General features: G+C 47.3%; 46 protein-coding genes (1 of these 46 running past the window's edge). 30 read left to right on the top strand and 16 right to left on the bottom strand.

Features of this window, described 5'->3' with window-relative positions:
- Positions 1 to 132 carry the 3' portion of an LOG family protein gene (locus tag OI18_RS05935; RefSeq protein ID WP_205409989.1) on the top strand. 144 nt of this gene lie to the left of the window's left edge, so the window shows 132 of its 276 coding nt (coding positions 145-276); the start codon falls outside the window, past its left edge; it ends in the stop codon at positions 130 to 132.
- Positions 133 to 319: 187 nt separating this feature from the next.
- Here the strand turns inward: OI18_RS05935 and OI18_RS05930 are convergent, their stop codons facing one another.
- From OI18_RS05930 to OI18_RS05910, 5 genes are all read right to left on the bottom strand, one after another.
- A complete protein-coding gene (locus OI18_RS05930) occupies positions 320 to 1,681 on the bottom strand; it encodes an aldehyde dehydrogenase (RefSeq protein ID WP_039138023.1) in 1,362 nt (453 codons plus the stop codon).
- Positions 1,682 to 1,696: 15 nt separating this feature from the next.
- Complete coding sequence (locus tag OI18_RS05925; RefSeq protein WP_039138022.1) at positions 1,697 to 2,146, bottom strand: DUF1569 domain-containing protein; 450 nt, start codon at positions 2,144 to 2,146, stop codon at positions 1,697 to 1,699.
- An 8-nt stretch (positions 2,147 to 2,154) separates the two neighbouring features.
- Positions 2,155 to 2,658 (bottom strand): hypothetical protein, encoded by a 504-nt coding sequence (locus OI18_RS05920; RefSeq protein ID WP_039138021.1) that lies wholly within the window; start codon positions 2,656 to 2,658, stop codon positions 2,155 to 2,157.
- A gap of 73 nt (positions 2,659 to 2,731) precedes the next feature.
- Positions 2,732 to 3,355: a Crp/Fnr family transcriptional regulator gene (locus tag OI18_RS05915; RefSeq protein ID WP_052272918.1), complete on the bottom strand. Its 624-nt coding sequence runs from the start codon at positions 3,353 to 3,355 to the stop codon at positions 2,732 to 2,734.
- Positions 3,356 to 3,400: 45 nt separating this feature from the next.
- Positions 3,401 to 4,318: a pirin family protein gene (locus OI18_RS05910; protein ID WP_039138020.1), complete on the bottom strand. Its 918-nt coding sequence runs from the start codon at positions 4,316 to 4,318 to the stop codon at positions 3,401 to 3,403.
- Between the two features lie 115 nt (positions 4,319 to 4,433).
- Here OI18_RS05910 and OI18_RS05905 point away from each other — a divergent pair, with 115 nt between their 5' ends.
- Together OI18_RS05905 and OI18_RS05900 are read left to right on the top strand one after the other, a co-directional pair.
- Positions 4,434 to 5,609, top strand: a complete 1,176-nt coding sequence (locus OI18_RS05905) for a threonine aldolase family protein (RefSeq protein WP_039138018.1) — start codon at positions 4,434 to 4,436, stop codon at positions 5,607 to 5,609.
- Between the two features lie 72 nt (positions 5,610 to 5,681).
- Complete coding sequence (locus tag OI18_RS05900; protein ID WP_039138017.1) at positions 5,682 to 6,494, top strand: class I SAM-dependent methyltransferase; 813 nt, start codon at positions 5,682 to 5,684, stop codon at positions 6,492 to 6,494.
- A gap of 17 nt (positions 6,495 to 6,511) precedes the next feature.
- Here the strand turns inward: OI18_RS05900 and OI18_RS05895 are convergent, their stop codons facing one another.
- The 4 genes from OI18_RS05895 to OI18_RS05880 form a co-directional block, all read right to left on the bottom strand.
- Positions 6,512 to 9,295 carry a T9SS type A sorting domain-containing protein gene (locus OI18_RS05895; protein WP_082037865.1) on the bottom strand — a complete coding sequence of 928 codons (2,784 nt, stop codon included), beginning with the start codon at positions 9,293 to 9,295 and terminating at the stop codon, positions 6,512 to 6,514.
- 170 nt (positions 9,296 to 9,465) lie between these two features.
- Complete coding sequence (locus tag OI18_RS05890) at positions 9,466 to 9,852, bottom strand: DoxX family protein (protein WP_039138013.1); 387 nt, start codon at positions 9,850 to 9,852, stop codon at positions 9,466 to 9,468.
- Positions 9,839 to 10,327 carry an SRPBCC family protein gene (locus OI18_RS05885; protein WP_039138011.1) on the bottom strand — a complete coding sequence of 163 codons (489 nt, stop codon included), beginning with the start codon at positions 10,325 to 10,327 and terminating at the stop codon, positions 9,839 to 9,841. Before OI18_RS05885 ends, OI18_RS05890 begins: the two co-directional genes overlap by 14 nt.
- A gap of 1 nt (position 10,328) precedes the next feature.
- Positions 10,329 to 10,649: an ArsR/SmtB family transcription factor gene (locus OI18_RS05880; RefSeq protein WP_039138010.1), complete on the bottom strand. Its 321-nt coding sequence runs from the start codon at positions 10,647 to 10,649 to the stop codon at positions 10,329 to 10,331.
- 160 nt (positions 10,650 to 10,809) lie between these two features.
- Between OI18_RS05880 and OI18_RS05875 the strand changes: the two genes are divergently transcribed.
- Positions 10,810 to 11,565 carry an SDR family NAD(P)-dependent oxidoreductase gene (locus tag OI18_RS05875; protein WP_039138009.1) on the top strand — a complete coding sequence of 252 codons (756 nt, stop codon included), beginning with the start codon at positions 10,810 to 10,812 and terminating at the stop codon, positions 11,563 to 11,565.
- 39 nt (positions 11,566 to 11,604) lie between these two features.
- Here the strand turns inward: OI18_RS05875 and OI18_RS05870 are convergent, their stop codons facing one another.
- On the bottom strand, positions 11,605 to 16,467 hold the full coding sequence (locus OI18_RS05870; protein WP_152616745.1) for a T9SS type A sorting domain-containing protein: 4,863 nt from the start codon (positions 16,465 to 16,467) through the stop codon (positions 11,605 to 11,607).
- Between the two features lie 310 nt (positions 16,468 to 16,777).
- Between OI18_RS05870 and OI18_RS05865 the strand changes: the two genes are divergently transcribed.
- The 6 genes from OI18_RS05865 to OI18_RS05840 all read left to right on the top strand — a co-directional run bounded on the left by OI18_RS05865 (position 16,778) and on the right by OI18_RS05840 (position 28,434).
- Positions 16,778 to 21,139, top strand: coding sequence for an ATP-binding protein (locus tag OI18_RS05865; protein ID WP_039138007.1), 4,362 nt, complete (start codon positions 16,778 to 16,780; stop codon positions 21,137 to 21,139).
- A gap of 6 nt (positions 21,140 to 21,145) precedes the next feature.
- Positions 21,146 to 21,526 (top strand): response regulator transcription factor, encoded by a 381-nt coding sequence (locus OI18_RS05860; protein WP_039138006.1) that lies wholly within the window; start codon positions 21,146 to 21,148, stop codon positions 21,524 to 21,526.
- A 9-nt stretch (positions 21,527 to 21,535) separates the two neighbouring features.
- Positions 21,536 to 23,212, top strand: coding sequence for an adenylate/guanylate cyclase domain-containing protein (locus OI18_RS05855; protein ID WP_039138005.1), 1,677 nt, complete (start codon positions 21,536 to 21,538; stop codon positions 23,210 to 23,212).
- Positions 23,213 to 23,280: 68 nt separating this feature from the next.
- Positions 23,281 to 23,739, top strand: coding sequence for a (2Fe-2S)-binding protein (locus OI18_RS05850; RefSeq protein ID WP_039138004.1), 459 nt, complete (start codon positions 23,281 to 23,283; stop codon positions 23,737 to 23,739).
- 4 nt (positions 23,740 to 23,743) lie between these two features.
- Positions 23,744 to 25,921: a xanthine dehydrogenase family protein molybdopterin-binding subunit gene (locus OI18_RS05845; RefSeq protein WP_039138003.1), complete on the top strand. Its 2,178-nt coding sequence runs from the start codon at positions 23,744 to 23,746 to the stop codon at positions 25,919 to 25,921.
- A 92-nt stretch (positions 25,922 to 26,013) separates the two neighbouring features.
- Positions 26,014 to 28,434 (top strand): outer membrane beta-barrel family protein, encoded by a 2,421-nt coding sequence (locus OI18_RS05840; protein WP_039138001.1) that lies wholly within the window; start codon positions 26,014 to 26,016, stop codon positions 28,432 to 28,434.
- A gap of 22 nt (positions 28,435 to 28,456) precedes the next feature.
- On the opposite strand, the gene OI18_RS05835 is transcribed toward OI18_RS05840, so the two are convergent.
- Entirely contained in the window at positions 28,457 to 29,047 is a 591-nt protein-coding gene (locus tag OI18_RS05835) for a YceI family protein (RefSeq protein WP_039138000.1), read from the bottom strand.
- 217 nt (positions 29,048 to 29,264) lie between these two features.
- Between OI18_RS05835 and trxB the strand changes: the two genes are divergently transcribed.
- Together trxB and msrA are read left to right on the top strand one after the other, a co-directional pair.
- Complete coding sequence (trxB, locus tag OI18_RS05825) at positions 29,265 to 30,254, top strand: thioredoxin-disulfide reductase (protein WP_052272917.1); 990 nt, start codon at positions 29,265 to 29,267, stop codon at positions 30,252 to 30,254.
- Between the two features lie 63 nt (positions 30,255 to 30,317).
- Entirely contained in the window at positions 30,318 to 30,821 is a 504-nt protein-coding gene (gene msrA / locus OI18_RS05820; protein WP_039137998.1) for a peptide-methionine (S)-S-oxide reductase MsrA, read from the top strand.
- A 62-nt stretch (positions 30,822 to 30,883) separates the two neighbouring features.
- On the opposite strand, the gene OI18_RS05815 is transcribed toward msrA, so the two are convergent.
- The 4 genes from OI18_RS05815 to OI18_RS05800 form a co-directional block, all read right to left on the bottom strand.
- Positions 30,884 to 31,423 (bottom strand): DUF4199 domain-containing protein, encoded by a 540-nt coding sequence (locus OI18_RS05815; protein WP_039137996.1) that lies wholly within the window; start codon positions 31,421 to 31,423, stop codon positions 30,884 to 30,886.
- 125 nt (positions 31,424 to 31,548) lie between these two features.
- On the bottom strand, positions 31,549 to 32,037 hold the full coding sequence (locus tag OI18_RS05810; RefSeq protein WP_039137994.1) for a helix-turn-helix transcriptional regulator: 489 nt from the start codon (positions 32,035 to 32,037) through the stop codon (positions 31,549 to 31,551).
- Between the two features lie 54 nt (positions 32,038 to 32,091).
- Positions 32,092 to 32,586, bottom strand: coding sequence for a DUF421 domain-containing protein (locus OI18_RS05805; protein ID WP_039137992.1), 495 nt, complete (start codon positions 32,584 to 32,586; stop codon positions 32,092 to 32,094).
- 12 nt (positions 32,587 to 32,598) lie between these two features.
- Positions 32,599 to 33,156 (bottom strand): helix-turn-helix domain-containing protein, encoded by a 558-nt coding sequence (locus OI18_RS05800; protein ID WP_039137991.1) that lies wholly within the window; start codon positions 33,154 to 33,156, stop codon positions 32,599 to 32,601.
- A gap of 180 nt (positions 33,157 to 33,336) precedes the next feature.
- Here OI18_RS05800 and OI18_RS05795 point away from each other — a divergent pair, with 180 nt between their 5' ends.
- Together OI18_RS05795 and rmuC are read left to right on the top strand one after the other, a co-directional pair.
- A complete protein-coding gene (locus OI18_RS05795) occupies positions 33,337 to 34,884 on the top strand; it encodes a B12-binding domain-containing radical SAM protein (RefSeq protein ID WP_039137990.1) in 1,548 nt (515 codons plus the stop codon).
- A 351-nt stretch (positions 34,885 to 35,235) separates the two neighbouring features.
- Entirely contained in the window at positions 35,236 to 36,708 is a 1,473-nt protein-coding gene (rmuC, locus tag OI18_RS05785) for a DNA recombination protein RmuC (protein ID WP_240312727.1), read from the top strand.
- A gap of 50 nt (positions 36,709 to 36,758) precedes the next feature.
- On the opposite strand, the gene OI18_RS25135 is transcribed toward rmuC, so the two are convergent.
- Positions 36,759 to 37,211 (bottom strand): response regulator transcription factor, encoded by a 453-nt coding sequence (locus OI18_RS25135; protein ID WP_052272916.1) that lies wholly within the window; start codon positions 37,209 to 37,211, stop codon positions 36,759 to 36,761.
- A 228-nt stretch (positions 37,212 to 37,439) separates the two neighbouring features.
- Here OI18_RS25135 and OI18_RS23665 point away from each other — a divergent pair, with 228 nt between their 5' ends.
- The 16 genes from OI18_RS23665 to OI18_RS05705 form a co-directional block, all read left to right on the top strand.
- Positions 37,440 to 38,039: a Pvc16 family protein gene (locus OI18_RS23665; protein WP_052272915.1), complete on the top strand. Its 600-nt coding sequence runs from the start codon at positions 37,440 to 37,442 to the stop codon at positions 38,037 to 38,039.
- Between the two features lie 151 nt (positions 38,040 to 38,190).
- Positions 38,191 to 39,231 (top strand): hypothetical protein, encoded by a 1,041-nt coding sequence (locus OI18_RS05770; protein WP_152616744.1) that lies wholly within the window; start codon positions 38,191 to 38,193, stop codon positions 39,229 to 39,231.
- A gap of 10 nt (positions 39,232 to 39,241) precedes the next feature.
- The gene (locus tag OI18_RS05765) at positions 39,242 to 40,756 is read left to right on the top strand and encodes a phage tail sheath family protein (RefSeq protein WP_039137984.1); all 1,515 of its coding nucleotides are present in this window, start codon (positions 39,242 to 39,244) and stop codon (positions 40,754 to 40,756) included.
- A 41-nt stretch (positions 40,757 to 40,797) separates the two neighbouring features.
- Positions 40,798 to 41,229 carry a phage tail protein gene (locus tag OI18_RS05760; RefSeq protein ID WP_039137983.1) on the top strand — a complete coding sequence of 144 codons (432 nt, stop codon included), beginning with the start codon at positions 40,798 to 40,800 and terminating at the stop codon, positions 41,227 to 41,229.
- A gap of 1 nt (position 41,230) precedes the next feature.
- A complete protein-coding gene (locus OI18_RS05755) occupies positions 41,231 to 41,698 on the top strand; it encodes a phage tail protein (RefSeq protein ID WP_039137982.1) in 468 nt (155 codons plus the stop codon).
- A gap of 4 nt (positions 41,699 to 41,702) precedes the next feature.
- Entirely contained in the window at positions 41,703 to 41,870 is a 168-nt protein-coding gene (locus tag OI18_RS24650; protein ID WP_160290197.1) for a DUF5908 family protein, read from the top strand.
- Positions 41,870 to 42,553 (top strand): CIS tube protein, encoded by a 684-nt coding sequence (locus tag OI18_RS05750; RefSeq protein WP_052272914.1) that lies wholly within the window; start codon positions 41,870 to 41,872, stop codon positions 42,551 to 42,553. Before OI18_RS24650 ends, OI18_RS05750 begins: the two co-directional genes overlap by 1 nt.
- A gap of 3 nt (positions 42,554 to 42,556) precedes the next feature.
- The gene (vgrG, locus tag OI18_RS05745; protein ID WP_052272913.1) at positions 42,557 to 44,197 is read left to right on the top strand and encodes a type VI secretion system tip protein VgrG; all 1,641 of its coding nucleotides are present in this window, start codon (positions 42,557 to 42,559) and stop codon (positions 44,195 to 44,197) included.
- A 10-nt stretch (positions 44,198 to 44,207) separates the two neighbouring features.
- Complete coding sequence (locus OI18_RS05740) at positions 44,208 to 44,501, top strand: PAAR domain-containing protein (RefSeq protein WP_039137981.1); 294 nt, start codon at positions 44,208 to 44,210, stop codon at positions 44,499 to 44,501.
- Positions 44,502 to 44,519: 18 nt separating this feature from the next.
- Positions 44,520 to 44,936: a GPW/gp25 family protein gene (locus OI18_RS05735; RefSeq protein ID WP_039137978.1), complete on the top strand. Its 417-nt coding sequence runs from the start codon at positions 44,520 to 44,522 to the stop codon at positions 44,934 to 44,936.
- The gene (locus tag OI18_RS05730; RefSeq protein WP_039137976.1) at positions 44,923 to 49,524 is read left to right on the top strand and encodes a hypothetical protein; all 4,602 of its coding nucleotides are present in this window, start codon (positions 44,923 to 44,925) and stop codon (positions 49,522 to 49,524) included. The genes OI18_RS05735 and OI18_RS05730 overlap by 14 nt, the downstream gene beginning before the upstream one ends.
- Before the next feature lie 2 nt (positions 49,525 to 49,526).
- A complete protein-coding gene (locus OI18_RS05725) occupies positions 49,527 to 53,009 on the top strand; it encodes a hypothetical protein (RefSeq protein WP_039137974.1) in 3,483 nt (1,160 codons plus the stop codon).
- A gap of 3 nt (positions 53,010 to 53,012) precedes the next feature.
- The gene (locus OI18_RS05720) at positions 53,013 to 54,374 is read left to right on the top strand and encodes a contractile injection system tape measure protein (protein WP_039137973.1); all 1,362 of its coding nucleotides are present in this window, start codon (positions 53,013 to 53,015) and stop codon (positions 54,372 to 54,374) included.
- 4 nt (positions 54,375 to 54,378) lie between these two features.
- Complete coding sequence (locus tag OI18_RS05715) at positions 54,379 to 55,761, top strand: ATP-binding protein (RefSeq protein ID WP_052272912.1); 1,383 nt, start codon at positions 54,379 to 54,381, stop codon at positions 55,759 to 55,761.
- A 10-nt stretch (positions 55,762 to 55,771) separates the two neighbouring features.
- Positions 55,772 to 57,250, top strand: a complete 1,479-nt coding sequence (locus OI18_RS23660; RefSeq protein WP_052272911.1) for an eCIS core domain-containing protein — start codon at positions 55,772 to 55,774, stop codon at positions 57,248 to 57,250.
- The coding region (locus OI18_RS05705) for a hypothetical protein (RefSeq protein WP_039137971.1) at positions 57,231 to 57,671 on the top strand (441 nt) is incomplete at its 3' end. The genes OI18_RS23660 and OI18_RS05705, both read left to right, overlap by 20 nt.

The raw sequence follows: 57,671 nt of genomic DNA, 5'->3' as shown, positions 1-57,671 counted from the left end.
GATAAAGGATTCCTTAAAGCAGTTAATCGTGACATGCTGCTGGTAAGCGACAACATTGACGAGCTACTCAATATGATGAGACATTACCAGGCCCCGACCGTTGGCAAGTGGATCAGCAGGTACATTGTATGATGGGATCATACTGCCTTCCTTTTTTCAAAAGGAGATGTCAGCACCCGCGCGGGCGACCGGTGGCTGGCTAATGTTAACTGTTGGACCCCATCGTCATCATCTATACCGCAGAAAATAAATGAACCAGCACTGATCAAGAAGAGCGTACATCCCTGGTTTGTTTGCATTTATTGCAATTGTTGCGCAATCATACCCCGAATGCTTTACGGATCAGTAAGGATTTCAATTTGCTGAAAGGAAAATATTTTATCGGGAATTCGATGAAAGTCGGCCGCCGGATAACGCTTTTGAAATGTGAGAATGACCTGAAGCCGGCTTCACCGTGATAACTGCCTATACCACTGTTACCTACACCGCCGAAGGGGAGGTTGTCATTTACGAAATGCATCAGCACATCGTTTACCATGCCGCCACCAAAGGATATTTCGTTCCAGATCCTGCGATGAAGGGAACCGTCTTCAGAAAACAGGTAAAGTGCGAGCGGTTTGGGTTTTGATTTTACAAAAGAGATGGCGTCATCGATGTTCTCGTATGTTAATACTGGTAGTATAGGTCCGAAGATTTCATCTTCCATTATCTTATCATCAACGGAAACATTGGTGACCACGGTAGGCGCGACAATCCGATTTGCATGGTCATGGTTTCCGCCGACAAATACCTTAGCCGGATCAATTAAACTGACAAGCCTGTTGAAATGTTTTTTACTGATGATCTGGGCATAGTTGTCATTTGCAAATGAATACTTCCCGGCCTCTATTTCCTTTTTTAGCAGTGACAGGAATGATTGCTCGATGCTGCTGTGTACCAAAACATAATCGGGTGCAATGCAGGTCTGGCCCGCATTCACAAACTTACCCCATACAAGTCTTTTCACAGTCGTTTTTAAGTTGGCATCCGGCGCAACAATCAGAGGACTTTTTCCTCCCAACTCCAGGGTTACCGGTGTGAGGTTTTTAGCGGCGGCCTCGTAGATTGTCTTTCCAACAGGAACACTGCCGGTGAAAAAGATCTTGTCAAATTGCTCAGCAAGTAATTCGGTTGTTTCTTTTACCCCGCCTTCGACAACCGCAAAAAATGACGGATCGAAATGCTGACTGATCATATTTGATAATACCTCGCTGGTATGTGCTGCGAGTTCGCTGGGCTTCACGACAACAGTATTGCCTGCGGCAATGGCTGCTATCGCCGGTACCAGTGTCAGGTTCACAGGATAATTCCACGCGCCGATAATGAGACAGGCTCCGAGTGGTTCAGGAATGATATAGCTACGTCCGGGGAAGTTGACCATATTCGTTGCGGCGTTTTTCCACTTTGACCATTTCCGCACGTTTTTAATGGCTTTGTCAATGGCATGATATACCCCGGTAAATTCCGTGAGGTAGGTATTGAAATTCCCTTTTCCGAAATCCTTGTAAATAGCTTCGGTTAATACCCGCTCGTGCGATTTGACTACGGATCGTAAAAGTTTTAGCTGCTCAATGCGAAAGACAACCGGTTTTGTGACGTTGCTGTTGAAGTACTGCTTTTGTTGATTGATGATCTGTTTCATTGCTTGTTTTATTTATTAAGCTCCAAACTGGCGGAGGTGATGATCGAAGTGACGATATACAAGTGTTCCCCATTCGTTCCTGTTCATCTTTCCAAACATGGGATGCAGATAGATGCCCTGAGTAGAAGAGTAAGCCAATTCCAGGATATTAAGCACATTCGCTTTTTCTGCACTGAAGTCAAGAAGGATTTTAGTTTCCGTCCTGAAGCTCTTTGGAGCAGGCGCGTTGTGTGGCAAACGCCTGAGTAATCGCAGTACGAGGAATTTCAGGAATGTCCGCGACAGGTATGAACTTTCGTCGTGAAGTTTATAAACCCTGATTCCGGATCCTGTTGCAATTGTCAGGTGTCGCATCATCTGCACGAGGTTCATTTTACCCCATTGTCGTTTAGCTGAAGGTCGCAGCTCAAGGATCCTGCTGTTGATGCTGACAAAGGTTGAATGATTAAAAATTGAATGTTCCATACTTGTTATTAGGAGGTGAATTTTTGTTCAATGTCAAGGGCAAAGGCCCTGCCTTCCCTATTGAGATGTTTACGGAGAAAAAATCCTCCTAATCCGCCGAACCATGCCGCGATCCTGAGAACGGGATTCGGGTAGTCAACCCCGATCAGGCAGATGAGGCGGCTGCTGGTTGCAGAGACAGGTTGCACGTATAATTGCCAGGGCACACCAACTTTTACGGGGAACCATCGCATGATATACGCGGTGCTCCTGGCGGAGTAAAGCTGCACACGATTAGCGGCATGAGTGACTAGTTGGTAATTCTGGACAATCGTTTCCGTGCCGATGTTTTCAACGTTTGTCATGTAAAAGACGCCTTCATTAGTGAAGCTGCCCATTGCTTTGTGAGCCGGGGAATAAGACGCATAATCTGCATCTGTCATGCCGGTAATCCATTTGTAGAGATCGATATTATCGACCGGTACATTTACTTCGAAATCCTGGATATACCTGGAGCTGTATTTCTTTTTCATCTCGTTTCTTTTTACGAGACAAAATTCCTTCATCAGCGGGGCGAAAACCGTTGACCTTGGTTAAGAAAAAAATCTAATGTCTGCTTTTAGATAATCTTTTGCGAAGTCTGCTAAGTGATTCTGGCTTAATGCCGAGGTAGGAGGAAAGGTGGAACTGGGAAACCTGGTTGAACAGGTCCGGTTGGGTGTCCAGTAAATGTTGATAGCGTTCTTCGGGAGTCATGAAGAGCAGCATTTCAACCCGTTCATTCAGTTGCAGGTATACCCGCTCTGCTATCAGCCGGCCGAAATTATTCCATGCCTGTGAGCTTGCGTACAATTTATGGATATCGTTATAGGGAAGGACAAGCACCTCTGCGTCATGCATGGCTTGCCAGTAGAAATGTGAAGGTTTCTGCATGAGGAAGCTTTGAAAGTCCACCAGGAAATTGTTCCTGCCGGTAAATCTGTAATTGATCTCGTTACCATCATGATCAACATAGTACATGCGGAAGAATCCTTCGGTGATGAAATAAACATTCCTACATACATCACCTTCTTTTAAAATGAAATCTTGTTTTTTCAGTTTCCTGTACTGCAGTATAGGGTATAGTAATTCCAATTCCGCTTCACTGACCTGCATTACCTGGTTCAGGAAAGTGATAATAGCCTTACGGCTTTCAGATGTAGGATATGGTGGCTGGCTTTTTACTGGCATACAGGTTTTGTGAATTCAATTTAGTGAGAGGAAATTTTTGTAAGCTCAGGAGAGTGCAGGTGGCGCTGGCCCGGATCCTGCAGGTTTTGACTTTTCTTCGGGAAGAGGTATGAATTCCTGGTTATCTGTTGGTGGCAGGATGATCCGTCCTTCTTTCCAGTCGGCCTTGGCCTGTTCGATTCTTTCCCTGCGGGAAGAAACGAAATTCCACCAGATGAATCTTTCACCCAGCGGTTCGCCACCCAGTAGGAGGATCGTTGATTTTTCTGGTGAAGAGATCACGGGATCAGCACCGTTGTTGAAGACGATCATCTGTCCGGGTGTATAAGTTTTTCCCGAAACCTCAACGCTGCCCCTGGCCACATACACTGCACGTTCTGTATGTTCCTGTGGCAGTCCGAACCGTGCATCTTTTTCGAGCTCTGCGTGGAGATAGAACAGGGGAGAGTGGGTTTTCACATTACTTTTCAACCCATAGGCATTACCGGCAACCAGGCGCATCCATACTCCTGTGTCAGTGAATACAGGCAATACATCCGGCTTATAATTGTCAAAAGTGGGATTTGATTCTTCATCTTTTTCGGGCAGGGCTACCCAGGTCTGGATCATTTCCAGCATACCGCCGGCCAGCATGGCGGGATCTTCAAACCTTTCCGAATGGGAGATTCCTTTGCCTGCGGTCATCCAGTTTACTTCGCCGGGTAAAATTACCTGCTCGGCCCCGGTACTGTCGCGGTGCGTGACACGTCCGCCGAATAAATAGCTGACTGTAGAAAGCCCGATATGCGGATGCGGCAGCACGTCCATCGTTTTCACGGTTGAAGGTGCTACTTCAACTGGTCCGGCATGATCCATGAAAATGAATGGACCTACCATTCGCTTCAACCGGAACGGGAGGATTCTTTTTACATCCATTCCCGGAGCGAGTGCTGCTTTTCTTGCTTCGATAACCAGTTCAACCATGATCTGTAGTATTAGTAGTTCCCAAATTTAGGTCATAAACTGCCAGCCCGGTGAATGGCGTATAGTGATTGCGAGCGTTATTTGTTAATTTAAGCGGATCAAAAATTCCAGATCTATGACGACATCGAATAACAGGCGAAACTTCCTTAAAACGGCTGGCAGCGCGATTGTGCCGGTTTTAATGCCGGCAGGAACACTATTTGCGGCAACTGCCCGGCCGCAGGAAGCGCCAGCAGTGCGCCCTGTGAGGTTCTTCGGCGATGGCGAAACCTTTGAACCGGAAGACTACATCAACGAACTCGCAAAGTTGAATGCGAAGGGCAGGATCGAGCGGGACCGATATGGCACCGGTGGTGTAGTAGCGGCCCTCGAAAAAAAGTTTACAGAAATCACGGGGAAGGAAAGCGCCATCTTCATGCCAAGCGGAACGATGGCCAATCAACTTGCAATTGCCGTACTGAGCGGTGAAAGTTCTAAAGTCTTTGTGCAGGATACCAGCCATGTGTTCCGAGATGAGGCCGATGCGGCGCAATCGGTGTTCAGCAAACGCTTATACCCGCTTGCACCGGGCGAGACTTATTTTACTGCGCGACAGTTGCAGGACACGATAGAGTCCCTGCCAAATGAAGAAGTATTCAGGACGGGTATTGGTGCGGTATCCATTGAAAATCCAGTGCGCCGTACCGACGGCAGGCAGGTGCCCATTGACGAAATCCGAAAAATCTCCACATACTGCCGGTCGAACAATATAAAACTTCACCTCGATGGCGCCAGGCTCTTTATGGCTTCGGCCTGGAGTGGCGTGCCCATAAAGGAATATGCATCTCACTTTGACACTGTGTATGTTTCGCTGTATAAATATTTCGGCGCAAGCGCGGGAGCAGTGTTATGCGGCAGTAAAGACGTGATCGGGAAAATGGGGCACCTGGTTAAGGTGCATGGCGGGTCTATGTACAGCAACTGGGCCAATGCCGCCATGGCATTGCACCGGCTCGATGGTTTTGAAGAGCGTTTACAGTCTGCGGTAAGAAGGTCAGAAGAGATCTTCGCCTCATTGAATAAAATACCGGGTATCAGGGTCAGTGCTCTTTCGGGGGGGACGAATATTTACACCCTTGAACTTGCAAAAGAAATCGATGGAAGGAAGCTGCAGGAGAAGCTCAACAAGGAGTTCAATGTTCGGATGCCGCGTCCCAACGATAAGGGCCAGGGTCAGCTGATGGTGAATGAAACCCTGTTGTACCAAAGTGCAGACTATGTAATAGATGCGTTCAGGAAAAGCATCCGCTAACGGATACGGGTGAGGGCAAGTAAAGTTTTTGGCTAAACAGAAAAAGAATTAATTTAAGAGAAAGTCAAAAGCATGAATCCAAACAAAGCATTATGGGAAAAGGGCGATTTCACCCAAATCGCCCAAACTATGCGCCAGAGCGGTGAAGAGCTTGTAGCCGGCATTGGCGTTTCAAAGGGAATGAAAGTTCTTGATCTCGGATGTGGAGATGGTACTACTGCCATCCCCGAAGCGAAACTTGGTGCCGATGTATTAGGTGTTGACATCGCGGCAAACCTTGTTGAAGCCGGGAACAGGCGTGTAAAAGAAGAAGGCCTGGACAACATCACCTTCAGGGAAGGAGACGCATGTAATCTCGGTGACATACCGGATAAATCTTTTGACAGGGTGGTCAGTATTTTCGGAGCCATGTTTGCGCCAAAGCCTTTTGATGTGGCCAAAGAAATGGTGCGCGTTACAAAGCCCGGTGGTAAAATCGTCATGGGCAACTGGATTCCAGGCGACCCGACTTTGGTTGCGCAGATCCTGCGGATCAGTTCTGCCCATATGCCACCACCACCGGAAGGATTTATCAGCCCCATGACCTGGGGTGTTGAAAGCAACGTGATAGAACGGTTTGGCCAGGCAGGCATTCCGGAAGAGAATATCTCCTTTGAAAAAGCTACTTATACATTTGTTGCGCCATATTCAGCTTCAGAATTTCTCAATGCCTTCAGGACTTACTACGGTCCAACCATGAATGCCTATGAGGCGGCCGGTAAGAGTGGCAAATCCGATGAACTGCAGGAAGAACTGAATACGCTCTTCAACAGTCAGAATAAAAGTGCATCACCTGGTGAGACAGTTATCCCGGCGACTTTTCTGAAGGTTACGGTGACCTGTTAGAACCGGTGTAACAACGGTCAGCGAACGATCACGATCTTTTCCTGCTTCATACTGCCATCGGCATAAATAACATGTAACAGGTAGTTGCCGGCTGCATGTTTATCCAATTGCAGTTGCTGTAGACCTATTCCCTTGAGTGACTGTGCGGGCCAGGTCTGCAACAGCTTACCATTGATATCATAGAGATTTAAGGTTTTCGGTAAACCTGAAGCGGTGCCATTCCAGGAAATAGTTAACAGGTCCCTCGCCGGGTTAGGGTAAATGAGCAAACCCGGTGCTGACGGTTCGGATATGCCTGCCAGTTTGTATGCTGATGAATGATCCACGGTAATGCTCATGAGCATGCCTTCCGGCACTGGCGTGGGGGCGAAGCCTGCCATTACCAGCTGACCGGGAAAAAGCTTTGCTGCGAATACCTCTTCCAGGCTGGTGGAATAGGATTGCTGGCTCACTCCATTCACGGCAAAGGACCTGTCAACTCTGCCGTTCGCATATAGGCGGACGTTTATATTCTCGCCCATATAATTTCCAAAATCCCTGCAGGTAAACAACAGCTTTCCGTCTGCCTGAAGATTGACATCAATTCCCGTAGCCTGTTCGGTGCTGAACGGATTAAGGTAGATGCCGTTTGTCGCAAAGTTCCTGTCGACCGAGCCGTTGGCATTCAGTTGAAGCAGTCCTGCACTGCTCTGGAATCTGCTAACATGATTGTTCCCGGCAATTAATAGTTTATTATCCTTTTTCACGAGTGCGCTATTGATATCAAAGGAAACCGTTGTTGGAAGAATGGTTTTCAATCCCTGTTGGTAAGCCGGGTCATACCTGCCATTGGCCAGGAGCCGAATGACAGAAAGCTGTCCATTAGCCCCAACGATCGTCTGGTTGACCAGGATAATTTTCCCGTCTTCCTGTAACCGCAGCTGTTCAATATAATCGGCTTGTTGCGCCACATCGATCAACCTTGACCCGTTATAGCCAAATGAGTTATCCGTTAGCCCGTTAGATAGTAAACGCTGGACCAGGATATCTGCCGTGTTTGTGCCTGTAGTATTAACTAAAAATCCATAGGCAATAAGGGTCTTACCATCTGCCTGGGATTTCACTTCTATACTGTTGAGGGATCGCCCGGTTGTAAGAATTTTCTGGCCGTTATTTGCCCATGAAAGATTCCTGCTGCCATCCGGAAGATATTTGTACAGGAATACCCTGTCTGATGAGGGTGGGCTGCCTATGGTGCTTCCATAAATGAAGATGTGATTGTCATGGGTTAGTTCCATATTGACAAACCCGGTTGTTACGGGTAATGGCACCAGCACACTGCCGTTATTTCCAAACCCGGTTACTGGTTTCCCCTGAGTGTTGACTGATTCCATTAACCAATAAGGTTTTCCACCCTTGCGAATAATTCCGCCTGCGATCATTCTCGTATCGTCAACTTTCAGGAGAGTTGTCCACTGGAAAGAAGAATACGGGTACGACACTGTGACCGATCCATCCTGGTCGTAGTAAGGATCGGGTTTTCCTTTTTCAAGGATCTTCCGGACCAGGAAACTATAGGAACTTTCATAACTGTTTCCCAATACCATCAGGTTGTTTTTGGGGGTGAGGGCAAGTCCGGTGTATAGTGTAGTCGGAAATTGAAGAAGGGCCATATAACCGACCTGGTTGAATGTGGGGTCCGGTTTCCCGGTCGCATCAAGCCTGACCAGGAAGTGGTTCAGCCAGTTGTCAGGCTCCTGTGCAACCAACAGTGAAAAACGGTTGGATGGATCAAACTGGGAGGCACGTAACACAGCAGAGAAAGGGAGGCTGATCGGTTGGGCAGACACGCCGCCATTTGCCACATCAGGGACACCTGTTGAGGTGAACCTTGAATACCTCAGCTGCGAGAAATCAGCAATAATGCTGGTCAGTAATATATAGCCGCCTCCCTGTTTGCATCCTATAGCAACAAGTTCTTCGGGCGGAAGGTAACTGCTGATGTTTTGGATACCGCCGATGCCAAAGCCGGCATCAGGTTTCCCGTTCTGTCCCAGCCTCACGAGGTAATTCTGTAATGTGCCCGCGCCTGTCGGGTGTTCCCGGACGCCGAGGATCCATTTGTTGTCCGGTTGTTTCTGGAAGGAGGCCAGTTCAATCGTTTCCTGTGATTCCCCGAAAGGCAGTACCAGCCGGCCGTTATCTGGTAAAGACGGATCAATGTCCCCGGTTGGCAGCAGGATGACCAGTATCAATTTATTGGCCTGGAATATAAACTCCCGCATTACGACCAGGATTTTGCCATTTGCCAGGATGCCGAGGCCGATCACCTGTGTTGGGTTCTTTAACTGGAAGAGGACCTTTAGTCCGCCGGGACCCAGTTGCTGATCCCACTTGCCGTATTTATTCAATTTCCCAAGCACCAAGTTCCCGGTAACAGGCTGTTCGAGGAAGCTTGGCTTAATGCCGATATTGCCGGCGAATAAAATTGATCCATCCGGCAGCAGGCAATTGGCTTTTTCACCAAATAGGAAGTGATCAGAAAAGCCTGCGTCGCCATAGTTGGTTACGGGTCGACCGTCACCTGCGCGTTTATAGGCAACCACATTTCCCCCGAAGTCGACGATGGAATACGTGTCGGCATTTTCGTTTATAAGGATGTTTCCTGTGCTTGCCTGTGTGGTGGTGGGCTCGCGCAAGGTGGTGAAACGAAATCCGTTGTTCCCGAAATTTTTGTTGATACTTCCCGACTGGCCCAATGCAATGGTTTGCACCAACAGCATGGTGAGGCATAGCATGCAGGAGGATAAAATTCTTTTCATAATAGACAGGTTTAACACGTTCAGGTGGGAACGGAGCTGTCTAATCGAACTGCATGGATGCGAGTTGTGAGCCTTGTATTAACTTTTGACGGGCTATTGTATGCCGGTAAGTTAGAGATTAAATGTTGTGCAATAAACGGGAAAAATACCCTCTTTGACTGAGGTAGTGATTAACGCGAAGGTGCGAAGCTCATTTTTCTGTCCACGGGCCTGAACCACCAGGATACCAGGGTCAGGATCAAAAGCCAAAGGGAAGGAAAAATTTCGCTGACTGGATCACCCGCAGCAATGTGCGAGAAAATTGCGCCTGACATGGTGAAGAAAAAACCTGCATAAGCCCATTCTTTCAGTAAAGGGAAGCGCGGTATAAGCAGTACCACAACTCCAAGGATTTTCCAGGCCCCGAGCAGTTTCAGAAAATAGCCGGGATAGCCGAGGTTGGTTATGAATGGCACTTCACCGGTAGTTTTAAAAACCTGCACCAGCCCGGTTGAGATCATACCTAATGCAAGCCAGGCGGTGGCGATCCAGTATATGATATTATTACGCTTTGTCATGTTGAGTTAGTTTTAGTTTGTTTACAATTTCCTGCAGGCGGTTATGCGCCATATTTATGCCCTGGGCGAAGGGAAGCTTCAGCATTTTGTCACGCAGTTCACCCGACCTGTACACGATATGCATCGTGAGTTTGCTTGTTTCTTCGGTGACTCCTTCAAATTCGAGGAATTCAAGCTGCACATCGAAGGGTGCATTGTCCATTTCAAATGTGCGTGTGATCTTGCGGTTTGGAATAAACTCATGGATAGTGCCGTTCGCCTGGAATACAACGTTTCCTTTAGGGTCCCTGGTTTCAAACTGCCAGCTGCCGTGCTTCCTGTTTTCCAGTTTCAGCACTTTCGTTCCCATCCATTGTTCAACGATCTCAGCTTCTTCATAGGCTTTAAAAAGTAATTCCAGTGGCAAGTCAAACTCCCTGGTGATCGTTAGCTCCTGTTGGCCGTCTTCGGCGTGGATCTTTGTTTTCAGTTCCATTTTATTTGCTTTTATATTTTTTCATAATTGATTCCAGTTTGTTGAACCGGTCGTCCCACATTTGGCGGAATGGTTCAATGAAGTCTGCTACTTCTTTCATTTTTTTTGCATTGATGTGATAATAGATCTCCCTGCCGGTTTGTTCCTGCTTCAACAGTTCACATTCGGTAAGGATCTGCAGGTGTTTGGAAACGGTCGGTCTTGCGGTGTCAAAGTTTGCCGCAATTGCACCGGCGGTCATGGACTGCGAAGCAACCAAAAGGAGGATTGCCCTCCTGGTCGGGTCTGCTATTGCCTGGAATACGTCTCGCCTCAGATTCATTGTGTAGCTATTTGACTTCAAATATAGTGTAGTTATTTGACTACACAAATTTCTATGCATAATTTTTTATCTGGCATTAAATATTAGCTCGGCGATACTTTCCAGCCTGGTTGGAAGGAGGTTGGAACGAGGTTGGAACGATTCATGTAACTTAAAGGCAATGTCACGAATTTTCATCACAGGTTCGTCGGACGGTCTCGGGCAAATGGCTGCAAAGCTGCTGATAGACCAGGGGCACCAGGTGGTATTGCATGCGCGCAATGCAGAGCGGGCAAAGCATGCCACAGGCAAATTGCCCAAAGCAGAAAACATATTGATTGCCGATTTGTCGGATATGGATGAAACAAAAAGCCTGGCAGCTCAGGTTAACGCGCTGGGAGCATTCGACGCAGTGATCCATAATGCAGGCGTGTACCAGGTTCCCGCTAAAGTAATTGTTGCGGTGAATACGCTGGCACCCTATATCCTGACATGCCTGATCAACGCGCCGAAACGACTTGTATATCTCAGCTCAGATATGCAGGCATATGGGAAACCAAATCTTGAAAATCTCGCTAAAGGAGGTAACAATATAAGCTACTCCGACTCAAAGCTGCAGGTCCTGATGTTGTCACTGGTGGTAGCACGCAAATGGCGGGATGTATATTCGAACGCTGTCGACCCGGGATGGGTGCCAACGAAAATGGGTGGACCCGGAGCGCCGGATGACCTTGCAAAGGGCTGCCAGACTCAGGCATGGCTGGCGGTAAGTGATGATGCCAATGCCAAAGAGAGCGGTCGATATTTTTATCACCAGAAGGAATCATCTTATAACAAGGAAGCTGATGATGTTGCCATGCAGGAGAAATTCCTTTCGGTATGTGAAGAAATCACACGTGTAGCGTTACCGCCGCCGGTCACTGTAACCGGAAGGTAATTGGCTGGACCAAAATAAAAAGTATTTTTCTTCATAAAACTATTGTTTGATCAGCCTGATAAACACCGGCGTACCTGTTTTCCTTCCTAATACCGCAATATAAAAGCCTGCAGGCAGATGCTTCAAATCTATCACCGCTTTCGATCTTCCTCTCACGGCATTGGAATAATACATCCTGTTTCCATTCACACCGATGACCTCAATCGTTTCCCATTGGTCGGATAGCCGAAGACTGTCAATCGTCAGAGAATGTGTTATCGGATTGGGATAATAGTGAATTCCCATATTTAAAGCCGGGACAGGATCAATTGAAGTGGCCGTATTGACGGTGAAAACAAGTGTGTTGCTTTGCACAGGATTAACTGCACAGGGGGCATTGCTGGTAAGTAGGCACCGCACTTTGTCGTTACTGGCGACTGGTGTATAGTACAAGGTTTCACCATTGGCGCCATTGATATTTCCCCAGCTGTGGGTTGAGGTGCTGTCCTGCCATTGATAATGGGGCAATGTACCGGCATCCAATGTCGCCAGGCGGACCTGGGCAATTTTCCCTTTTTCAATGAGGGTGTTACCATTGATACTTATGGATGGTTTGTTTATAACGGCTACCTGTATGCCAATGCTTACAGCTGTATCGGGGCTCGCACAACTTTCATGACTGGTGATCTTTACAGTAACCTGGTCACCATTGGCCAGGGTTGCGCTGCTGAATTGGGGACTGTTGTCACCTGTATTCACTCCGTTCACTTTCCATTGGTAATCGGTGGCTTGACTTCCACTGGCAGCTGCTGCGAATGATAAAGGCGAACCGATACATACCTGTGTGCTGTCTGCCGTTATTGTAACTGTTGGTGTGATGCTGTTGTAGCCTGTTATAACAACGGTATCGAAGGCGACACATCCATTCAAATCGGTAGCGTGGACGATGTATTTGGTAATTGCACCTGCTGTTACGTCAGGTTGAGCAAATGCAGATGAAAAGCCTGCGGGTTGGGAAGTCCAGCTGTATTGCAACCCGTCAACAGCAGGTGTGCCAAGCGTCAGCGTATTACCTGTACAGGTGGCTGCATCGCTGCCGGCGTTTGCTAATGGAAGGTCACGTACTGTTATTGTTAACGAGTCTTTCTTGATCAGGCCATCGTCACTTACCGCAGTGAGCAGGTATTTAGTCGTTACAAGCGGGTTAACAACTGGTGTCGCCATGCCCGAGTTAAAGCCGGCCGGGCGGGATGACCAACTGTACGTTGTGCTACCTGTGGGTGCCACTCCGATCTGAAGTGAATCGCCTTTGCATAAAGCGAGATCCTCACCAGCATCAGCAACGGGTAGTGCAGCACCAATACAGTAATCAGGATTAAGTTTCAGGAAGATTCCTTCTCTTTTATAAGTCGGAACAGGGATGGAAAAATAACGCACTGAATCGCCGCTGTTCCAGGTGGCAGCACTCACCAGGAAATTATTATTGTTGTCGATTACCAGGTTACGGATCTGGACCGACACATGTTTACTTTCGCCGCTTGAAGTAAAACGGTTGATCACTCCCGAAGAATCATATTTCACAATAAAGAACTCCCATTCCTTAAATGTTCTTGTTATGTTGTGGCCATCGGTTGAACTGATGGTAGTTGTCACCGGTTCATTATTTCCCATTAGTGTACCTGCAACATACACTTCATTATCCCGGATATACAATGCTTCACCTCCGCCATAAAAGCTGTTGGATGTCCCGGATTCCCAAACCAAGTTTCCTGATGGATTGAATTTCATAACGTAAAGACCACCCCTGTAAACGGTGTCAACACTGCCATCTCCATTGGTCACTTTCAGGAAACTGTTAGCGTTGAAATTACTGCAGGTCCCAGTGACATATGAATTGCCTGACTTGTCTGTTGCCATGTCGAGGATGTGTACCTCTTTGAAATCGTCTTCATTTCGCAGAACTGCATGCCACATCATTTTTCCTGTGGCATCAAGCTTAAACAGGTAAGACTGAACACTCGCATACCGGCCGCTCAACCTGAGTTTCTGGTTTGTGGCATCAGTTATTTCAACATGGTCTTCATAATAACCCCCGATAAGGCAATTGCCGCCTTTATCAAATGCAAGACCTGTTATACCCTTCATCTGGTTTGTTGCCCCGTTTGTCAGGTAATTATGCCACAGATAGGAGCCATCGCTCGTTATTGATAATATGAATGCATTTTGCATGTCGTTTTCATAGCCAGAGTTCTGAAGTCTGTGCACAACAGTTGTATTGCTCTTTTGGACATAATCGAGATTTGCCAGGCTGCGTCCTGAAACTACGATCCTGTTGCCTTGTACTTTAATGTGATCAGGTAAACCTCCCCTTACAGGATATCCCTGGAATATGGGACTGGGGTCACTCAGGATTGAATGCCAGAGATACTTCCCGTTAGCGTCTATCTTCAGGATAAAGCCATTTATCTTGTCGGAATAGTCAGGCGCATTGGGATTGGTTGAAGTGATCCTGATGGAATCTCCGCCGGGTAAATAGAGGTAATTCAATTCATGGCAGCTTCCAAGGATATAAATATTTCCCGAATTGTCTTTATCCGCAGCATCGATGCTTCCAGGCAGGTGAATGTACCATTTCAGTAGACCGTCAGCCGAATAATCAGCAAAAAAGCCGGCATTCTCATATGGGATCTTTACGCTCCTGCCATACCTGCTGTTCAATAGTGGTTTGTTACCTCTTCCGCTAAGGTAATATTCGCCATTGCCGGCAAGTAATACCTTATTCAGTTGCATGAATTGTTCCGGCTGGTAGCCAAGTAGTGAATCGGGTACCGAAAGACCGAAACAATTTGCTGCACCCGAAGGTGGGTTCACAACCGTCAGGGCAATCCCGGTAACGGTATCGCGACAACCATTTGCGCTGATGCTGAGAAGTGTGAGCGATTTTTGTCCGGGTGAGGAATAACTGATTCCTGAAGGCCGGGCCTGTGTTGAAGAAGTGATACTGGCCCCATCGTTAAACTGCCACTGGAAGTTGCTGGCTTCGTAAGACCGGGTAGAAAAACCGGTGGTTTCACCAGGCACCAGGTTCACTTTTTCGGCGACAAAAACGGACCTCGTTTTTTCAACACTGATATTAATGGATGTCGTAAATCCCAATGTGTAATTGATATTCGTTCGGCTTGCCCAGATGGTGTACCGGCCCGGCTCGGAAATAGGGTTAGTAAACAATTGTACAGTACCTCCAGAACTTTCTACTGAACCATATTCTTTCCAGTTGTTGTCTTTCAGCGTATAACGCACATTCGGTTCTGTATTGCTGATAGTGATCCGGACAGGTTCTGACTTGCATAAGATAGTGTCGCTGACGGTGATCGGCAGATCTACAGCTGGTGGGTGAAAAAATACGAATCCTGGTTTGCTGCCCACGGTACCTTGTTCTGTTGAAACCGTCACTGAACCAGTGGCGCCATTTCCCACGATAGCCCTGATACGGGTCAGGGATTCGACTGTAAACCAGGCTGCGTCTACGCCGCCAAATTTTACAGATTTTGTATTGAAGAAATTGCTTCCGGTTATGATCACTTCCGTACCATTCTTTGCCATAGTTGGTGAGAAAGAATAGATGATCAGCGGGGGATTGATACCCTGGATCTTTATCGCTGTATCATTATGAGTTCCATTTGATACAACAAGCATGATCGTGTCTTCGAGTATGCCATCCTGGTGTGTATATGATGCATTGTAACCATTGCTTACTTTGTTACCGTTTACAAACCATTCAGCTGTATGAGCTGGATTGGAGAAGTTGAGTAGCTTCACTGTGCCGGTGGCAGTAACACCAATGGTATCTGTTTTGAAATAAGCTTTGGGAAAGGGAGTACCACCGCCATTCATACTCAGTTCAATGAATCCATGGTCGCCGCCTGCCCAAAGCTGGGAAGGTGCGCGGAACTGGAGATCCAGGTGCCTGCCATAAAGCTTTTCAAAATTGTTGTCACGTGGCAGGGGTTCCCATGTTTTACCGCTGTCAATGGTTTTAAATACGAAATAGCCATACAGCGCATAGCCTGTTGACTCACTGATGAATTTCATTTTAGCGGTGGCAAATGGGGATGCAATGGGATCTGTCATTGGTACCCAGCTTGTTCCGCCGTCGGTAGTCTTGAATATGTACTGGCCATTTTCCGATCCGACCATGCTTATCCAACCAATGTTCCTGTTCAAAAAATCAGCGTGTATAATATATCCGTCTGGAACTATGGGCAACGTTACGTTGATCCAGCTGATGCCACCATCTATCGTTTTAAGTAACTTGTTGGCGGTTGGAGTAATCCCGAGGGCAAAAACAGTGAGGTTATCAACGGCCTGGAGATGATCGAGATTGCCAAACTGGTCAGCATGGGATGTTTGCCAGGTAACGCCTCTGTTGGTTGTTTTTAGTACCCGATTTTGGTCTATGACGTAACCGGTGTTGTTGTTTTCCGGGAAGATCATATCTGTAAACCCGCCGTTAAATGACCTCGGGTCATACCGGGAATACTCAATGAGTGTATAAGTGGCACCTCCATTGTTGGAGCTGAGTATTGCAGAAACAAATCCATAGTGGCCGTACACCAGCAGGTTGTTGCGATCAAAGGCCTTCACGCCGTTAATGCCAAAGCCGAACGTGAGGTTGGCCGGAAAGCCGTTGTAATTTACATTGGAAAGGGTAATTGGTCTTTTCGTCCAGGTATGACCGGTATCAGCGGAATAGCCAATAAAATCAGTGAACGCCGCATAGCCTTCAGCCTGGTTAAAAAAATCCAGTTTTAAAAGTTGGTTGTCTGGGTTTACGTCGGTATAGACCTTACGCATCTGCGCGTTGGCGGAGATGCAGAAAATTACGGTTATGAGGAATAAGGGCAGGGCTCTGGCAGCTCGCATTGGTCAGGGTTAAGAGACTATTATCTCTAAATATAATACCCGGTACTGGATTCTCATAGTCATTTGCAGATTTCCGCCCCATCTTCGCTTAGCCGCAGCCGCGAGGTGTCAAACGTGCCGCCAATACCGCGCAGTTCAAATTCTCCTGAAATAATTAATAAAAAGGGTTAAATTCAACTTATCAGGGCACAGTTGAATGATACGCCCAACTACTTCCGAACGCTGCTGCCCTCGAACGCACTTACTACCCGAACCCCCTGAACCATCGCATACCCTTTGAACGGATTATTACACCCATTTTCCTGTTCAGATGCGAAACTACCCAAGGACGAATTACAAGTTCCTGCTGTCCGTAACGCTATTCTATGGACTGCTGTCCCTGCTGCCATGTACCCCTTCGCGGGCACAAAATCACGCAGAGCAAGGCCTGCCTTTTATCACGAACTATACACCGAAGCAATATCGCGGATCGCCACAGGTTTTCGCTGTTATGGAAGACAAGGATGGCATCATGTACTTCGGCATCCAGAATGCTCTGCTGGAATATGATGGCGTGAAATGGCGCAAACTCACTACCAATGATGCAGGCTCTGGCCTCATCAGGTCCTTCGCAAAAGATAAGAACGGGCGCATCTACTTCGGTGACATTGGCAATTTTGGTTACATCGATAAAGACAGTCTGGGCCAGACAAAACTTGTCTCATTCCTGCCCCATGTGCCGGATTCCCTGCGAAATTTTTATGATGTATGGACTGTTTATGTTACCGACCGCGGCACCTACTTCCAATCAAGGGAGCGCATATTCCGAATTAACGAAAAAAACGAAGTAAAAAGCTGGGAGCCCCAGACAAGGTTCATGTATGCATTCTACCAGAACGGAACTTATTACGTGCATGAGCAGGGTGTTGGCTTGCTGAAAATGGAAAACGATTCGCTACAGCTGATACCGGGGAGTGAATTTGCCGGCAAGGAAAGGATGCAGGTGATGCTGCCCTATGGAAAAGATAAATTACTGTTGGGATTATTTTACAGTGGGCTCTTCGTGTTCGACGGCAACAGTTTCCGCCCATTGCAAACTGATGTGGACCAGCTGCTGAAGGAATCAACCCTGTACAAAGGAATCCGGACTGATAACGGTGACTATGTCTTCTCCACCACGGGCAAGGGGCTGGCCATAATCGGCAGTGATGGAAAAATCATTCAACTGCTCAACAGGGGCACCGGACTGCAGGACGAGTCTGTTTATGCCGTTTATCCTGACAGCAAGGGAAACATCTGGCTGGCACTCGATAACGGGATTTCAAAAGTGGAAATGAGTTCCCCGTTGACCCGATTTACCAGCCAGTCGGGAATCTTCACATCAACACTAACAATTAGCCGCCATCTAGACCAGATTTATGTTGGTACTACTAACGGACTCCTCCATTTCAACCCCAGGTCCAGGTACTTCGAAAACGTAAAAAATATTCCACAGAACCAGACATTCAACCTGGTTTCAGATGGCCAGACGCTTTACGTTCCGAACGATGGCCTGTTTGCCATCAAAGACGCGCGGGTTTCAAACATCCGCAGTTCTATAGGTGGTGATATGCAGTTGTCCGGTGTGCATATTCTCAAAGACCATCCTGATGTATTGTTGGGAGGCTCCACGTTTGGTGTGGCCATCTTTTACAGGGAGCGGCCAGGCAGTTTATTCAGCTACCTGGGATATATCCCTGACATGCAGGAACAGTACTGGACTTTTGGTGAGAATAACGATGGTACATTCTGGGCGGGAACGCAGAGCGGCGTGATTTACCTTGTAACGCCTGCTTTTGACAGCCAAGGGAAGCCTGACCTGTCTAAGTTCAAATACAGGAAATATGATGAAAAAGACGGCTTCAGAAATGCACTGGGTGGCGTGTGGCACGTAAAGGACGAGAACTACTTTCCCGCTGATACCCTGATTTATCGATTTGACCAAAAAAAACAGCGTTTCTTCAAAGACACCACTTTCGCCAGCACCTGGCTTGGCAGGGGTGTGGAGCAATTCGATATGGTGGGAGATTCCGCAGGCACGGTCTGGATCCGGTTTGGCGAACAGACCATTATCGCTGAACCACAACCCGATGGCAAATACAGGATCAACAAGACCGCTTTATTACCGGTCGCAGACCAGACTGTAGTGGGAAAGATCTATCCGGACAAGGATGGGATAGTATGGTTTTGCACTACCGATGGACTGGTACGGTACGACAGCAAAATAAAAAAGGACTACGATCTTCCCTTTAAAACCCTGATGCGTTTCGTTTCGGCAAGCAACACCAATAACCGGAACAATGCCCTCCGGTTTGAATATGCAGCACCATTTTATGAGCAGGAAGAAAAGACCCTGTACCAGTCGTGGCTCGAAGGTTTTGAAGATGGCTGGAGTCACTGGGACAATAACTACTATAAAGAATACACCAACCTGCCCGAGGGCGAGTATCGATTCCATGTGCGGGCAAGGAATGTTTACCGGAAGCTGAGTGAAGAGGCAGTGTATTCATTCACTGTACACCCGCCCTGGTGGCGCACCTGGTGGGCTTACGTGCTTTATTTGCTGGCCCTGATCGGCCTGGTGTACGGGTACATACTTTATCGTACCAGGCACCTGAAAGAAAAGCACCGTGAACTAGAGAAACTGGTATCGGACCGGACCTTCCAGTTGAGTCAGCGCGTGGAGGAACTTGCTGTGATTAACAATGTGCAGGATGCACTGGTGAGGGAGATGGACCTGCAGGCAGTATCGAAACAAAGCCTCGACAGCCTGATCAGGCTGGTTGGCGACCAGTTGCTCGAGTTGTTCCGGGCCAATATCGTTTATGTTGCGTTGCTTGACCCGCGTACAAAAACCATTTCCTTTCCTTACCAGGTGGGTGATGACCTGCCGCCGATGAAACTCGGCGAGGGACTTACTTCAAGAATCATCCTGTCCGGGGAGCCCTTACTGATCAACAAGGATGTTACGCGGACCTCCAATGAACTGGGTTTCGCAGCAATAGGCATTCCTGCAGCATCCTATCTTGGGGTGCCCATTCCCGTTGGAGAAGAAGTAATAGGTGTGCTGAGTGTGCAATCCACGGAAAAAATGAACAGGTTTACGACCGATGACCAGCGCTTACTCACGACCATTGCAGGTTCTGTGGGAATGGCGTTCAGGAAAGCGAAACTATTCGACGAACTGCAGACCGCGAAGATGGAAGCCGAAGAGGCACGAAAGACTGCAGAGAAAGCGAATGCTGCGAAGAGTGCTTTCCTGTCGACCGTAAGCCATGAACTGCGCACACCACTCACTTCGGTGCTTGGATTTGCGAAGATCATCAGGAAACGACTGGAGGAAAAGATCTTCCCTTCGATCGACAAAGCAGATCCCAAAACGGAGAAAGCGGCGCAGCAGGTCAGTGAGAACCTGCATGTGGTCATCTCCGAAGGAGAGCGGCTGACGCATCTTATCAATGATGTGCTGGATCTTGCCAAAATTGAAGCCGGAAAGATGGAATGGAATATGGGTGAAGTATCAATGGCCGAGGTTATGGAACGGGCGATAGCTGCGACATCTTCTTTGCTCGAGCACAAGAACCTGCAGCTTGAAAGAAATATTGCGGCTAACATTCCGCCTGTATATGGAGACCACGATAAACTCATCCAGGTAATAGTGAACCTGATTTCAAATGCCGTGAAATTTACCAATGAAGGAAAGATTACCTGCTCGGCTTACGTGAAGGATAATGAACTGCAGGTGAGCGTGGCCGATACCGGGATCGGCATTGCGGCGGCAGATCACAAAGCGGTATTTGAACAGTTCAAACAGGTGGGTGGCGATACGCTGACTGACAAACCTAAGGGTACAGGGCTTGGCCTGCCGATTTGCAAAGAGATCGTTGAGCACCATAATGGTCACATCTGGCTGGAAAGTGAACCGGGCAAAGGCAGTACATTCTTCTTCGCCCTGCCACTACAGGAGAAGGCGGCGATCAAACCAATTCAACTGGATGCATTGCTTCAGCAATTGAAAGTACAGATGGCCGGTACGGCATTGAACAAAGGAAATACTTCAATCCTGGTTGTTGACGACGATAATTCCATCCGTTCCTTACTGCAGCAGGAGCTCAGTGAAGCAGGTTACCATGTGGAAGAAGCAAGCAATGGAAAAGAAGCCATAGCTGCGATCCGGAAACAACGGCCCGATCTTGTGATCCTCGATATCATGATGCCTGAAATGAACGGGTTTGATGTGGCCGCCATCCTGAAGAATGATCCCTTGACTATGGATATCCCGATCATTGTTTTGTCGATAGTACAGGACAAGACCCGCGGATACCGGATAGGCGTAGACCGTTATCTCACCAAACCCATCAATACAACGGAATTGTTTGCTGAAGTAGGGCATCTTCTTGAACAGGGAAAATCAAGAAAGAAGGTAATGGTTGTGGATGTGGACAGTACGGCCATTAAATCGCTCTCAGACGTGTTGCAGGCCAAAGGATACCAGGTGGTGGAATCGGACGGAAATGAGCTGGCGGAAAAAGTGGTGGCCTCACAACCCGATATTGTTATCATCAATTCAATCCTTTCAGCAAAGCAGGAAATTGTACATGCTTTACGATTCGAAAAGGGGATGGAAAATGTATTGTTCTTAGTTTATCAATAACGATATATGGAAAAGAAAATACTGATAGTAGACGATGAGCCGCATATCCGGATGCTGATTGAGCAGACGCTTGAGGAGCTGGAAGATGAGGGCGTTCATTTTTTCACTGCGTCGAATGGTGAAGAAGCGCTGGAGATCATCCAGGATGAGCTGCCCGGGCTCGTATTCCTGGATGTGATGATGCCGAGGTTGAATGGAATGGAAGTGTGCCGGAAAGTAAAAAAGGAATTGTCGCTCGATCATGTTTTTATCATCCTGCTTACTGCGAAGGGACAGGAGCTCGACCGGCAGAAGGGGCAGGATGTGGGTGCCGATATCTATATGACTAAACCCTTTGACCCGGAAGTAATCCTGAGTAAGGCCCGCTCTGTCCTGGGGCTTGCATAAACACCTGACATGGCTGCAGTACAACTTAAAAATGTCATCAATAAGAGAAACGGTTCGTCCGCGCTCACCTTCATTGCGAAGCTGAAGGCGAATATCGTTATAGAGGATGTGGCGGGCGGACTATTACTGCATGGAGGTTCGGCTTTTGTTGCTACTGCGCATCGTTACCCGGTTTACAATGAGGGAGAGATCATTGGCTGGGTGAGTGGCGATGAAAAAGCCCCCTTGGTTGCAGACCTGCTGGTGTTGCTCGCAGAGAAAGAGTCAGAAAGAAAAAATATCGGTAATGAAGTACTCAGCCTTTATAAAGAGGTAAACCAGATCTTCAATTTCTCCGAGAAGCTGGCACAGTCCATAGGCCCGTTGGCGATAGCCCAGACCACACTCGACGAAGCGAAGCGGTCGATCCGGTTTGACCGCGCCGTGGTGGTGTTATGGAACGAATCAAACCTGCAACTGGAAGTGATCGCGTCAGGAGGGGAATTACTGGCCGACAGCGACCGGCTGAACCAGCATCGCGAAGCATTACTTCGTTTTTTGCTTAGTGGCCAGTCTGAGATCCTCGATGATGCGAATGCCATGTTGGGTGTGGAGATCGTGCCGTCGGAAGTTCGTTCGGTCGTTTACGCGGCATTGAAAGTGAAACATCGGGTGATGGGCGCCGTTATACTTGCTTCCGATACAGCGGGAGCTTATAAGGCAGCCGATCTAAAGCTGCTGGTCACTTTTGCGTCGCAAAGCGGGTCGGCCATTGAGAACGCGTTATTATATGAAAGGAGTATCCGGGAGGCCAATGAGCGGGAGCAGGTAATGCGCCGGATCTACGAGGCTGCAGAAAAGTTTGTGCCTTATGCATTCATCGGGTCACTGGGGCATAAACTGATCACTGATGTAAAACTTGGCGACCAGGTCGAGAAGGTTGTGACGGTATTATTTACAGATATCCGTGAGTTCACCACTTTGTCGGAGAAGATGTCACCCGAAGCCAATTTCAGTTTTATCTGTGCTTTTAACGGGAAGATGGGGCCGATCATCCGGAAGCATAACGGGTTCATCAACCAGTATCTCGGCGATGCCATAATGGCCATTTTCCCAGGTAAGGCAGATGATGCCATTGCAGCTGCGATCGAGATGCAGCAGGCGGTGGAGGAGCTGAACAGTTTGTGCCATGAGAAAAATTATCCTGAAATCCGGATAGGCATTGGTATGCACACCGGTCCATTGATCATGGGCATCACTGGTGATGATGAGCGGCTGGATGCGGCTACCATTTCAGACACAGTGAACACTGCTTCCCGGATCGAGGACCTGACCAAGTATTATAAGTCCGATATCCTGATTACAGAGGCCTGTGCGTGCCAGGTAGATGCTTCCGCGCCGTTTTACCTGCGGCCTTTGGGTAAGGTGCTCGTAAAAGGGAAGAAAGAATCGATATCGATCTTTGATTGTTTCGCATCCTTGCCCGCTGGACAGTTTCCCAAAAAGCTGGCGACCCTCGATCTTTTTAAAGCCGGCATCAGCAGTTACCTGACACGATCCTTCACCCAGGCTTTTCTTTCCTTCCAGCAGGTGCTTGAGCAGAATCCGGAAGACATGACGGCGCATTTCTTTTTAAGCAAGACTGCACGGTACATCAGCAGTGGGGTGCCTGATGACTGGGACGGTATAGAAAAGAGTGAGAAGTAGATATTCCAATTACTACGGCGATTGTTTCACATAATTGCTAAATTCAGGTATTCAAACAGCTCCTGGATATGGCAACTTATAATCTTAAGATCAACGGTAAATCCCACCAGGTGGATGTTGCGGCAGACACTCCTTTGCTGTGGGTGCTCCGCGATCATCTCGGTCTGGTGGGAACAAAATATGCCTGTGGCACTGCTCAATGCGGCGCCTGCACGGTGCACGTGAATGGCACTGCTGCCAGGTCTTGCATGATGCCGATATCGGGCATTGCTTCATCCGAGATCACGACCATTGAAGGCCTTTCTGAAAATGGCGACCATCCCGTTCAGCAGGCCTGGGATGAAGTGGATGTTGCCCAATGCGGCTATTGCCAGGCCGGCCAGATCATGACTGCAGCGGCCTTTTTAAAACGGAATCCTGATCCCACTGATGAGGAGATCGCCAGCGCGATGCACGGTAATATCTGCCGTTGCGGCGCTTATCACAGGATCCGCGAAGCAGTAAAACTTGCCAGCACTAAAATCTGATTGTATGTCAACCAACATCGATAATAGCAGGAGGGAATTTCTACGGATGACCTCACTTACCGCAGGAGGTTTTCTGCTCGGTTTCAACTGGCTGGGCAACGAACTGAAGGCTGCACCGGTAGCCATCAATGCCGCCCTGGCAGGAGACGTGGGCTTCAATAGCTACATTTCTATTTCTGCAGATGGAATAGTGACACTTTTCTCCCCGAACCCTGAGCTTGGGCAGAATATTATGACATCATTTCCCATGATCGTTGCCGAGGAGCTGGATGCGGACTGGTCGAAGGTGAAAGTTGTGCAGGCTGCGCTGGACACAACTAAGTTCGAGCGGCAACTGACGGGTGGCAGCGGTGCAGTACCACATTCCTGGATGCGATTGAGGAAGGCAGGTGCCACTGCGCGGGCTATGCTGGTAGAGGCAGCAGCGAAACGCTGGAATGTGCCGGCAGGCGAATGCATTGCTGAAAATGGGTTTGTGATCCATGCAGCATCCGGCAAAAAGCTGGGCTATGGTGAGCTGGCGGCGGAAGCTGCCACAGTACCCGTTCCTGCGGATGTAAAATTAAAAGACCGGAAAGATTTTAAGCTGATAGGTACAGCGGTAAGGAATGTCGAGAACCAGAAGATCCACACGGGCAAGCCGTTATTCGGGCTGGACTTTTACCGTGAAGGCATGATGCATGCTATGATCCAGCGTCCGACAGCATTCGGGCTGAAGCTCAAGTCTGTTGATTCCGCTGCTGCCAAAGCAATGCCAGGAATTATCGACGTCGTGACTTTTGGCAACAATGTAGCAGTGGTGGGTAAATCTACCTGGGAGGTAATGAAGGCGCGCAAGGTGCTGAAAGTGGAATATGAGAAGGATGGTGCGCTTGAGAGTTCGGCTGACCACGACAAATTATTCCATGACTTACTGGATAACGGTAAGGCAACTGTGCAAAGGAAAAATGGCGACGTAGAAGCAGCATTCAAGAATGCGGCAAAGATTATAAAGAGCGAATACCAGTGCCCGTTCCTGGCGCATAGTCCAATGGAACCCATGAACTTTTTCGCGCATGTCCGGGCCGATGGCGTGGAGTTGGTTGGGCCTTCACAAACCCCGGCGAGCGCACGTACTGCGGTTTCCAAATTGCTCAATATAGCTGAAGACAAAATCACCCTGCAGCTCACCCGCCTGGGTGGTGGATTTGGCAGGAGGCTGAAGTTCGATTATGTAACAGAAGCTGCAGAGTTGTCAAGTATTATAAAGGCGCCGGTGAAAGTAACCTGGTCTAAGGAAGACGATATGACCGGCGGCAGTTACCGCCCGGCGGTACGTTACAGGTTCGAAGCCGCCCTTGATTCCAATGGCAACATGACCGGTTACCGCTTGCGCGGAGTCGGTATTAACTCTGGTAACCCGACGCGGCAGGACAACTTTCCTTCCGGAGCGGTGGATAACCTGCTGATCGAATCAGTTGAGCATGTTTCGCCGATCACTACTGGTGCATGGCGAGCACCAATTACCAACTTCCTGGCATTCGCCGAACAATCATTCCTTGATGAAGTTGCGCAGGCTGCAGGGAAGGATCCCGTTGAGTTCCGCCTGAACCTGCTGCAAAAAGCAAGAACTTCTCCTGCGGGTGAGATCAAGTATGACATCGGCAGGATGGAAGGGGTTATTAAAATGGCAGCTGACAAAGCCGGCTGGGGAACGAAGAAAGGCGTGTACCAGGGCTTCAGCGTTTACTTTTCACATCGTTCATACGTGGCCCAGGTTTGTGAAGTAGCGATGGAAAAAGGAAAGCCGGCAGTGAAGAAGATTTATGCAGTTGCAGACTGCGGCGAGGTCGTTAACCTAAGCGGCGCACGCCAGCAGGTAATGGGCGGCGTGGTTGACGGATATGGACATGCGATGTTTGGCAAACTGACTTTTAAGGATGGTGAAACCGAACAGAAGAATTACAACACTTACCGGCTTATCCGGATGAAGGAGATCCCGGAAGTGGAACCATATTTTGTTGATAATGGCATAGAGCCGACCGGCCTGGGTGAGCCTGCACTTCCCCCAACAGGCGGAGCCGTTGCCAACGCGATTTTCAAGGCAACCGGTAGACGGATCAAGAACCAGCCCTTCAATGACGATGAGCTCTTTGGCGGTAAGAGAGTTAAGAGCACATTAAAGAAAGAAAGGCCTGGCTAGTGCTTCGGCAACTCCTTCCTGCCCCTCTAAACACGACATACACACTTCCCTGATGAAAATCATCATCAAGTTAATGAGCAAAGGAGGTAATTATGCGTGCTTACTTAGGGGCTATCCTCATCCTGCTGTCTCACCTCGCAGCTTATCCACAATCCATCAGTGGAACTATAACAGACGCTGCTGATAAAGCATTGGCAAATGCCAGCGTATTCCTGCTGAATGCAAAAGATTCGGCGCTCGTAAAAGGAGCGATGACAGACCAGGCAGGCAAGTATTCCTTCGAGAATATCGGTGCAGGTACCTATATGGTATCCTCCAGTTTTGCCGGCTTAAAAGCCGTTTATTCCTCTTCATTCACCCATGGGAGCCAGGGTAATAGCTCTGTGTCCACGCTTCGCATGACGGAGAAGGAATCGGAGCTGTCAGCCGTAACGGTGGTTGGTAAGAAGCCACTCTTCGAGCAGAAGATGGATCGGATGATCATTAACGTTGCCAGTAGTATTACCGGTGTGGGCAGCACGGCACTTGATGTGCTTGAAAGGGCGCCGGGAATCATGGTCGACCGACAGAACAATGGCCTGTCGATGAATGGCAAAAGTGGGGTAGTGGTGATGTTGAATGGAAAAATCAGCCGTATGCCTTTGTCTGCAGTAGTGCAGGTGCTGGCAGGAATGAGTTCCAGTAATATCGAAAAAATAGAACTGATCACAACACCTCCCGCGAATTATGATGCGGAAGGAAATGCGGGCTATATAAATATTGTGCTGAAAGAAAATACCTTATATGGTACAAATGGATCTTATTCTGCGACGGCAGGTTATGGCAAGGGGCCTGTACTTTCTGCCAGTGCGAATTTTAATCACCGGACGATGCGGACGAACTTCTTCGGGGATTTCTCTGTATCGAGGAATGCACAGGAACAGGAATTGAGTTTTTACCGGAAAGTGCTTAAGGATACCCAGGTCATCGAAAATTACATCCATACGATGCGCGACCCTGTTGTATTGTTTACAAACGGAAGACTGGGATTGGATTATCAATGGAATAAGAAAACGGTAGTTGGTGTATTGGTTTCGGGGTTCCACCGGAACTGGACAATGGATGCGGTGAACAACACCCAGATCTATCTTGACAAAAGCCTGGATACTATGGTTCGCATCGACAACCATGAAGTACACAAGCTGACAAATATCAGTGGAAACCTGAATATGCTGCATAACTTCAATGAAGGGGAGCGCCTGTCTATGGACCTCGACTATATCTATTACAAGGACCTGAACCCGGTTGACTATGTGAACTATTATTATGACGGTAATGGTGAGCCGTTGTTTCAGTTCCGGACAAAAAGCGATAAAGAAACCCCAATTAAATTTTGGGTATGGAGTGCAGATTATAATAAGAAATTCAGTTCAAAAATTTCATTGGAAACAGGCGTAAAGGGAACCTGGTCGGAGTTCCGGAATGATGTCAGTGTTCAGAACAAGCAGGATGATGAGTGGGAGACTGATGAAAGTCTTACCGCGAATTACGAACTAAATGAAAGCATCCTGGCGGCATACGGCTCGCTGAACATAGCATTCAATGAAAAGAATAATGCGAAGGTGGGGCTGCGGTATGAATACACCAATTCAGTGCTGGACTCGGAAGAAAAGAAAAATATTGTGGATCGTCACTATGGAAGGTTGTTTCCAACCTTGTTCTTCTCGCACAAGATCAATGAAAAACATTCGTTCAATTTTGCATATAGCAGGCGGATCACGCGGCCGACGTTTAATGATATGGCTCCCTTTGTGATCTTTGTTGACCCTAATACTTTTTTTTCAGGTAACCCGTCACTGCAGCCTTCCATCTCAGATGAAGTTAAAGCCGATTATCTTTTTAAGAACGTAGTGCTTTCCGTTCAATACACTTATGAGGCGGATCCAATTACCAATTTTTCACCCAGTGTTGATCCGGAATCAAATAAACAAACGCTGGCAGCTGAAAACCAAAAAAGCCGGAAAACCTTTAATGTGATTCTTTCCCTTCCCATTAAAGTAAACAGCTGGTGGAGTATGCAGAATAACTTTACCGGTACTGCCCAGACTCTCGATGGTACATATAAAGGAGATCCTATCCTGTTAAAGCAAAAGTCTCTCAATGCACGCACTACGCAGACCTTCAGTTTGCCGAAAGATTTTTCGCTTGAGCTGTCAGGATTTTTTCAGTCACCGGGTATGTTTAGTGTATATAAGGTCAACTCATTTGGCTCCCTTGATTTCGGGGCGCAAAAGAAGTTTCCAAAGATCCGTTCCTCACTGCGACTGGCATACGACAATATCCTGAATACCCTGATCTTCAAACCAGATATAAACCTGCCGGAACAAAACCTCGTCCTGAATGGCGTACTTCGCTTCACCAATCCGACAGTGCGGCTTACCTACACGCACCAGTTTGGAAACGACAAACTGAAAGGGAAACGGGAGAATTCTTCTGGTGACGACGCGAGGCAGCGGGTGAGATCGGAAAATTAGTTGGGGATAAAGCCCTGCAACATTATTCCCTGGTTAACTGTAGCTCGATGTGGATCCACACATCTTCGCTTATTAACAGTCCGCCTGATTCCAGGACTGTATTATAATTCAAACCCCAGTCCTTCCGGTTGATTTTTCCGTCTAAGCTGAACAAGGCTTTTTCTTTGCCCCATGGGTCTTTTATAACTCCGCCAAATTCAATATTCAGTTCAACCGGCTTTGTGATTCCTTTGATCGTGAGCTCCCCGTGTAGTACATGATTTCCTGGGTGGAGCACTGCAAGCGGACCTGTTGCTACGTGCCCGGTCGAAATAAATTTGCCTGCAGTAAACCTGATTTCGGGAAAATCATCAGCAGCAAAAAAATCGCCGCCAGCCAGGTGCGCATTTCGCTGTTCGTTATTGGTGTCAACAGATCGAGGGTTTATCCTGACCTGGATTTCTGCCCTTGAAAAGTCGATGTCGTTCGTAAGGATGTCAGCTTCGAAATCTTTGAAGGTGCCTCTTACGGTCGAAAAGACTAGGTGTTTTACTTTAAATCCAATTTCGCTATGTGCAGGGTCAATGGTCCATTTTGTTGTGCCCTTGATTGCTGTGGTTGGAATAGATTGCATCGCAATTAATATTTGTTTCCACCAAATGTATGATCGCGATAAGGGGTGAGTCAAGGACGATGGATGCTAAAAGGCCAAACATACCGACGAAGCAGGCAATTCAGGGTTCAAGAATTTCAGTAGCATTTGCCGGCCGGTTCACTGATAACTTTGTCCGCCTGGCCAGCTTTGCTATTGACAAAGGGCCTGCTGCGGTAGTACTTTTAGAAAAAAAAGTATGGGCGAAAAATCACCTGAAAAAGTGCAGCTCCTGATTATAGGATCGGGGGCGGCGGGCTATACCGCAGCCATTTATGCTGCACGTGCCAATTTAAAACCGGTACTGTACCAGGGAATTCAGCCTGGTGGACAATTAACCATCACTACAGCAGTAGAAAATTACCCCGGATTTTCAGCGGGAATCCAGGGGCCTGAGTTGATGATGGAATTTGAGAAACAGGCTGAGCGTATGGGCGCGGACATTCGTTACGGGCATGCCAGTAAAGTAGATTTTTCGAAACGTCCGTTCAAAGTGTGGATTGATGAAGAGAAACTCATTGAAGCGGATGCGGTTATTATTTCCACCGGGGCTTCAGCCAAGTGGCTGGGACTGGAGAGCGAGCGACGGCTGACAGGACATGGCGTGGGTTCCTGTGCTGTGTGCGACGGGTTCTTTTTCCGGGGAAAAGATGTGGCTATAGTTGGAGGTGGTGACACTGCAGCCCAGGACGCACTTTATCTTTCCAAGATTGTCAGGAATGTACATATGATTGTCCGCCGGGATAAAATGAGGGCATCTGCGATTATGCAAGACAGGGTTAAAGCTACCCCGAACATCACGATACACTGGAACTCCGCAATCGGGGATGTACTGGGAGAAAACAAGGTAAATGGCGTGTTGATCCACAATAAAAATGGCGAAAGTGCAACCTTGCCGGTGGAAGGCCTATTTGTGGCGATAGGGTTCCAGCCAAACACCGAAATCTTCAGCGGCCTGATCGATATGGATGAGATCGGTTATCTCAAAACGATTCCGGGTACATCCAATACAAATATTGAAGGCATATTTGCTGCCGGTGATGTGCAGGATAGCATTTACCGGCAGGCTATAACGGCAGCTGGCAGTGGTTGCATTGCCGCGCTGGATGCAGAAAGGTACCTGAGCCTGCAGGAGCACGAATTAACAAACCGTTTAGCTGTGGCCGGTGAACAAAAGCCTGCAGCCTGAGTGGTCGGGCTACTCAAACAAAATTCTTTTGATCCTGTTATTATTAACTTAATTCAAATTAATATGGCTAACGAAAAAGCGCTCCTCGCAGGCGGTTGTTTCTGGGGGGTAGAAGAACTGGTCCGCGAGCTGCCGGGCGTAACTCATACAGTTGTCGGGTATACCGGCGGAGAAGTAAAAAATGCAACCTATCGCAACCATGGTAACCATGCGGAAGCCATCGCGATAGATTTTGATCCGGCTGTTCTTCCTTTTAAACAGTTACTGGAGTTTTTCTTCCAGATCCATGACCCCACCACAAAAAACCGCCAGGGAAATGACATCGGTGCTTCCTACCGGTCTGCTATTTTTTACCTCAGTCCTGAACAGAAAAAGACCGCAGAAGAATTGATTGCTGTTATGACTGCTTCCGGAAAGTGGCCAGGCCGCATTGTCACAGAAGTTGTTCCCGCCGGAGATTTCTGGGATGCGGAAGAGGAGCACCAGGACTACCTGCGTAAACATCCCAACGGGTATACCTGTCATTGGATCCGTCCAGAGTGGTCACTGGAGAAAACAACTACTTAAACCCGTGCTTATTAAGGAAAGTAAATGACTGTGAATTAACAGAAACCAGGGTTAAGGCTGTGTTATGCCCCAGCGGTTGGCGTGAACTGGGACGTTGGGCTTTTCTTTTTCAGGATCAATGAACTTACCAGGGCGACTACCAATCCGACTGGAAGCACTTCCATGTACGTGATGAGTGCAATTAATAACGGGTTTTTGTACATATTCCTGAGTGTTTGCATTTGTTTAGTGGTTGCCTCGAGTTTCGCAGGATCATTTTCGCAATTTTTCAGTGCCATGGGAATATATACATCCAGGAAATCGGGTACCACGAGGTAATAGTAAAACAGCCAGAAGATCACATATATGGTTGAACCGGCAAGTGCTATCAGTACGCCGGTTTTGAAGGCCTTGCCGAAACTGATGAATCCATTTAGCTGCCGGTTGCGGTAGTTGCGGATTCCAAAAAAAATCAGCGAGAAGATGACCACCATCGAGGCGTACCCGGTTACATGGTCGCCCTTAAAATCGGGATTGTGATACATCATGTTAAGAATGATTAGCAGGCTGATGCAAAGAAGGATGCCAAGGACAATCCCGTAGATCAGAATATTGCGTTTCATATAGTTTGGTTTTGGCTGTAAATCTATAGTCGGCACATGAAACCGGGCTCATACTTTAGTACCAAAATAGGTTGGTTTGGTGATTTTCCTACTTAAGTACGAAAGTTGGGTCCGGTTCGCCGGCATTAGTGGACGATTGCGAGTCGCTTAGCCTTTTCGATTGCCTGGGTGCGGCTTTTAACGTCCATTTTTACAAAGAGGTTGGAGACATGCGTTTTAATTGTGCTGAGCGAAAGGCATAATTGGTCGGCGATTTCCGCATTACTGTTGCCTTTTGACAACAGTTGAAGTACTTCGTATTCGCGGCTGCTCAGCTGGAGTTTATTTAATTCGGCTTCATTTATTATTGCCGGTAATGGCTGCGGTACATAAACTTCTTTTTCTACCACCACAGTTTTCCCTTTCATTTTCCCGAGCTGGTTGGCGATCCAGACACCCAATGCAGTAAACAGTACGGCCAGTAATCCGGCGTATATTTCAAGGGCATGGTCAGCCACAAGAAATTTCCATTGCAGCCATTTAAGCAGAAAAACCAAAATGGCCATCATAAGGCCATAAAGAGTAATGTGCCTGATCTTTAAGCCTGTATGTTTAAAAAAATGGTTCAATGCCATGCTTAAAATTAATGCTTGATTTGCCGGTAACCAGGTTCGGGCGCTAAATAGCCATCAGCCCATAGCCTTCTTAATAAAACTGATACGGCCATTGCTTTCGAGGAAAGCTTGCTGAATACTGTTGAGGTCTTCGCTTTTCATTTCCAGCCGGAGACTTTCCATAAGGTCTTCCTTGCTGAGTGACGCCGATTTCAGGTTTTGCCAGAGGATTTTGCCATCATCATACAACAACAATGCCTTTCCTTTTACCAGGTTATCAAAAGTTTCAGAAAAGCAGCAAATGAATGCGATCAGTTTGCTGACTAGAACCATTGCAGTAGACGCCGCCACTGTAGCGAGGAAAGGAGAAGCGCCAACGACACCACGTGCCAACACCGATCCCAGTGTTATGATGATGATGGTATCGAAAACGGAGCGTTTACCCACAAGGCGCATGCCGCCGATGCGGATCAGCACAAGAGAAATAAAGAACATCAGGATGGCCCTGGCGGACATTTGCCAGGTGTTCAGCTGGTCTCCGTCCCCAAAGATGGTGTGGATGGTATTCATTTGGTGAATTTTTTAAAGGTTTTCAAGGTTGTTCAGTCTTTTCTCCTTGAGTTTCCTGAAGTGTGAAGGAGTAAATCCCGTGGTTTTTTTGAACTGGGCTGACAAGTGTGCAACACTGCTGTAATGTAATTTATCGGCAATCTGTGTAAGATTAAGTCCGTCATAGACCAGCAGCTCTTTAACTCTCTCTATTTTGTGAAGGATGATGAAATGTTCAATAGTAGTACCCTGGACTTCGGAGAAAAGGTTGGCGAGGTAAGTATAATCATATTGAAGCTTGTCACTCAGGAATGCAGAGAATTTCATTGTAGGTCGTTCATCTGCATGGTGGATCATTTCAATAATTACATTTTTGATCTTCTCCACGAGCATGGATTTCCTGTCATCCATCAATTCAAGGCCAGACTTTTTTAAGGCTCGATTTAGTTTTTCCCGTTGGTCCTGTGTTATCTCTTCAACAATAACTTCACCTAATTCAACAGTGGTAAAATGCAGCCCGAGTTTAATGAGCTCAGATTTTACCAGCATTTTGCAGCGGATGCTGACCATATATTTGACAAACAGCTTCATGGAACCGGGATAGAAACGGGGACCAGTATGTTAAAGTTAGCAATGATTATTTGCTGGCAACGATAACAATGTGTGAATTATGTAAGAATTGATGGCAATTGTGTAACGGTTGGAACGGGAGGTTCCCGGAACTTTAGTATTACCAACACTTCTTCCTCCGTCCAACTCTCTTCAGAAATAATGGAAAAACTCAATATTGGGATTATTGACCTTGTAGCCAAGTGTCCTACCAATACACTTTGGGCAAGGATCATGCACGCCAACCTGGCGAGTATCATGCCCCAGGTAGTTGCCGCCTGGTGCGAAGAAGAGGGGCACCAGGTTACTTTCGTTTGTTTCACCGGCAGGGAGGATCTGCAAAAGATCTTTTCCCAAAAAATGGACCTGGTTTTTATAAGTTCATTTACGCATGCTGCCCTGCTTGCCTATGCCCTCAGCAACTATTTCCGCAGCCGGGGGGCGGTAACTGTTTTGGGTGGGCCGCATGCCCGTTGCTACGCTGATGACGCTGCCCGTTACTTTGATTATGTACTTGGCTTTACACACAAAACTACAATTACGGATCTCCTGAATAGGTATGCGCCGCAGCGCCCGATTGGTGAGCAGGTATCGGCAAGTAAGCAGCCTGTTACACTTCCGGGTATAAAGCAACGCTGGAAATTCATTGAGCAGACGCTGGCCAAAGCCCCCTTTATCAAGATCGTGCCAATGCTGGCGAGTATGGGTTGTCCATACACCTGTTCCTTTTGTATTGATGCGGCTGTACCTTACCAGGCGGTCGAAGGCAGGCAGATAAAGGAAGACCTGGAATTCCTGCTTACAAAATTCCGTAAACCATTTATTGTCTGGCATGATCCCAACTTCGGGGTTAAGTTCCACGAGAACATGGAAGCGATCAGAACCGCGGCGCCACCGGGCAGCTTTCGTTTTATTGCAGAGAGCAGTCTTTCCATACTCACAAAAGAGCACCTTGAAATAATGAAATCAAACGGTATGGAGGCTATGCTTCCGGGAATTGAATCCTGGTACGAGCTTGGTTATAAAGCTGGTACCGGCCGGACAACCGGAATTGATAAGGTATACCAGGTTGCGGAGCATGTGAATACGATCTTCCGTTATATCCCGTACGTACAGGCGAATTTTGTACTGGGACTCGACAGCGATGAAGGTGAAGAGCCTTTTGAACTCACAAAAAGATTCATTGATAAATGTCCCGCTGCATTTCCCGGTTACTCACTCCTCAGTGCCTTTGGAACTGCAGCCCAGGCAAATTTGGAATACCAGCAGTCTGGTCGTGTGCTGCCTTTCCCGTTTCATTTCCTGAACAATCACCTTGCCATGAATGTAAGTCCAAAGAATTACAAATGGCCCGACTTCTATGACAAAGTCATCGACCTCACAGAATATTCGTTTTCTCCCGAGGCGATATATTGTCGCTTCATGGCCTCAAAAAATTACACCAGTACCTGGATGAACCTCATGCGCGCAATGTCTTCTGAAGGTTATGGCAGGATCCGCTTTTACCGAAAAGTCAGAAAACTGCTAAGCACAGACAGGCAATTCAGGCAATACTTCGAGGGCGAAACAACTCAATTGCCTTCCTTCTATCGTAACATTATCAGGCACGACCTTGGCGAATGGAATGCCTGGCTTCCTGATTCTGCCCTTGAGCATGACCCCAATAATTATCTCCGCAAATCAAGTCTGCCTGAATTATCTGTCAGCTGATCCCCATTCCTTTTTACTTTAAGGTCGCCATTTCGATCACGAATCTGAAAAATACCAGGTTCGCAGGAGGTACAACAGCCGGTGCAGTAGGTAGCCCGACACATACCATCACGCCTCTTACTTTTAACATTGACAGGTAAATATTATAATCATGTTCGGCAGAAACGGTGTCAAGGATGAAGTCAAAATAATTGGCGACTGACTTCAACTGCTCTTCATCGCGGGTAACAACAAAGTTTTTAGTTGGTAAAAAAAGTAAGGATTGTATAGCTATGGAGAGGATATGGGTAGAAGGGAAGAGAAAGGTAAGAATTTCCTGTTATGTTTGCGTTTGTTAAATATTAAATGACAATGACAATCATCTTATTGGTCGCTGTGTTGCTGTTGCTTTGTATTACAGTGTTTTTTTCTTTCAGGGCTTCACAACGCTTTGGTGATAACAGTTCTGTTGAGTTAAAAATTTACCTGGACCATATCCGTTCCGAATTTCCCAAGTTGGATGCGACTATTAAATCGGAGATCTCGACCAACAGGTATGAGAATAGTGTTGCCCTGCAACAGGCAAGGGAAGAAATAAGCAGGTCTGTAACATCGTTTACAAATTCAATTAATGAAAAGCTCGACCAGCTTACCAGCAGAATTGAACAGAAATTGAAAGAAGGCGCGGAACTCGCAGTTTCGCACAATAGGGACAACAGGAAGGAGTTGAGGGAAAACCTGGAATCATTCAAAACAGACCTTTCAAACACGCTCGCGAATTTCAATGACCGGCAGCGTGAAAATTTCAACAATCTTACGAAAAGCCAGGACAACCAGAATGCTGCCATTACGGAGAAAATAGCAGCAATGAACATTGCGCTGCAGGAGGGATTGAAAACAATGCAGGACAGCAATGAAAAGAAGCTGGAAGAAATGCGTAAGACTGTTGATGAGAAGCTCCATGATACATTGGAGAAACGCCTGGGTGAATCATTTAAATTCGTCAGTGAACGCCTTGAGGCAGTGCATAAAGGCCTTGGTGATATGCAGAGCCTCGCCACCAATGTCGGCGATCTCAAGAAGGTAATGTCGAATGTGAAATCACGCGGTGTTTTGGGAGAATACCAGCTCTTGAACATACTTGAAGACCTCCTCACAAATGACCAATACGAAAAGAATGTCAAGACTAAGGAGGGCTCTGGTGCGCTGGTGGAATTTGCCATCAAAATGCCCAATGGTCGGGACACCCAAAAATCACTCTGGCTTCCTATTGATTCCAAGTTTCCCAAAGAGGATTATGAATCGCTTGTGCAAGCCTATGACGACGGTGACCACGATAAAATTGAATTCTTCCGTAAAGCCTTCCGTGCAGGTATCATTAAGAACGCCCGCGACATCCAGGAGAAATATATTAACCCGCCCAATACAACTGAATATGGTATTATGTTCCTTCCCTTCGAGAGCCTCTATGCAGAAGTATTGCGAACACCGGGATTATTCGAAACAATCCAGAAAGATTATAAGATAACCATAACGGGGCCTACAACTTTAAGTGCCCTGATCAACAGTCTGCAGATGGGATTTCGAACCCTTGCAATTGAAAAGCGAAGCTCAGAAGTATGGGACCTGCTGGGTGCCGTGAAAACTGAATTCTCTGCATTCGGCGATATCCTCGATAAAACGCAGAAGAAATTGCAGGAAGCCAGCAACGTGATCGACAAAGCAGGCATCAGGACCCGCGCCATCGAAAAGAAACTCCGCAAAGTGCAGGAATTGCCCTCAGATGAGTCAATCAGGATGATCGATGAGATCGAAGCTAATTTTGGCGAGGAGAATATTAATTAAGAAGATGTATCACAATATAAAGGAGCAAAGTAGCCCGGTACAAAAGAAACTCAGGTTCCGCCTAATATATTTGAAATGAGCTGTACCGAGTTTTTTGCGTGAAACTTGGACTTCAGGTTTTTCTTGTGGGTGATGACAGTGCTTTCACTGATGGATAATTTTTTTGCAATCTCCTTCGCGCATAGTCCCTCTGCAAGAAGATTAAATACTTCAATTTCCCGCTTCGTTAATAACGGCGCCTCTTTTTTAGCAGTTGTTGTATCAGCCTGTGTCGTATGTGCAGTTCCCGCAGACCCGTTAGTATGGATAGTTGACTGGAATAAAAAATGAATATAGCTGATTAGTTGCTCGATCTGCTCTTCCAGGTTGATCACCCGGACCTCCAATGATTTTTTATCAATCTGCTTTAAGGGGATATGATGGTTCGTTGAACCGTTTTGGGTGGGGGACCTTTTAATGATTGCATCAATATCCGAAAGCAAATGTGAGCTACTGACCTTCATAACCGTAAAAGTTTAATGAACAAATTAATCCAGGTCAGGTCGGTGGTCGTATTAGAAAGTTCAGTTCACTAATATACGAAAATTTGTCTTCAAATCCGGCTATCCCGTTTATACCACTTACTGGTAATGGTTAGCGCAACCTCCCCATAAATGAGTAGGTAATTATAAATGCCTCCCCTGTGCCAAATGAGGATTGACAAAGCTTTTGTGCGATGGTAATTTTATATAATGATAAGGACTGCATTACGATTTGTCCAGAAGGAACTGGAGGCGTATATGATCGACCGCGAGTTGGATGTTCCCTATATCACAGACCAGGTTGTTGATTTGCGCTCAATTGTTCTGCCAAATGGCAACCTGAACCTGGATGAGAATAAACATGTGACCTTAATGCTTGTGGGAGTAGAAGAAGAACGGAGAGAAGGTAAGCGTCCACATTTTATGCCCGGTGCGAACAATGAACAATACATGCTGAACCCGCCTGTTGAAATTGATCTCTTCCTGCTTTTCCTTGCGCACAGTAGCAGTTATGGGACTGCACTGGATGACCTGTCGGATATAATTGCATTCTTCCAGGCCAACCCCGTTTTTGATTCCCGGAAATATCCTTCCATGAACAATGGTATTGAAAAACCATGGCGACTTATTGACAGGCTCAGCTTCAAGCTGGTCAACATGACGTTTGAACAACAAAACAACCTGTGGGCGATGTTAGGGATTAAATACATCCCAAATGTCGTGTACAAAATGAATATGCTAACACTCTTTGATACGCGCAGCCAGCACAAAGTGGAACCAATTACAGAAATCAATCTCGAAGAAAACTGAATTCGCAATGGGAGGAATTCAAATACGATACAGCACAATGTTTTCAGTGATCACACAATCGCTGTATTACGCGAATAAAATTTCTCCAAAATTACAGCAGGTTCCGGTTCCGGATTTTGAGTTCATACCGACGAAGGAAACCTGGGAAACAATGAAACGTTTAGACCTGCTGTTCAGGACTACGCCCTTTAATGGCGGATTTATTGTACTGGCAAGAACGCATGGGCAGAATGGGGCGGGAAATGATTTGCTGCGTTTCCCTGTACTGCCGGGCGATAAGCTTTGTTTCCAGGTGCTGTTGAAAAACCCGGACCTGTTGAATTTCGCAGAATTACCGGTTCAGCCATTGAAGGGACAGGCTTTCTACCTTGCGAACGATGTAAACGACCCCGCTGCTCCGGCTGATAATTTGCACCTGACGATCCAGTCAACAGGGATCAGTGCTTCGGATGACCTTATTAAAAAAGCAGGTTCGGATTACAGGTTTCACCATCCTGCAGTCGTAACCCCGGGAACTGTATTGGTGAAACACATTGAGACGGGCAGGACTAAAACCCCATTTAGCATCGATGTTTTTGCGGGAGAAACAGATCTTTTGTTTGATCTGTCGGCTAGCCCCGCTGGAAAATACCAGCTGCTGATCAACAATGCGGTTACAGATTCCTTCTATCTTCTGAATACTAATCTCATTGAACCTGTGTTCGGAATTATCGAGATCTTCCTGTCGCCTTCGATCGGGTCGAACTACCGGGTCGTTGAAGCTGATCAATCACTGCTTCCCGCGCGTCCTGCTTTCAGGATTGTCTTTGTTAACAGGAAAACGAAATGGCGGTATACGTTTCATATACTGGCGGAAGGCCCGCTTCACCAGGAGATCATGAAAATGACACCGGCTGACAGGGCAACATTCCTGGGCAGCCTGAACATCGCAACGAATGATACCCAGGTTGGCTTCACGAAAATTTCTGCAAATGAAAATGATTTCCTGTTTGAATCACAGCAGCCGCTTCCCATGCAGGAAATATATTTTTCCTCCAGCAATCCTAAACAAGTACTGAATCTTCGCCTTGTGAAAGATTTTGGTTCGCCAAATCCTAAAGACCTGAAGGGTTTTCTGCCGTATCCGACAACCGCTAAAATAAATGCTACAAATACAGCTTCTGTTTATTCAGATGTTTTTTTAACGCTTTAATTCAAAATTTATGGCCGTCTTAAAACTTAGTACACCAGGCGTATTCGTGCAGGAGATCTCAACGCTTCCTCCTTCAGTCGCCGAGGTTGAAACTGCGATCCCGGCCTTTATCGGTTATACCGAAAAGGCGGAAAGATTTGCGCCCGGGGATCTGACCATGATCCCGAATAAGGTTACCAGCGTTGCAGAGTTCGAGCAATTTTACGGGAAGGCGGCCGAAGAGACGGATGACAGCATATTCATCACTGTGACAGAAGCGGCGGATGGTAAAATGTCAGCGACCCTGGCTTTTAAGGAAACTGATCCGACTAATCCCAATAACCTGAAAGACAGGTCTAAATTCAATTTGTACTATTCTATCAAACATTTTTACGACAATGGAGGCGGAGTTTGTTTTGTAGTATCTGTAGGCGATTATAAAGCGGCTGGTGCACCAGTTGCAGCGAAGTTGACCGATGGACTAAAGGCGATCGAAGATATAGACGAAGTTACCCTGTTGGTGGTTCCGGAAGCGAGTAAGATTGACGATCCAGCTGCGACATACCCGGTACAGCCAGCACCACCGGCACCACCCGTTGCCCCGGTACCTCCTGCCGGTTATAACCTGGTAGTACAGGCAATGATCAAACAGGCTTCCGATCCGAAACTAAGGGATCGCTTTGCGCTTATTGATCCTTTTTATGTTTCTCCCAAGAGTTCAAAAGATCCGAATGGTGACATTGATACCGATGTAAAATGGATTCGCGATGCTACGATGACAGTTCTGGAAAACCGATATGCCGCAGCGTATTATCCAAACCTGGTAACAGCATACGCATACAATTACCTGCTTGATAAAGTGACCGTGAAAGAAGGTCCGGCATCTGTGAAAGGCAAGAAAATTAAGGACCTCGAAGGGTCTGCTTTATATAATACTATTGTTTCCGCACTCGGAAAATTGTGGGTTGTATTGCCGCCTTCACCAGCTATGGCAGGCTTATATACCCGGGTAGACAACACGAAAGGCGTCTGGAAATCACCAGCGAATGAATCTGTACTGGCAACACTCGGTCCCAACCTCGCCATTTCCAACCGCGAGCAGGAGAACCTGAATGTTGACCCGAACTCCGGGAAGTCAATTAACGTAATCCGCACTTTCCCAGGATTCGGGACATTGGTTTGGGGTGCACGTACATTGAATGGTAACGACAATGAGTGGAAATACATCAGTGTGCGCAGGTTCTTTAACATGGTAGAGGAGTCAGTGAAGAAATCATGCCAGTGGGCAGTTTTTGAACCCAATACCATCGATACCTGGGTGAAGGTGCAGTCCATGATCGAGAATTACCTGTTTCTCAAATGGCGCGAAGGCGCGTTGGCCGGAGTTAAACCCGAACAGGCCTTTTACGTAAAAGTTGGATTAGGAACTACTATGACATCGCTCGACATTCTCGAAGGCAGGATGAATGTGGAGATAGGCATGGCTGTTGCGCGGCCGGCAGAATTCATTGTATTGAAGTTTACCCAGCTCCTGCAGCAGTCCTGATCCGGAACAACCATTCTTTCATTTATTAAAAAATTACGATCATGGCTTCCTATCCCATTCCAGTTTTTTATTTCAAGGTTTCCTGGAACAACCAGGATATTGGCTTTTCGGATGTATCCGGGCTGACCCAGGAGATCCAGGCCATTGAGTATCGCGATGGACTGACGGGACATGCGGCTGCATTAAAGATCCCGGGCATTCCAAAAGTGAACAACATCATATTGAAACGTGGTATTGTGCAGAAAAACAACGATCTCTTCAACTGGTTCAACAATAACGGAGCACCCAATGTGGAAAGGCGTGATATTATCATAACCCTGCTGAATGATGAAGGGGCACCGGTAATGATCTGGACAATTTCACAGGCATTCCCGGTGAAATGTGAAGGCCCGGGATTAAAGGCAACCGGTAACGAGATTGCCATTGAATCGATTGAGCTGACGCACGAAGGGATCTCTTTAAAAACTGCGTGATATGCCGCATTATTATCCGCCAACCGGCTTTCACTTTAAAGTAGAGTTCATGGGCGTTGCAGGAATGAACAGTGATACCGAGCAGCGGTTCCAGGAGGTTACCGGATTGTCCTTCGAGATCGAGACAGAAGAAGTTCGCGAAGGTGGTGAGAACAGGTTCAGTTATAAGTTTCCGAAGCGGATCAAATATCCCAACCTGGTGTTGAAGAGAGGCCTTCTTAAAGGCACAGCGATAAGAGACTGGTTCAAATCTGCCATCAACACCTATTTCACGGTTGCGGTTTATGATTTTAAGCCAGCGGATATAATGGTTACCCTGCTTGATGATGCCGGTTTGCCAGTGGCACAATGGAATGTCGTTCAGGCATACCCGTTGAAATGGTCGGTGTCTGACCTTAAGGCTTCTGATAATTCGATTGTAGTGGAGTCCATTGAGTTGGCCTATCAATATTTTGAAAGAAAAATTTAACACCATGCCTGTTTTAATTAACGAGATCATCATCAGGGCAATAGTTGATCCCAAACCAGAAGCAACAAATGCGGAGGGTGGGTTGAATTGTCCACCCAGCGGAAACACCGGTATGGATCCCGAAATGGCGGAAAAGATCCTGGAGATCATCCGGGAAAAAAATGAACGATAATGGATGCCCAAGCTGCCATAAAACTACCCTTCAACCTGAAGATCATTCCAACTACGAAGGAAGGAATCCCATTTGGCGTTCCTTTCCTGGCTATGTTTAACCCGGAAACTTTTTCGATCAAGGATGAAGTGGAATGGTCTTCAAAATGTGCAATAGCAAAAGCCGGCGATGATCCTAAATATGTGCGGGTTAAACCCCGTACGTTCACCATGGAATTTGTGCTCGACGGAACAGGCGTAAATACAAACGGGGTGAAGATCCCTGTTACTGCACAGGTTGCGTTATTTCGCGCCGTTACCACCAATGTGAGGGGCAATATCCACAGACCTCCATACCTGTTGGTACAATATGGAACCTTTGTCAATACCTGTATCATCAATTCTTCCAGCGTTACCTATACGATGTTCGACATGTTCGGGCTGCCGATCAGGGCTAAGATCTCCGCTACTTTCACGGAGCGGACTGTCGGCGTATTGAATGATATTCTTGGTATGCTTTCGTCGCCGGACATGACACATGTCATTGAAGTAGACAAAATAAACCTGCTGCCACTACTAACCCACCAGGTCTATAATAACCAGATGTACTACCTGCAGGTTGCGCGGATCAATAAACTGAAAAACTTCAGGCGTCCATTACCTCCGAAAACCAGGCTATTGTTTCCACCCATTTCAACTGATTAAAGCATGGGAGCGTTAGACATTTTATCCAGTTTACCACCGGGTGCTGAAAAGGCAACGGATGTGGTGAGCTTTAAGGTGTTCCTCAATGGAGATGTTTTGTCTGCATCTGTCCCTTTGGTTCAGATAGTGGTGAACAGGACTTTCAATAAAATCGCCTCTGCGAAGATCGTATTCCTCGATGGGTCTGCATCTGACCAGGATTTTCCATTGAGTGCAAACGATAAATTCAAACCTGGCAGTAAGATGAAAGTGCAGCTTGGTTACCATGGGGAAGTGGATACCGTATTCGAAGGCGTGATTGTTAAGCAATCGGTGAAAGTACGGCAGCAGGGCTCTTCATTGCTGACGATTGAGGCGAAAGACAAAAGTATCAGTCTTACGCTAGGAAGAAAGAGCGCCTATTTCAACGATAAGACCGACACCCAGGCAATTGAATCAATTGCTTCGGATTTAAGTCCTGATGTGGAGAATACGCAATTAAAACACAAGCAGCTGGTGCAGTTCGAAAGCACCGACTGGGATTTCATTATCACGCGTGCAGAAGCAAATGGACTGTTGGTGCTGACTATGGATGGCAAGTTGATAGTGAAGTCACCGGGTACGGATTCAGCCCCGGTCCTGAAGGCGGAATACGGGAAGAACATTCTCGAGTTTGAAGCGGAGATGGATGCACGCAGGCAAATGAAGGATATCACTGCATATGCATGGAATTTTACGGAGCAAAAAATTCTGAAGGGAACGCCCACCAGTGTGGATTTTTCGGAACCAGGAGACATGTCTTCGAAAGATCTTGCGAAAGTGCTTGATGCGTCTGTGGTGGTCAGTCATTCGGGCTACCTCGCACAAAAGCAATTAGAAGCCTGGTCAATGGCAGTTGACATGCGGCAGAAATTATCAAAGGCAGCAGGCCGGGTTCGTATTGAAGGCAAGGCTTCAGTGAAGCCTGGGGATATGATCACGCTTAGTGGTGTGGGTGACTGTTATAACGGCGATGTTTTCGTAACAGGTGTGTTGCACCAGTTTGAAGGTTACTGGCAAACTGACATCCAGTTTGGCTGGAAGGAAGAATGGTTTTATAAAAAGGAGGATGTGATGGATAAGCCTGCATCGGGCTTGCTTCCGGGTGTAAATGGATTACAGATAGGGACAGTACTGGATACTGATGACAAAGATGGACAATTCCGTGTAAAGGTGCATATCCCGATTATCCAGTCAGGCAATGAAGGCATCTGGGCAAGGGTTGCTACGCTTGATGCCGGAAAGGACAGGGGCTCTTTTTTTCGGCCAAAAAAAGGAGACGAAGTAGTGCTCGGGTTTTTGAACGACGACCCGCGTGATGCCGTGATCCTCGGATGCCTGCACAGCAAACAGGAACATCCGTCGCCACTTCCAAAAGAAAAAGATAAGCCTGAGTTTGGCTTTGTTACAGAAAAAACGAAACTGGTTTTTAATGATGACAAGAAGAGCCTGACACTTTCTGTGAAAGCAGATGCGGGGGAGAAATCAATTGTCATTAATAATGGAGATGGTGCAATAGAAATGAAGGACGGGTCCGGGAATAGTATTGTTATGGGGAAAGACGGGATAACCATCAAAGCAAGCAAAGATGTTGTGATCAAAGGAGCCAATGTAATGATCAATTAAAAAGATCTATATGCCTGAAGCAGCAAGAGTTGGCGACGACCATACCTGCCCGATGACGAATCCCAATGGAAGTCCGCATAAGGGTGGGAAGATTATGGGACCCGGTTCACCGGATGTGAAAATCGGCGGTAAGCCTGCCGCACTGCTTAATGGTCCATGTATTTGTACCGGTCCACCTGATACGATCCAGAAGGGTTCGGCTACGGTGAAAATCAATGGGCAGGCGGCGGTGAGAAAGATGGACCAGACTGCGCATGGTGGATTTATCAGCGAAGGTGAATCCACGGTAATTATAGGAGGTTAACATTAAACCCTGGCAACTATGGACAGGTCATTTTTAGGGACAGGATGGAATTTTCCGCCCACTTTCCGCCGGGAATGGTATGGTGTGGAAATGCTCAGCAATGAAGAAGATGTAAAAAGCAGTATCTACATCATTTTATCTACCATAACAGGGGAACGGATTATGCTGCCAACTTTTGGTTGCAACCTGATGCCTGAATTATTCAAACCCATGAATGCCTCCAACGTGGCCTTGATGGAAAAATTTGTCCGTGAAGCGTTGGTATTCCATGAGCCTCGGATCATCGTGGAAGAGCTGGTCACAACGGTCAATGCGGAAATGGGACGGCTGGACATCGACGTCGGATATACCATTATCAGCACCAATACCCGTACCAACTATGTGTTCCCTTATTACATTTCTGAAGCAACCAACCTGGTAGATGAAACAGTGTAATTGTCATCCCGATTTTTTTCGTGACGGCTCCGGGCAGCTTGCCCGGTACCTGAAAGCTTTGGATCCCGGTTATGCGCAAGTTGATGAAAGAAGTATTTCTGATTTGCTTGTGTTTGCCAGGAATTACGCAGAAAAGGTCAGGTTCTATGACGTGCCGGACAGCCAGCTGGCGCATACCGGTAATGCAAAAACAAGCTGGGTGGAATTTTTTCGCCGGGACATGGCCGTTATTGCTGCTTCAATTGCAACGGTTAATACTGACAGGATAAAGCAATATTATAGCAGTTTGCGGAACGCAGCTGATGATTACCCTGGCCATGCTTCTTTTGGAAAATTGTTTAAACCGGTTGTGGACCTTGTTGTTCTTGTTGATGACTGGTTTGCAGTGTCGATGCCTGGCCATCCCTTACATGAAGATCTTGGTCTTGCAATAGCATCCAACTTAAAACCGCAGCTGGATAAACTGCGGGCATACGAAGCCGGATTTTTACAGGTAGATCCCGCGCATCCGTTGAAAGTAGATTACCGTGCCATCCGGAATAAGGAGCTGTGGGGATTGCAGGATGTTATTGGTCCCGATGCCAGTATTTATGAAGGCACTACCCCGGATCAAAAGATCCGTATGGGTTCATTGTATGTTGATGATGTATTCAATAGTTTTTTTGGATTCGTTGACCGGCTGGTTGGTAATTCGGAGCAGTATCTGCAGTATGCACTGCAGCAATATCCAGCTCACCAGCCACATATGGCACTATTCATTTCTTTCTTACAATTGTTCAGCCTCGCACAGCAGCAGGTAAATGAACTCACCGGCAGGATTCTTAATTTTTATTATCGCGATGTATTGCGGCTTGCGGCAAAACCAGCCATTCCTGATCGTGCATTCGTGGTGTTCGAACTGGCAAAAGATGTTGCCAACTATCACCTTCCGCAGGGCACTCCATTGGACGCGGGGAAAGATTCTGGCGGCAAGCCACAGGTATATGAAACCGAAACAGACCTGGTTGTAAACCAGGCAAAAGTGAAAGAACTTAAGACCCTGTTTGTTGACAAAGGAACGAGCCTGTTACCTGCTATCAATGGGTTTTACGCAAGGCCGGTAGCGAATTCAGCGGACGGCTTTGGAAAAGCATTTGAAGGTGTTGCAGGTAAATGGCATACGTTCGGAAAGGGTCGTTTTAACAGGGAGAAAGCAACGAATCCCTGTACTGCTATTGAACAGGAAAAAGAAGAGTCCAATGCCGTTCGCCAGACACAGATCGGGTTTGCGCTGGCTTCTCCCCAGCTGGTGTTGCAGGGTGGAAGGCGACTTGTCGTGTGGACTTTCCGCGATCTCGAAAAATTTTCTGCGAAATTCTCAGAGAAGAATATTGAAATCTGGCTTTCGGCAGAAAAAGGTTGGATGAAATTAAAGCCATCCTTCGATGACAAACAAAGGAAAGACCTGATTGATGTAAAGGAATCGGACAGGTATCAATTCAATAATGAACCACAACAGGAAGGATTTTTTGTGGTTGCGGGAAGGCTGTATATCTACCTCCCTGTTTCAGCCGAAGCGATCATACCATTTGACCCGCAACTGCATCCGGGGTATAAATATCTCACAACCTTCCCGGTAATGCAGGTTATGCTTGGTCCCGAAATTCTTCTCGATTATAAATCATACGAAGAATTAAGTTTTGTGAACCAGGAATTATGGGTAAAGGTAGGTTCTATCAACCCATCCGGAAGGGCTGGTGAGCGGCTCAATATGGATGGCCTTAAAAAACTGTTACTGAAGAATGATGAAGGATTGATTGCGCCTGGAAAGCCATTTGATCCTTTCACTGCATACCCGCTTAATGGAATGAACTTTTTTATCGGCAGTGATGAAGTGTTCAATAAGCCGATAGACCATCTATCCGTGAATGTAGAGTTCATGACAAAGGATGGAAGGATTTCGAGTACGCTGATGCGTGCAGGCTTTGGGATGGTGAGGGGCGCAATATTGGACAGGCGGGAATGGAGAAGGCTTCATCCAAAGGATAAACCTGAGCAGGAGCTGACAATGGGTGACCTTACTCTTGATGTGCTAGAGGGGCAGTCTAATATCCAGCCGCCTCTGACAAGAACACCCCTAACTTATAATTCAGATTTTAATGAAGGCAGCCTGAAAGGCTTTATCAGGCTTGAAAATATTCAAACCGATGACATCTTCGATGCCAGCGATCTATTTGAAAGGATCCAGAAAGTTGCACTACAGCTGAAGATCAAGGAAATTTCCGTCAGCTATTCTTCCATACTCAGGGAATTTGACCCGAAGATCGACCAGTTCTTCCATGTGTATCCATTTGGTATTGCTGAGACACTGATTCGTGGAAGGCAGTATACAGATGTATTGGTACCCATTGTTCACAGGGAGACCTTTACGAGCCGGAACACAGCTGAGCGATTGCTGGCGAGGGCAGATATTTTAAGCGGACCTGATGCGATTGCCCTGGAAAGAGACGTGATAAAAAAAGATCCGCCACAGGTTGATGCGTTGCAGAAGCTCCTGCCTCAGTTCACATATGTGAGTCCGTATGCTGAGTTGTCAAGGAGCCCGGTAAACATCCGGGCATACAAAAGATTGCTGGAAAAAAATGCTGACCTGGATTGGTCATCCGAGATGGTTCCACGCATCATTGGCATGAGTGGTATCAGGGAAAGACTGGATGGGAAGAAGAACCAGTATTCAGGTTCGATCCAGGAAGAAGGGATACTATATATTGGGCTGGAAAATTTATTGCCGCTTCAGTCTGTATCCCTGCTGTTCCAGTTTGCAGAAGGCAGTGCGGAAGATGAGGACAATGATCCGCCACCGGTCCATTGGTCATACCTGTCGGGAAATGAATGGAGACCGTTACAACTGGAGAATATAGTTTCAGACAGCACCTATGGCCTGCAGGCTACCGGCATTATTAAGCTGGATGTTCCTGCAGATGCCAACCTCGTTCACACGATCGTTACTGATGGCCTGGTTTGGTTTGCGGCCAGTGTGACCAATCATCCGGAAAGGTTTCCCATGTTGATCAACGTGGTGGCGCAGGCCGTTGAAACGAAATTCGAAGACCATAGTAATGATGATTCGCATTTCGACCAGGCTTTGCCTGCGGGTAGCATCGGCGGCCTTGTGACCAAAGTCGAAGAAGTAAGTACAGTAAGCCAGCCTTTTGCATCTTTTGATGGTAAAAGCAGGGAATCGGGACGCGCGTTTTATACACGGGTCAGTGAACGGCTCCGGCATAAAGCCCGGGCTGTTACGCCCTGGGATTATGAGCACCTTGTATTGTACCGCTTTCATTCAATATATAAAGTGAAAGCAATTCCGCATACGGATCCTAATTGTATTTGCCGTCATACCCAATCAACCAGCAGCCCGGAAAGAACATATCAACTGAAGTATAATGCAGATAAGCAGCTCGATCCATTGAGCAGTCGGTTGGTTGAGGAGATTGTCACGCTATTGAACGGGATCCCTGTGCCCAAGGCCGAATTTATTGCCTATGCGCCGGACGGAAACCTGGCAAGTGCGGTCGAGATGGCCAACAAGGTAATAACGCTGATAAACCTAAGTACGACATCCATTGATTTTGTACTGCTCTCTGTTGACCAGGTAGTCGATGACGGACCACCTCGAACGATTGACGTAAAAGTTTCAAACATTCCTGTTGTAGTTACTAGAAATTGCTGTGGACCACAGGTTTCACCAGGCCACGTACTCGTGATTCCGATCGCTAACCTGAAGAACCGGAATGCAGTGGATATTCTTCGACCCAAAACGAGCAGGATGACAATGATCGCGATCCGAAAATACCTGGAAAAAAGGACATCACCGTTTGTGAAAGTCCATGTGCGCAACCCATTGTACGAGCAGGTACAGGTGCAATTCAAGGTTCAGTTTCGAGCTGGGTTTGACAAAGGGTATCACCTGAAGAAGCTGAATGATGAAATTGTCCGTTTCCTTACGCCGTGGGCTTTTGACGAGAACGTTGAAGTCAAATTCGGCCAGAAGATCTATGCTTCTGCTATCATCAATTTCATTGAGGAGCGCAGTTATGTCGATTTTATAACGGAGTTCCTGATGTATGTGTGCCGCGATACATGTTGTCCGCCCACTCCCGAACCGGAACGCTTCCTCGTTCCGGCGGCCGATGCCTTAAAGAGCAGCAGCTGGTTTGCGGGTAAAGATGAAATGCTCCTTGCTTTTTCGGAGCTATGTGGTTGCAGCAGTGTAGAAGTACTGATTGAAGACCGGTCGCAATTTGCGGGAGAGGTAGTGGCGCGACCATCTTCTGCCCGGGCGATTCTTGTGTCGGCGCCGCAGCATATCATCATACCTTATGATCCACCAGAGGTTATTTCACCCTGCGAGGCAAGGTCCAGGCCACAACCACCCCCGGCGACTTTTGTTCCGGGTGACCTGATACCTGCAGACGGTCTGCTGCCCCCAATACCATTCGACCGGCCGCCCAGGGACGCCCCAAGGGCAGCCACAAGGGAGACCTCTGGCCCGAAAGTTCCCAGGGCTCCGGTTAAAAAACGAAAACCGCCACGGAAAAAATCCTGAGTATGGCAAACGCGATTTCACTCATAAAGGCAAACCCACTTACTCCTGCCGAAGATTTTCCTTTGCTCAGGCGTAAAGGCATCAAGCAGATCGAGGACCTTGGACACGAAAATTGGACCGAATTCAATCCATCAGATCCAGGCATTACCATCCTCGAAGCAGTTTGTTATGCCATTACCGATCTCGGCTACCGTTCGGGATTCGACGTGAAGGATTTGCTGGCCCCGGAAAAGCCTGGTGCCGACAGCTGGCGGCAGATATTCTACACGGCACGAAAGATTTTACATAATGGACCGCTCACATTAAACGATTACCGCAGGATCCTCATCGATATCGAAGGCGTAAGGAACGCCTGGATCCAACCCAGTAAGGATTACGAAGTTCCGGTTTGGGTGGACTATAACGTTACACGACTCGACACACATGAGGATTGCAGTTGTCCGGACCATGAGATTGAAGAATGCCAGGGAAAACTGGATGTTTATCCCACCTCAAAAGAAAAAGTGATTGCAGGGAAAAAAGAATACATCGAGGAGTTGACAAAAGAGATTGATGAGCGCAAAGAAAAAATGGAGGCTCTGTCGGGTAAGGAAGGTCGTGAGGAAGAAGTCGCCCGGTTAAAGAAAGAAGTTGAAGTCTTAACGGCAATCAGGACCCGGATCAGCAACGAAGTAATTGCCATTACTGCGGGTACAAAGAAGGTTATGGATGCCAAGATCGTGGAGTTTGAAGGCCTGTATAATGTAATGATAGAATTCGAAGAGGATGTGGCACAAAACAACGATCGTAAGGAAGAAGTAAGGGACCAGGTGCTTGACCGCCTGTTATGTCACCGCAATTTATGCGAGGACTTTCTGACCATTGATACGGCTGACTATGCAGAATTTGGACTGGGTGCGTCTATTTCGCTGGAGGAATATGCCGATCCCGACAAAGTGCTTGCAGAGATTTTTTTTACTGTATATAAGTATTTCACTCCATCAGTTCCCTTTTATAGTTTATCGCAGCTGATCGGGAAAGGATGGCAGATCGATGACATTTTTGAAGGGCCGGCTTTGGAACATGGGTTTATCGATGAAGCGGAATTAGAGAAGACAGATTTGTTCCGTGATATTCGTCTTTCTGACCTGATCAATGAGATCTCGGACATCAGTGGATTGAAGGCAATCACTTATTTCCATCTGCCGTTCACCGGTTTTGACCAGCCGGACTCGGGCGTGAATTACTTTTATCAGTGGGTCCGCCAACTTCGGCAGGAGCGGAAAATCGCCCGCATAAAACCTGAACTGTCTAAAGTGATTTTTTGCAAGGAGCGCGAAACCATCACCTATTATACCGGGAAGCCGGATGATCGTCGGCCGGAACGAATGCTGAAACTATTCCGTGACCTTAAAACATGGGAAAGGAAATACAAGCTTGAGCTGGAAGAGAAAGAACTTGACCTGCCTGTTCCGGAAGGCGAGTATATGGAAACTGACGACTATTACCCAGTCACCTATTCGCTGCCGATGTGTTACGGGGTGAGTGATCATGAAGACCTTCCTTCCGATGCGACACCAAAAAGAAAAGCACAGGCACTGCAGTTGAAAGGTTACCTGCTTTTTTTTGAACAGTTACTTTCTGATTTCCTTGTGCAGTTGAATCACCTGCGCGACCTGTTTAGTTTCGATGACCAGGTAAAACATACCTACTATACGAGGGTATTAAGTGAACTGAAGGATTTCCGATATCTCGTTATTGATTCCATGGATCGTGGTGAAAACAACTGGGAGCAAATTGAAGATGATTTTGAAAAAGCATTGTCTGCAATAGTTGAAACGCCATTCGTTTTTGAAGATCGCCGTAACCGGTTCCTCAATCACCTGCTTGCCAGGTTTGGTGAAGATCTTTCAGAATATGAGAATATCATGCACTGGTTAATGCCGGAAAGTGCAGCCCAGAAATTGATCCGGGACAAGACAGCGATACTCCGGAATGACGAATACTTTGAAATCAGCAGTAATCGCGCGAAGGCCTACGACTATAGCAAACAAAAAGTTTGGGATACCAGGAATGTTTCCGGGGCAGAAAGACGCGTGAGCAGGTTACTGGGATTCCAGGATGTCCGGCGACGTACGCTGGCAAGCGAGTCCATTGAAGTGGAGGACTACGATCCGTCAGCGGGTGAGCACCATCGGCACAGGGCCGGCGGGCGACATAAAAAAGTAATCAAGGTCGTTGACCCTGCAAATCGTGAAAGAACACTGTTGACAAGTGTGCCGGTGAAACGGGGTTGCTGTACAGATACACTGATCACTGCGATCCTGGAACATGCGGATGAGCGGAAGTTTTTCCAGTTTAAGAGCGGTCCGCCGGAGCATGGTCGCCGTGATGGTCCAAGAGGGCCTTATTCATTTGAACTGTATGATGATGTCAATATGGAAGAAGCTGCCCTGTTGGCAACAAGTGCGGAATTTGAAACTGAACGGGAAAGGAATGCGGCATTTGAACACCTACAACGGGTGATGCATGAAGTCAACAGCAACGAAGGGCTCCATCTCGTAGAGCACTTGCTGCTGAGACCGAGGCTTGACATTGTACTGGATGAAAGGGGGCAGAACATCGATGTGGAATTGCTGGACATCTGCCTTGACAGTTGCGACCTGGGTATTCGATTGAACCAACCAACCGAAATTCCACCTTATGCGAAAAAAGTGTATCGGCTGCCGGCGAAGAAATGTTTTGATAAAATGCCGTGGATCCTCGAGTACCTGCGATGGAACAAAGCCACAAAGAAGTATGAGACCTCTGTGCTTTTCCAGGAAGTAAATAAAGACAATAAGAATCCTGTACCACTTAAGTTCCGGCGGTATGAATTTCTCGCGGCGCGGGTAAAGGACCTGCGTGAGTTTGGTGCGGAATGGGTGAACTATGAAATAGTTTCCAATGAGGAAACAGACCCGGTAAAATTGAAATACGCGTTCATTATTTATGGAAGAAAAAGAGCAGTGCTCGCCAAAAGCCTTTACATGTTCAACAAACGGACCGCGGCACAGGTTGAAGCGAATGTGCAGGTTGCTGATGATGTGGAGGAAGAAATCCTGCAACTGATGAGGTACTTCGGTTTCGAACTTGATCTCTATTGCCAGGCCGATCCATGCGACAGCAACGAAGATCCCTATTCTTTCCGGGTTACGGTAGTGTTGCCCTGCTGGCCACGAAGACTACGAAATCCTACATTCCGTAACCTGGTGGAGAAAACCATTGATGCGGAATTTCCGGCGCATGTACATGCCCGGGTAAAGTGGGTGGGCTGGCTGGAAATGAAACGTTTCGAGCTCGCATACCGCGAATGGCTGGAAGAAATGGCGGACACACATATGCCGGATTATCCTGTGAACAATCATTTGGTAAGGGTGATCGATCGCCTGCAATCCTGTGGCTGTTGTCATGATGATTGTGAAGACGATAATGATCACAGGCCACGTTCCATTATTAACCGTTAAAAAGTGACACACCAGGTCAATAAATTGCTGTTTGAATTTAAATGTCCCGATGAGGACAGTGCTTTCCTATTGCGGAACAGCATAGTTGATCTTCAGGAACAGGCCATTGAACTTGTGGACAATATCAGTTCCAGGTATGCAGGTGAGGATGAATGGATCCGGATTGACAGGCTTGAGATTGACCTTGGACAGTTTGGTCCTGATGCTCTTTCCAGTGCTTTTTCAACTGTATTTGGCGACAGGTTTGAAAGAAGCCTTAAGGGAAAGTTGTCCGGTGCATCGCCGGGGGTTAGAACGTTTTCGACCCTGCGGTCGAAATGTACCCTGCTACAACATTTCCTGTTAACAGGCTCATTGCCGTGGTGGGCAGACAGCAATGCCACGGATATACAACAGATTGCAGGGGAAATTATGGCTGAAGAGCCCGGAGCTTTTCGGCGCTTCCTTTACGATCGCAGGCGCAATTCTTTTTTATGGATGAGGGTGAGACTTCAATTGAATGATGACACAAAAGCGCTGATTATTTCAGCATTTGACGAATTCCAAACAGCTGAATCATACCTCTTGCAAGTTACCACCAGGCATTTTGAACAGGCAGGCCCTGCAAACTTTAGCCAACAACAAATCAGGCGATGGGTGCAGGATACTGTGTTTACAGAAGCCATATCGATCATCAATGATCCTGGTAATCTGAAAGTGTTGAAAAATACTTTAGCCAAACATTTGCCCGGGTTTTCTGCGGAACAGGCAGGGAATACAGTGGCATCAGAACTTTTGAAAGTTAAACCAGTTATAGACGAACAGGTTGAAGCAGAACTCTTGTTTTCTGAAATGCCTGGGGAAGAAAATGGCAACGAAACCAACGGCCTGGTATATATGGCCAGGAACGCCGGGATAGTCCTGTTGGCAGCATTTCTTCCCGACTTCTTTGACAGGCTGGGAATGCTGGAGAACAACCGGTTTGTAAATAAGGAAGCTACCCACAAGGCTGTTCACCTGGTTTGCTACCTGGCGACCGGCAAAGTGAGGGAGCCGGAATTCAGGTTGCTGCTGGAAAAACTTTTATGTGGTATACCAGCAGGGGAGCCGGTTCCATTTGATGTCGAATTACAGGAACATGAAACCAACGAAGCAAGCCAGCTGCTTCAATCGGTATTATCACATTGGAAGTCGTTAAAAAACACCTCAATTGAAGGGCTGCGTGAAAATTTCCTGAAGCGCGACGGGTTGGTGAACAGGAAAGAAGAGAGCTGGTTGCTGAGGGTAGAAAGAAAAACATTGGATGTATTGCTGGATCATATTCCCTGGGGTATTTCGACGATCCGTTTACCCTGGAACAATTTCACGATCGAAGTAGAATGGTGAACATATGTTTGAACACAATGTAATCAGTGAGGCCGTGCAGGCTAATGGCCAAAGTAACCATAATGCAACAGCATTGCTGCATGAAATGGAATGGTTTACTGCGGTAGTCAATGCGCGGTTGAGCAGCTATTTTCAAGATGGAAAAAATGGGAATGGCATGCATAACGTTATGCCGGACCTGACCGGGGATCCTTCTGTTTATGCTGAATTCGTGAACTATTACCAGTTGAGTCGTGATGAACGCCTGTTGCTGATGCTGGCCATCATTCCACATGTTCAACCACATTTGCTCGATGTGTTCTTTATGGTCAACCCTTCGTTAGGACGGGGGTATACCGAGTTCGGGGGTATTAAGGCAAACCGGCACAGCGGGTTTCTGCCGACTGTTGAAACGGCATTTTTTATTCTCGCCGGAAACGACCTGGGGCGCCGGTTCCAGGTGCAGAGACTTTTTGAGCCGGACCATATATTCTCGGGTCACAATATTCTGCATTTCGACCAGGATGGGGCAGGGGAGCCATTCAGTTCAGGCAGTCTCCGAATTTCTGAAGAATACCTGGATTTCTTTACAACTGGTCATTACCGCAAGCCACAGTTCAGCCAGGATTTTCCTGCACGGCGTCTTACTACATCCATGGATTGGACAGATCTCGTCGTGGATGAATTTACCGCTCAGCAACTTGACGAGCTGCGTGTATGGTTGAAATACGGAAAGGTTCTTGCAACCGACTGGGGTATGCAAAAAAAGTTAAAGCCGGGTTACAAGGTCTTGTTTCATGGTCCCCCCGGAACAGGCAAAACACTAACTGCCTCATTGCTCGGCAAACTATATCATCTCGATGTTTACCGGGTCGACCTGTCAACGGTCATCTCCAAATACATTGGCGAAACGGAAAAGAATCTTGAGAATGTATTCCGCAAAGCGGAAAACAAGAACTGGATCCTCTTCTTCGATGAGGCGGATGCTTTATTCGGCAAGCGAACCAATATTTCGGATGCACATGATCGGTATGCAAACCAGGAGATTGCTTATTTATTGCAGCGGCTGGAAGATTATGCAGGACTTGTGATCCTTGCTTCGAATATGCGCAGCAATGTTGATGAAGCGTTCACCCGGAGATTGCAGTCGATTATTCATTTCCCAAAGCCGCAGGAAAAGGAGAGGCTGAGGATCTGGAACAATGCTTTCAGCCCTAAGTGTGAGATTCCGCCGCCTGAAGAAATGCAGCGGATCGCACATTTATATGAATTGTCGGGGGGCGCTATTATGAACGTAGTACAATCTGCATCCTTACAGGCGTTGAACCGGGAGGACAACAGGATTTCGCTCGATGACCTGTTGCAGGGCATAAAAAAGGAATTCCGGAAAGAAGGTAAAACCATTTAAACAGGAGCCTATGCGGGGCAGAAAAACAAGACCGCGAAAAAGTCACGTGCCGGCGGCAGAATCCGCAGGCATTTCGCCTGTCCAGCGAAAGGAGAATTCCCCTGTCGGAAGTCAAAACATCGTAACCAGTGAGTCAGTGAGTGATGCGATTACTACAGGCAAGGAAAACGGAAAGCCGATTGAAAGGCCGACCGCGAGTTTTATGGAAAGCAGGTTTGGGACCGATTTTTCAAATGTGAAAATTCATGACGATGCAGAAGCCTCAGACCTGGCGCAGCGGTTAAATGCACAGGCCTTTACAGTTGGAAACGATATCTGGTTTGATAAAGGGAAATATTCGCCAGGCACCAGTGACGGAAAAAAATTGCTTGCCCATGAACTGGCGCATACCATCCAGCAACGGACTGCCACCAAATCTATTTTTAAAAAGGACGAACCGAAGACGGACGCTGAAAAACTGGGAGAATACATAGCCAAAAATGACAATGCAGGTTGGGGTGCAGCATATACCCTGCTGAACGGGATGTCGATTGTTCAAATGCTGGCGTTATTAAACGGCCTCACACTTTCAGACCTGGATAACCTTGTGTCACATGCTGATGATGCAAAAAAAGCCAGCGCCATTGGTGAAGGAGGTGTAAACCGGATCCTGGCAGCGGCCTATGCAGTAAAGTCAGTTAAGGATCCAAAGATGCCGGACGCAGATATAGAAACCGCGAAGGAAAAAGCATTGACCATACCCGTTGACCAGCGGATTGAGATCGTCACCTACCTGTCAAAAAGCAAAAGTAAGGCTGCAATAAAATTAAAAGAGATCCTGCAGAAACCATTGCTGGGATATGTGGCATCCGGGTATGATTACAGTCGTCGTTTCCTCAGGCATTCCGGGAAACTTGGTTTCGATATTGCAGCAGGAACCGCGGGTCTGCCGAGCGGTGAATGGAAAGGAGATGATCCTGAGCCGCAGGACAAGAGTATAACTGAAGCGGCCATCAAGGCATTTGAAGTTTCAGATCTTATATTCTTTTCCGGGCACCAGTATGCGCAGAAGGGAAGGCCGGGGTTGTTTACCAACGATACAAGCGAGTCATGCTTCAATATGAGCCTGATCTCGAAAAAACTTAACCGCGTAAAAGTGGTGGTGAGTACCAGTTGTGCGACCATCTGTAAGGCACCGGCAAAGATCTTCAGTGAAAAATTCCCAAACGCCATCATCCTGGGATATCGCTTAAGTGCGCCATTGAATGGGGCAATTTTAAGTGATGCCTTTGCAACTGAACTGGCGAAGAAGGGGCCGCTGGACCTCAGCAAAAGTGCCGACATAGAGAAAATAAAAGCAGCCTGGAGGAAAGTAGCCATCAGTAGCGGTAGCAAGGAAGGAGAGCCAGGCATCATCGAAGGGGAAAATGTTGAATTCTGGCGTGAAAAGAAACAAAAGTGGCTCACCTTAAAATGGGACAGCAAAGAAAATGAATGCGCACAGCACTAATGTCCTTGTGTCGCCGACTTCAACCGGCACGCCCGCAGCGGTTCAAACGCCTGCGGCAACTGCTTTGCACGAAGAACCCATCCAATTTAAACTGACTATCGGGGCGAAGGATGATCCCTTGGAACTGGAGGCAGATACCATGGCCGACCATGTAATGCGTATGCCCGCAGAGTCTTTTGTGCAGCGGAAATGTGCTCAATGTGAGGAAGAGGAACGTGTGCAAAGAAAATGTTCCCAATGTGAAGAAGAGGAGCATGAAGAGAAAGTGCAAAGAAAGCCGCTGGCAAGTTTCATCCAAAAGAAATCATCGGGTGGAGAAACACCGGGTGAGGCTGTCAGCAGCGGGATAGAGGCGGGGAGAGGAAGAGGAAATGAAATGGACGCTTCATCGCGATCATTCATGGAGAATCGTTTTGGTGCT

It is taken from the genome of Flavihumibacter solisilvae (genome assembly GCF_000814475.1).
GTDB lineage: Bacteria > Bacteroidota > Bacteroidia > Chitinophagales > Chitinophagaceae > Flavihumibacter > Flavihumibacter solisilvae.
Note: the sequence above shows the minus strand (reverse complement) of the source record. Positions and strands in the feature narration are given on the sequence as shown.

Excerpts from the sequence above, each read along its gene's own strand:
- OI18_RS05930 (WP_039138023.1), bottom strand. The coding sequence starts at position 1,681 with ATGAAACAGATCATCAATCAACAAAAGCAGTACTTCAACAGCAACGTC.
- OI18_RS05925 (WP_039138022.1), bottom strand. The coding sequence starts at position 2,146 with ATGGAACATTCAATTTTTAATCATTCAACCTTTGTCAGCATCAACAGC.
- OI18_RS05920 (WP_039138021.1), bottom strand. The coding sequence starts at position 2,658 with ATGAAAAAGAAATACAGCTCCAGGTATATCCAGGATTTCGAAGTAAAT.
- OI18_RS05915 (WP_052272918.1), bottom strand. The coding sequence starts at position 3,355 with ATGCCAGTAAAAAGCCAGCCACCATATCCTACATCTGAAAGCCGTAAG.
- OI18_RS05910 (WP_039138020.1), bottom strand. The coding sequence starts at position 4,318 with ATGGTTGAACTGGTTATCGAAGCAAGAAAAGCAGCACTCGCTCCGGGA.
- OI18_RS05905 (WP_039138018.1), top strand. The coding sequence starts at position 4,434 with ATGACGACATCGAATAACAGGCGAAACTTCCTTAAAACGGCTGGCAGC.
- OI18_RS05900 (WP_039138017.1), top strand. The coding sequence starts at position 5,682 with ATGAATCCAAACAAAGCATTATGGGAAAAGGGCGATTTCACCCAAATC.
- OI18_RS05895 (WP_082037865.1), bottom strand. The coding sequence starts at position 9,295 with ATGAAAAGAATTTTATCCTCCTGCATGCTATGCCTCACCATGCTGTTG.
- OI18_RS05890 (WP_039138013.1), bottom strand. The coding sequence starts at position 9,852 with ATGACAAAGCGTAATAATATCATATACTGGATCGCCACCGCCTGGCTT.
- OI18_RS05885 (WP_039138011.1), bottom strand. The coding sequence starts at position 10,327 with ATGGAACTGAAAACAAAGATCCACGCCGAAGACGGCCAACAGGAGCTA.
- OI18_RS05880 (WP_039138010.1), bottom strand. The coding sequence starts at position 10,649 with ATGAATCTGAGGCGAGACGTATTCCAGGCAATAGCAGACCCGACCAGG.
- OI18_RS05875 (WP_039138009.1), top strand. The coding sequence starts at position 10,810 with ATGTCACGAATTTTCATCACAGGTTCGTCGGACGGTCTCGGGCAAATG.
- OI18_RS05870 (WP_152616745.1), bottom strand. The coding sequence starts at position 16,467 with ATGCGAGCTGCCAGAGCCCTGCCCTTATTCCTCATAACCGTAATTTTC.
- OI18_RS05865 (WP_039138007.1), top strand. The coding sequence starts at position 16,778 with ATGCGAAACTACCCAAGGACGAATTACAAGTTCCTGCTGTCCGTAACG.
- OI18_RS05860 (WP_039138006.1), top strand. The coding sequence starts at position 21,146 with ATGGAAAAGAAAATACTGATAGTAGACGATGAGCCGCATATCCGGATG.
- OI18_RS05855 (WP_039138005.1), top strand. The coding sequence starts at position 21,536 with ATGGCTGCAGTACAACTTAAAAATGTCATCAATAAGAGAAACGGTTCG.
- OI18_RS05850 (WP_039138004.1), top strand. The coding sequence starts at position 23,281 with ATGGCAACTTATAATCTTAAGATCAACGGTAAATCCCACCAGGTGGAT.
- OI18_RS05845 (WP_039138003.1), top strand. The coding sequence starts at position 23,744 with ATGTCAACCAACATCGATAATAGCAGGAGGGAATTTCTACGGATGACC.
- OI18_RS05840 (WP_039138001.1), top strand. The coding sequence starts at position 26,014 with ATGCGTGCTTACTTAGGGGCTATCCTCATCCTGCTGTCTCACCTCGCA.
- OI18_RS05835 (WP_039138000.1), bottom strand. The coding sequence starts at position 29,047 with ATGCAATCTATTCCAACCACAGCAATCAAGGGCACAACAAAATGGACC.
- trxB (WP_052272917.1), top strand. The coding sequence starts at position 29,265 with ATGGGCGAAAAATCACCTGAAAAAGTGCAGCTCCTGATTATAGGATCG.
- msrA (WP_039137998.1), top strand. The coding sequence starts at position 30,318 with ATGGCTAACGAAAAAGCGCTCCTCGCAGGCGGTTGTTTCTGGGGGGTA.
- OI18_RS05815 (WP_039137996.1), bottom strand. The coding sequence starts at position 31,423 with ATGAAACGCAATATTCTGATCTACGGGATTGTCCTTGGCATCCTTCTT.
- OI18_RS05810 (WP_039137994.1), bottom strand. The coding sequence starts at position 32,037 with ATGGCATTGAACCATTTTTTTAAACATACAGGCTTAAAGATCAGGCAC.
- OI18_RS05805 (WP_039137992.1), bottom strand. The coding sequence starts at position 32,586 with ATGAATACCATCCACACCATCTTTGGGGACGGAGACCAGCTGAACACC.
- OI18_RS05800 (WP_039137991.1), bottom strand. The coding sequence starts at position 33,156 with ATGAAGCTGTTTGTCAAATATATGGTCAGCATCCGCTGCAAAATGCTG.
- OI18_RS05795 (WP_039137990.1), top strand. The coding sequence starts at position 33,337 with ATGGAAAAACTCAATATTGGGATTATTGACCTTGTAGCCAAGTGTCCT.
- rmuC (WP_240312727.1), top strand. The coding sequence starts at position 35,236 with ATGACAATCATCTTATTGGTCGCTGTGTTGCTGTTGCTTTGTATTACA.
- OI18_RS25135 (WP_052272916.1), bottom strand. The coding sequence starts at position 37,211 with ATGAAGGTCAGTAGCTCACATTTGCTTTCGGATATTGATGCAATCATT.
- OI18_RS23665 (WP_052272915.1), top strand. The coding sequence starts at position 37,440 with ATGATAAGGACTGCATTACGATTTGTCCAGAAGGAACTGGAGGCGTAT.
- OI18_RS05770 (WP_152616744.1), top strand. The coding sequence starts at position 38,191 with ATGAAACGTTTAGACCTGCTGTTCAGGACTACGCCCTTTAATGGCGGA.
- OI18_RS05765 (WP_039137984.1), top strand. The coding sequence starts at position 39,242 with ATGGCCGTCTTAAAACTTAGTACACCAGGCGTATTCGTGCAGGAGATC.
- OI18_RS05760 (WP_039137983.1), top strand. The coding sequence starts at position 40,798 with ATGGCTTCCTATCCCATTCCAGTTTTTTATTTCAAGGTTTCCTGGAAC.
- OI18_RS05755 (WP_039137982.1), top strand. The coding sequence starts at position 41,231 with ATGCCGCATTATTATCCGCCAACCGGCTTTCACTTTAAAGTAGAGTTC.
- OI18_RS24650 (WP_160290197.1), top strand. The coding sequence starts at position 41,703 with ATGCCTGTTTTAATTAACGAGATCATCATCAGGGCAATAGTTGATCCC.
- OI18_RS05750 (WP_052272914.1), top strand. The coding sequence starts at position 41,870 with ATGGATGCCCAAGCTGCCATAAAACTACCCTTCAACCTGAAGATCATT.
- vgrG (WP_052272913.1), top strand. The coding sequence starts at position 42,557 with ATGGGAGCGTTAGACATTTTATCCAGTTTACCACCGGGTGCTGAAAAG.
- OI18_RS05740 (WP_039137981.1), top strand. The coding sequence starts at position 44,208 with ATGCCTGAAGCAGCAAGAGTTGGCGACGACCATACCTGCCCGATGACG.
- OI18_RS05735 (WP_039137978.1), top strand. The coding sequence starts at position 44,520 with ATGGACAGGTCATTTTTAGGGACAGGATGGAATTTTCCGCCCACTTTC.
- OI18_RS05730 (WP_039137976.1), top strand. The coding sequence starts at position 44,923 with ATGAAACAGTGTAATTGTCATCCCGATTTTTTTCGTGACGGCTCCGGG.
- OI18_RS05725 (WP_039137974.1), top strand. The coding sequence starts at position 49,527 with ATGGCAAACGCGATTTCACTCATAAAGGCAAACCCACTTACTCCTGCC.
- OI18_RS05715 (WP_052272912.1), top strand. The coding sequence starts at position 54,379 with ATGTTTGAACACAATGTAATCAGTGAGGCCGTGCAGGCTAATGGCCAA.
- OI18_RS23660 (WP_052272911.1), top strand. The coding sequence starts at position 55,772 with ATGCGGGGCAGAAAAACAAGACCGCGAAAAAGTCACGTGCCGGCGGCA.